The 57,671-nt window shown below is 56.9% G+C and carries 49 protein-coding genes (2 of these 49 running past the window's edge); 24 read left to right on the plus strand and 25 right to left on the minus strand.

Going from position 1 to position 57,671, the window contains the following annotated elements:
• On the minus strand, nucleotides 1-341 hold the 5' portion of the coding sequence (locus tag Y5S_RS08205; RefSeq protein ID WP_035232105.1) for a DUF2780 domain-containing protein. It extends 211 nt beyond the left edge of the window; the window shows 341 of its 552 coding nt (coding positions 1-341); its start codon is at nucleotides 339-341; the stop codon falls past the left edge of the window.
• Nucleotides 342-435: 94 nt separating this feature from the next.
• Nucleotides 436-1,050, minus strand: a complete 615-nt coding sequence (locus Y5S_RS08210) for a trimeric intracellular cation channel family protein (RefSeq protein WP_035232106.1) — start codon at nucleotides 1,048-1,050, stop codon at nucleotides 436-438.
• A 139-nt stretch (nucleotides 1,051-1,189) separates the two neighbouring features.
• Here Y5S_RS08210 and Y5S_RS08215 point away from each other — a divergent pair, with 139 nt between their 5' ends.
• On the plus strand, nucleotides 1,190-3,385 hold the full coding sequence (locus Y5S_RS08215) for a TonB-dependent siderophore receptor (RefSeq protein ID WP_035232107.1): 2,196 nt from the start codon (nucleotides 1,190-1,192) through the stop codon (nucleotides 3,383-3,385).
• 205 nt (nucleotides 3,386-3,590) lie between these two features.
• Here the strand turns inward: Y5S_RS08215 and Y5S_RS08220 are convergent, their stop codons facing one another.
• The 3 genes from Y5S_RS08220 to Y5S_RS08230 all read right to left on the minus strand — a co-directional run bounded on the left by Y5S_RS08220 (nucleotide 3,591) and on the right by Y5S_RS08230 (nucleotide 5,710).
• Nucleotides 3,591-4,430, minus strand: a complete 840-nt coding sequence (locus Y5S_RS08220) for a CvfB family protein (protein ID WP_035232108.1) — start codon at nucleotides 4,428-4,430, stop codon at nucleotides 3,591-3,593.
• Between the two features lie 121 nt (nucleotides 4,431-4,551).
• On the minus strand, nucleotides 4,552-5,088 hold the full coding sequence (locus Y5S_RS08225) for a DUF2058 domain-containing protein (RefSeq protein WP_035232109.1): 537 nt from the start codon (nucleotides 5,086-5,088) through the stop codon (nucleotides 4,552-4,554).
• A 97-nt stretch (nucleotides 5,089-5,185) separates the two neighbouring features.
• Nucleotides 5,186-5,710, minus strand: a complete 525-nt coding sequence (locus Y5S_RS08230) for a DUF4262 domain-containing protein (protein ID WP_035232110.1) — start codon at nucleotides 5,708-5,710, stop codon at nucleotides 5,186-5,188.
• Between the two features lie 137 nt (nucleotides 5,711-5,847).
• Here Y5S_RS08230 and Y5S_RS08235 point away from each other — a divergent pair, with 137 nt between their 5' ends.
• The gene (locus Y5S_RS08235) at nucleotides 5,848-6,588 is read left to right on the plus strand and encodes a TIGR04219 family outer membrane beta-barrel protein (protein ID WP_035232111.1); all 741 of its coding nucleotides are present in this window, start codon (nucleotides 5,848-5,850) and stop codon (nucleotides 6,586-6,588) included.
• On the opposite strand, the gene Y5S_RS08240 is transcribed toward Y5S_RS08235, so the two are convergent.
• The 9 genes from Y5S_RS08240 to thiC all read right to left on the minus strand — a co-directional run bounded on the left by Y5S_RS08240 (nucleotide 6,574) and on the right by thiC (nucleotide 17,436).
• Nucleotides 6,574-7,467, minus strand: a complete 894-nt coding sequence (locus Y5S_RS08240; protein ID WP_035232112.1) for an acyltransferase — start codon at nucleotides 7,465-7,467, stop codon at nucleotides 6,574-6,576. The two genes, Y5S_RS08235 and Y5S_RS08240, sit on opposite strands and share 15 nt — an antisense overlap.
• Nucleotides 7,468-7,519: 52 nt before the next feature.
• Nucleotides 7,520-9,763 (minus strand): DNA topoisomerase IV subunit A, encoded by a 2,244-nt coding sequence (parC, locus tag Y5S_RS08245; RefSeq protein ID WP_035232113.1) that lies wholly within the window; start codon nucleotides 9,761-9,763, stop codon nucleotides 7,520-7,522.
• 150 nt (nucleotides 9,764-9,913) lie between these two features.
• A complete protein-coding gene (parE, locus tag Y5S_RS08250) occupies nucleotides 9,914-11,800 on the minus strand; it encodes a DNA topoisomerase IV subunit B (protein WP_035232243.1) in 1,887 nt (628 codons plus the stop codon).
• Nucleotides 11,801-11,857: 57 nt separating this feature from the next.
• Nucleotides 11,858-12,232 carry a GxxExxY protein gene (locus tag Y5S_RS08255; RefSeq protein WP_035232244.1) on the minus strand — a complete coding sequence of 125 codons (375 nt, stop codon included), beginning with the start codon at nucleotides 12,230-12,232 and terminating at the stop codon, nucleotides 11,858-11,860.
• A 100-nt stretch (nucleotides 12,233-12,332) separates the two neighbouring features.
• Nucleotides 12,333-12,914 (minus strand): YqiA/YcfP family alpha/beta fold hydrolase, encoded by a 582-nt coding sequence (locus tag Y5S_RS08260; RefSeq protein ID WP_035232114.1) that lies wholly within the window; start codon nucleotides 12,912-12,914, stop codon nucleotides 12,333-12,335.
• 266 nt (nucleotides 12,915-13,180) lie between these two features.
• Nucleotides 13,181-13,987 (minus strand): 3',5'-cyclic-AMP phosphodiesterase, encoded by an 807-nt coding sequence (gene cpdA, locus Y5S_RS08265; protein WP_035232115.1) that lies wholly within the window; start codon nucleotides 13,985-13,987, stop codon nucleotides 13,181-13,183.
• A 488-nt stretch (nucleotides 13,988-14,475) separates the two neighbouring features.
• Nucleotides 14,476-14,934 (minus strand): DUF1249 domain-containing protein, encoded by a 459-nt coding sequence (locus tag Y5S_RS08270; RefSeq protein WP_035232116.1) that lies wholly within the window; start codon nucleotides 14,932-14,934, stop codon nucleotides 14,476-14,478.
• Nucleotides 14,931-15,560 carry an NUDIX domain-containing protein gene (locus tag Y5S_RS08275; RefSeq protein ID WP_035232117.1) on the minus strand — a complete coding sequence of 210 codons (630 nt, stop codon included), beginning with the start codon at nucleotides 15,558-15,560 and terminating at the stop codon, nucleotides 14,931-14,933. Before Y5S_RS08275 ends, Y5S_RS08270 begins: the two co-directional genes overlap by 4 nt.
• Nucleotides 15,553-17,436 (minus strand): phosphomethylpyrimidine synthase ThiC, encoded by a 1,884-nt coding sequence (gene thiC, locus Y5S_RS08280; protein ID WP_035232118.1) that lies wholly within the window; start codon nucleotides 17,434-17,436, stop codon nucleotides 15,553-15,555. Before thiC ends, Y5S_RS08275 begins: the two co-directional genes overlap by 8 nt.
• A gap of 170 nt (nucleotides 17,437-17,606) precedes the next feature.
• Here thiC and Y5S_RS08285 point away from each other — a divergent pair, with 170 nt between their 5' ends.
• On the plus strand, nucleotides 17,607-19,022 hold the full coding sequence (locus Y5S_RS08285; protein ID WP_035232119.1) for a TolC family outer membrane protein: 1,416 nt from the start codon (nucleotides 17,607-17,609) through the stop codon (nucleotides 19,020-19,022).
• Between the two features lie 223 nt (nucleotides 19,023-19,245).
• Here Y5S_RS08285 and waaA read toward each other — a convergent pair whose 3' ends face one another.
• Complete coding sequence (gene waaA, locus Y5S_RS08290) at nucleotides 19,246-20,514, minus strand: lipid IV(A) 3-deoxy-D-manno-octulosonic acid transferase (RefSeq protein ID WP_035232120.1); 1,269 nt, start codon at nucleotides 20,512-20,514, stop codon at nucleotides 19,246-19,248.
• A gap of 90 nt (nucleotides 20,515-20,604) precedes the next feature.
• On the opposite strand from waaA, the gene Y5S_RS08295 reads away from it, so the two are divergent.
• The 3 genes from Y5S_RS08295 (at nucleotide 20,605) to Y5S_RS08305 (ending at nucleotide 23,136) form a co-directional block, all read left to right on the plus strand.
• On the plus strand, nucleotides 20,605-21,801 hold the full coding sequence (locus Y5S_RS08295) for an FAD-dependent oxidoreductase (protein WP_035232121.1): 1,197 nt from the start codon (nucleotides 20,605-20,607) through the stop codon (nucleotides 21,799-21,801).
• 194 nt (nucleotides 21,802-21,995) lie between these two features.
• Entirely contained in the window at nucleotides 21,996-22,784 is a 789-nt protein-coding gene (locus tag Y5S_RS08300; protein WP_035232123.1) for an aldo/keto reductase, read from the plus strand.
• 16 nt (nucleotides 22,785-22,800) lie between these two features.
• The gene (locus Y5S_RS08305) at nucleotides 22,801-23,136 is read left to right on the plus strand and encodes a hypothetical protein (protein WP_035232125.1); all 336 of its coding nucleotides are present in this window, start codon (nucleotides 22,801-22,803) and stop codon (nucleotides 23,134-23,136) included.
• A gap of 88 nt (nucleotides 23,137-23,224) precedes the next feature.
• Here Y5S_RS08305 and Y5S_RS08310 read toward each other — a convergent pair whose 3' ends face one another.
• Complete coding sequence (locus Y5S_RS08310) at nucleotides 23,225-24,076, minus strand: patatin-like phospholipase family protein (protein ID WP_035232127.1); 852 nt, start codon at nucleotides 24,074-24,076, stop codon at nucleotides 23,225-23,227.
• Nucleotides 24,077-24,421: 345 nt separating this feature from the next.
• Here Y5S_RS08310 and atzF point away from each other — a divergent pair, with 345 nt between their 5' ends.
• From atzF to urtE, 8 genes are all read left to right on the plus strand, one after another.
• Nucleotides 24,422-26,215: an allophanate hydrolase gene (atzF, locus tag Y5S_RS08315; protein WP_035232129.1), complete on the plus strand. Its 1,794-nt coding sequence runs from the start codon at nucleotides 24,422-24,424 to the stop codon at nucleotides 26,213-26,215.
• A complete protein-coding gene (uca, locus tag Y5S_RS08320) occupies nucleotides 26,216-29,839 on the plus strand; it encodes an urea carboxylase (protein ID WP_035232130.1) in 3,624 nt (1,207 codons plus the stop codon). It abuts the gene before it with no gap.
• Between the two features lie 15 nt (nucleotides 29,840-29,854).
• A complete protein-coding gene (locus Y5S_RS08325; protein WP_035232131.1) occupies nucleotides 29,855-30,565 on the plus strand; it encodes a GntR family transcriptional regulator in 711 nt (236 codons plus the stop codon).
• Nucleotides 30,566-30,945: 380 nt separating this feature from the next.
• On the plus strand, nucleotides 30,946-32,244 hold the full coding sequence (gene urtA / locus Y5S_RS08330; RefSeq protein WP_035232132.1) for an urea ABC transporter substrate-binding protein: 1,299 nt from the start codon (nucleotides 30,946-30,948) through the stop codon (nucleotides 32,242-32,244).
• A gap of 97 nt (nucleotides 32,245-32,341) precedes the next feature.
• Nucleotides 32,342-34,030, plus strand: a complete 1,689-nt coding sequence (gene urtB, locus Y5S_RS08335) for an urea ABC transporter permease subunit UrtB (RefSeq protein WP_035232133.1) — start codon at nucleotides 32,342-32,344, stop codon at nucleotides 34,028-34,030.
• Between the two features lies 1 nt (nucleotide 34,031).
• A complete protein-coding gene (urtC, locus tag Y5S_RS08340) occupies nucleotides 34,032-35,189 on the plus strand; it encodes an urea ABC transporter permease subunit UrtC (RefSeq protein ID WP_035232134.1) in 1,158 nt (385 codons plus the stop codon).
• A complete protein-coding gene (urtD, locus tag Y5S_RS08345) occupies nucleotides 35,186-36,031 on the plus strand; it encodes an urea ABC transporter ATP-binding protein UrtD (RefSeq protein ID WP_035232135.1) in 846 nt (281 codons plus the stop codon). Before urtC ends, urtD begins: the two co-directional genes overlap by 4 nt.
• Before the next feature lie 176 nt (nucleotides 36,032-36,207).
• Complete coding sequence (gene urtE, locus Y5S_RS08350) at nucleotides 36,208-36,903, plus strand: urea ABC transporter ATP-binding subunit UrtE (protein WP_035232136.1); 696 nt, start codon at nucleotides 36,208-36,210, stop codon at nucleotides 36,901-36,903.
• 145 nt (nucleotides 36,904-37,048) lie between these two features.
• Here urtE and Y5S_RS08355 read toward each other — a convergent pair whose 3' ends face one another.
• On the minus strand, nucleotides 37,049-37,933 hold the full coding sequence (locus tag Y5S_RS08355; protein ID WP_035232137.1) for a metal-dependent hydrolase: 885 nt from the start codon (nucleotides 37,931-37,933) through the stop codon (nucleotides 37,049-37,051).
• A 170-nt stretch (nucleotides 37,934-38,103) separates the two neighbouring features.
• Here Y5S_RS08355 and Y5S_RS08360 point away from each other — a divergent pair, with 170 nt between their 5' ends.
• The 3 genes from Y5S_RS08360 to Y5S_RS08370 all read left to right on the plus strand — a co-directional run bounded on the left by Y5S_RS08360 (nucleotide 38,104) and on the right by Y5S_RS08370 (nucleotide 41,180).
• The gene (locus tag Y5S_RS08360) at nucleotides 38,104-39,105 is read left to right on the plus strand and encodes a helix-turn-helix domain-containing protein (protein ID WP_035232138.1); all 1,002 of its coding nucleotides are present in this window, start codon (nucleotides 38,104-38,106) and stop codon (nucleotides 39,103-39,105) included.
• A gap of 156 nt (nucleotides 39,106-39,261) precedes the next feature.
• Complete coding sequence (locus Y5S_RS08365) at nucleotides 39,262-40,137, plus strand: AEC family transporter (RefSeq protein ID WP_035232139.1); 876 nt, start codon at nucleotides 39,262-39,264, stop codon at nucleotides 40,135-40,137.
• Nucleotides 40,138-40,262: 125 nt separating this feature from the next.
• Entirely contained in the window at nucleotides 40,263-41,180 is a 918-nt protein-coding gene (locus Y5S_RS08370; protein ID WP_035232140.1) for a bile acid:sodium symporter family protein, read from the plus strand.
• Between the two features lie 199 nt (nucleotides 41,181-41,379).
• Here the strand turns inward: Y5S_RS08370 and Y5S_RS08375 are convergent, their stop codons facing one another.
• Complete coding sequence (locus Y5S_RS08375) at nucleotides 41,380-42,921, minus strand: hyalin (protein ID WP_231552656.1); 1,542 nt, start codon at nucleotides 42,919-42,921, stop codon at nucleotides 41,380-41,382.
• Nucleotides 42,922-43,084: 163 nt separating this feature from the next.
• Between Y5S_RS08375 and Y5S_RS08380 the strand changes: the two genes are divergently transcribed.
• Entirely contained in the window at nucleotides 43,085-44,809 is a 1,725-nt protein-coding gene (locus Y5S_RS08380; RefSeq protein WP_035232142.1) for an ATP-binding protein, read from the plus strand.
• Here Y5S_RS08380 and Y5S_RS08385 read toward each other — a convergent pair.
• Together Y5S_RS08385 and pdxH are read right to left on the minus strand one after the other, a co-directional pair.
• The gene (locus tag Y5S_RS08385) at nucleotides 44,802-45,413 is read right to left on the minus strand and encodes a LuxR C-terminal-related transcriptional regulator (protein ID WP_035232143.1); all 612 of its coding nucleotides are present in this window, start codon (nucleotides 45,411-45,413) and stop codon (nucleotides 44,802-44,804) included. The two genes, Y5S_RS08380 and Y5S_RS08385, sit on opposite strands and share 8 nt — an antisense overlap.
• Before the next feature lie 74 nt (nucleotides 45,414-45,487).
• Nucleotides 45,488-46,117, minus strand: coding sequence for a pyridoxamine 5'-phosphate oxidase (gene pdxH, locus Y5S_RS08390; RefSeq protein ID WP_035232144.1), 630 nt, complete (start codon nucleotides 46,115-46,117; stop codon nucleotides 45,488-45,490).
• A gap of 79 nt (nucleotides 46,118-46,196) precedes the next feature.
• On the opposite strand from pdxH, the gene Y5S_RS08395 reads away from it, so the two are divergent.
• The 4 genes from Y5S_RS08395 to Y5S_RS08410 all read left to right on the plus strand — a co-directional run bounded on the left by Y5S_RS08395 (nucleotide 46,197) and on the right by Y5S_RS08410 (nucleotide 49,367).
• Nucleotides 46,197-46,760: a gamma-glutamylcyclotransferase gene (locus tag Y5S_RS08395; RefSeq protein ID WP_035232145.1), complete on the plus strand. Its 564-nt coding sequence runs from the start codon at nucleotides 46,197-46,199 to the stop codon at nucleotides 46,758-46,760.
• Nucleotides 46,757-47,203, plus strand: coding sequence for a YchJ family protein (locus tag Y5S_RS08400; protein ID WP_035232147.1), 447 nt, complete (start codon nucleotides 46,757-46,759; stop codon nucleotides 47,201-47,203). The genes Y5S_RS08395 and Y5S_RS08400 overlap by 4 nt, the downstream gene beginning before the upstream one ends.
• A gap of 7 nt (nucleotides 47,204-47,210) precedes the next feature.
• The gene (locus tag Y5S_RS08405; RefSeq protein ID WP_035232148.1) at nucleotides 47,211-47,846 is read left to right on the plus strand and encodes a DUF2238 domain-containing protein; all 636 of its coding nucleotides are present in this window, start codon (nucleotides 47,211-47,213) and stop codon (nucleotides 47,844-47,846) included.
• A 105-nt stretch (nucleotides 47,847-47,951) separates the two neighbouring features.
• Entirely contained in the window at nucleotides 47,952-49,367 is a 1,416-nt protein-coding gene (locus Y5S_RS08410; RefSeq protein ID WP_035232151.1) for a fatty acid desaturase, read from the plus strand.
• Between the two features lie 6 nt (nucleotides 49,368-49,373).
• Here the strand turns inward: Y5S_RS08410 and Y5S_RS08415 are convergent, their stop codons facing one another.
• Nucleotides 49,374-50,402 carry a helix-turn-helix transcriptional regulator gene (locus Y5S_RS08415; RefSeq protein WP_035232153.1) on the minus strand — a complete coding sequence of 343 codons (1,029 nt, stop codon included), beginning with the start codon at nucleotides 50,400-50,402 and terminating at the stop codon, nucleotides 49,374-49,376.
• 152 nt (nucleotides 50,403-50,554) lie between these two features.
• On the opposite strand from Y5S_RS08415, the gene Y5S_RS08420 reads away from it, so the two are divergent.
• Both Y5S_RS08420 and Y5S_RS08425 read left to right on the plus strand, forming a co-directional pair.
• Nucleotides 50,555-51,730 (plus strand): alkane 1-monooxygenase, encoded by a 1,176-nt coding sequence (locus tag Y5S_RS08420; protein WP_035232155.1) that lies wholly within the window; start codon nucleotides 50,555-50,557, stop codon nucleotides 51,728-51,730.
• Nucleotides 51,731-51,868: 138 nt separating this feature from the next.
• A complete protein-coding gene (locus Y5S_RS08425) occupies nucleotides 51,869-53,089 on the plus strand; it encodes a saccharopine dehydrogenase family protein (protein WP_035232157.1) in 1,221 nt (406 codons plus the stop codon).
• 54 nt (nucleotides 53,090-53,143) lie between these two features.
• Here Y5S_RS08425 and Y5S_RS08430 read toward each other — a convergent pair whose 3' ends face one another.
• The 4 genes from Y5S_RS08430 to Y5S_RS08450 all read right to left on the minus strand — a co-directional run.
• Entirely contained in the window at nucleotides 53,144-53,491 is a 348-nt protein-coding gene (locus Y5S_RS08430; RefSeq protein WP_035232158.1) for a DUF805 domain-containing protein, read from the minus strand.
• A gap of 368 nt (nucleotides 53,492-53,859) precedes the next feature.
• Nucleotides 53,860-54,771, minus strand: coding sequence for a bestrophin family protein (locus Y5S_RS08440; protein WP_035232161.1), 912 nt, complete (start codon nucleotides 54,769-54,771; stop codon nucleotides 53,860-53,862).
• A gap of 151 nt (nucleotides 54,772-54,922) precedes the next feature.
• Nucleotides 54,923-56,356 carry an efflux transporter outer membrane subunit gene (locus Y5S_RS08445; protein WP_035232162.1) on the minus strand — a complete coding sequence of 478 codons (1,434 nt, stop codon included), beginning with the start codon at nucleotides 56,354-56,356 and terminating at the stop codon, nucleotides 54,923-54,925.
• On the minus strand, nucleotides 56,349-57,671 hold the 3' end of the coding sequence (locus Y5S_RS08450) for an efflux RND transporter permease subunit (RefSeq protein ID WP_035232163.1). The gene runs 1,875 nt beyond the window's last position; 1,323 of the gene's 3,198 nt are visible here — the last part of the coding sequence; its start codon lies beyond the right edge, outside the window — the gene reads right to left on this strand; it ends in the stop codon at nucleotides 56,349-56,351. Before Y5S_RS08450 ends, Y5S_RS08445 begins: the two co-directional genes overlap by 8 nt.

Raw genomic sequence — 57,671 nt, forward strand, 5'->3', positions numbered from 1 at the left:
TCCAGTCCCGGCACCTTGGCAAGAATACCGCTGAACTGATCGGCAGACAGATTGTTCTTGGCCATGGCCAACAAGGCTCCCGCACCACCGGCGGCCTGCTGCTTTGTTACTCCCAGATCTGTCGACAGACTATCAACCAGTGTCTGGGCTTCGCCACTCACCGCAATACCGCTATCCATGGTAGTGCTCGCCTTGTCCATGGTCTCACCCGCTTTCTGCGAGGCATCGTCCATGGCCGAGTTGGCGGAGTCCGTCATTTTCTTGAAATCAAAAGCCTGAGCCTGACCACCGATTCCGAGAACCAGCACAGCACCCGACACCAATACCTGTAGCTTGTTCATACTCTCTCCCTGTAAATATAAATGACACACCAAGATTAGCAGGAATACAGCCAGGCTTACTCGCTTCGACCAGCCTCAGCCTTCCAGCACCCATTCAAGCATCCGGTACATTGTATTCAAAGCGCGGCAGATGCCACTGAAAGCGAATCGCTAACATCCGCACTGTAAACCCGGCAACAAGGGTAACCAGCACCGCCAGCCAGTCCGGCACCAGCCAATACAGCAACAACAGATACAGCACCGCAGCTCCCAGCGATACCACCGCATACAACTCTTTCTGGAAAACCAGCGGCACACGGTTGCAAAGCAGATCCCGAATCACCCCCCCAAACATACCAGTGATCAACCCTGCCAACGCCGCCACGGGGGCCTCAAGTCCCATACCCAATGCCACCTTGGCTCCAATCACAGTAAAGGCGATCAGCCCCAGGGCATCCAGAGCCAGAAACAGGCCGCGCAGGCGAGACATCAGCGGCGCAATCCAGGTAGTAAGCAATGCCGCCAGAGTGGTGAGTAACAAATATTCCGGATGGGCTATCCAGGTGAGCGGATAATGGCCAAGCAGAATATCGCGTACCGAGCCACCGCCAAAGGCGGTAACCGTAGCGATCATCACCACTCCGAACAGATCCATCTTGAGACGCCCCGCCGCCAGTGCACCGGTCATGGCTTCTGCCGTGATACCGATCAGATAGAGGGCCAACAGCATTCAGTCTCTCCTGCCTTGAATTATTAATGGGAATCATTATCATTCTCGACCGACGTATTCGCCAGGCCCCCCCAGCCAACGTCATGCACTGGAGCCCTCACGGGCAGCCACCATTATGCAATCAAACTCCGGGGGAACCATGTACCACTTTCGTTTATCCCTGCTGACCACCGGCATTCTTCTTGCTGCCGGCCAGCTTCAGGCCGAAGATCTCACTTCAAGCGATACCGCGCACTCACTGGAGCAGATCCAGGTAAAGAGCAGCACCGTCGCTGATCACGATGCCAGCATGACCAGCGAAGGCAGTGAACGATACGGCAGCCGCGCCACCAACACCGCAACGCGGATGGTGTTATCTCCACGGGAGACCCCGCAGTCTGTCTCCGTGATCAGCCGCCAGCAGATGGACGATTTCAATCTGGACAGCGTCGCCGAGGTCATGCAACGCACCCCCGGTGTTTCAGTGAAGGCCCAGGACACCGAGCGTTTGCAGCTGTTTGCACGCGGTTTCGAGATTACCAATTTTCTTTACGACGGCATGCCGTCTACCCGTATCAGCAGCCTGGGCAAACAGGCTGCCCTGTCGGATACGATTATCTACGACCGCATTGAAGTGCTACGTGGCGCAACCGGCTTGCTAAACGGTATCGGTAACCCGTCCGCTACCGTCAATCTGGTGCGCAAGAAGCCTACCCGGGATTTCTCAGGCCAGGTCGGCGCAGAGGTGAACAGCTGGGATGGCTATCGGGGGGAGCTGGACGCAGGGGGCTCGCTAATTGGCAGTGGCCGGATACGCGGCCGCTTCGTCAGCGCCTACGAACAAGGCGAATCGTTTCTCGATCACTACGAAAATGAAAAACAGGTGCTCTACGGAGTGGTGGAAGCCGACCTGTTCGATAGCACCTTGCTGACTGTGGGCATGGACTACATGGACTATGATCCCATGGGCTCAACCTGGGGCAGTCTCCCTCTGTTTTACAGCGACGGCGGCATTGCCGATCTGGACCGGGATATCAACCCGGCTACCGACTGGAGCAGCTGGGCCCAGGATAGCCAGACGGTTTTCGTGAATCTGGAACACCAATTTGAGAATGGCTGGTACAGCAAGTTCTCCTATACGCTTCAGGAAAACAATTATGACGCTGAACTCGCCTCCGCTGGTGGCGGACAGCTGAATCGGGATGGTAGTGGCAAGACCTTGTGGTCCGGCCGTTTCGTGGAGGACAAGACACAAGACACCTTTGACCTCTATGCCAACGGCCCCTTTGCGTTGTTCGGCCGCCAGCATGAACTGGTTCTGGGCGCCAGCCACTCTAAAGCCGACAGGGATTACACCGGGCAATCCCCTGTCAGCATCAACAATGTCGTACCCAACCTGTTTAACTGGGACGGCAATATCCCCAAACCGAAATGGGCAGCCCCCAATACCGTGGAAGAACAAACCACAACGCAAACCAGTGTTTATGCTACCGCACGCTTCAAGCCCTCCGACGCACTTGCCATCATCGCCGGCGGCCAGGTGGTGGATTGGGAAACCGAAACGCAAGGAATGAACTGGCAAGGCCCGCTTGATGAACATTTTGAAGAGAATGGCGAGGTGGTTCCCTACCTGGGCGTCATCTATGACCTCAACGATCACCACTCGATTTATGCCAGTTACACCAGTATCTTCCAGCCGCAAACTGTCCGCGATGCCAACAACCAGATTCTTGATCCGGAAGAAGGCAACAGTATCGAAGCGGGCCTTAAGAGCGAGTTTAACGAAGGCCGTTTGAATACCACCGTGGCCATCTTCAGAACCAATCAGGACAATCTGGCAGAATCCACCGGGCAACCCATCACTGGCGGCCCGGCAAACTCCGTTGCCTACCGTGCAGTAGATGGCGCAGAAACCAACGGTTTCGAACTGGAAGCCGCCGGCGAGATCTTGCCGCACTGGCAGGTTCAGGCCGGGTATACCTACCGCATTACAGAAGACCCGGATGGCGATGAAGTGAATACCACTTCACCGGAAGACATGGTTCGTATTGGCACGCAGTACCGCTTCCAGGGTGGTCTGCAGGGCCTGACCGTCGGTGCGGGATTATCCTGGCAGAACAAAACCTACGCCTTCGTCACTCGTCCCGGTGCCAGCGGCGATTTCAAGTTTGTTCAGGAGGCCTACACCCTGGTGGATCTGATGGCCCGTTATCAGGTCACTGAGGCCCTCGCCGTGGCAGCCAATGCGAGCAACCTGACCGACGAAAAGTACTACAACAACCTGGGGTTCTATAACGGCGGGTACTACGGCGATGCCCGCAAATTCAGCCTATCACTGGATTACCGATTCCGCTGATCCTCAGCATCTCGGCTTTCTTTGCAACACTCGCCCCGGTCATGCCGGGGTGCTGTTCACTTGGGCTTGTTAAACCTACCGAGGCACCTACACCTGGTCCTCATATCGAATGGTAGCCAAAGAATAAGGGGGCGCTTGGCCGGTGCTGTAGGAGCGGCGGTTCCGCCGCGATGTGCCGAGCCAGGATTGAAGCACGGTATCGTGGTCAGGCCAGGCGGATACGGTCTTTCTCGATCACGATCTTGCGAGCCTTGTAGAGACCACCTATAGCCTGCTTGAAGGCGTTCTTGCTGCAGCGAAAGGCATCAAAAATGGCATCCGGCGCACTCTTGTCTCCCAGCGGCAGCTCTCCGCCAGCCTGTTCAAGGGCGGCCAGGATCTGCTCACTGAGCGCATCGCTCTTGGCCGCCCCCGGGGCATTCAGTGACAGGCTCAGCTTGCCGTCCTCGCGCAGGCGTTGCACGTAACCAGTAACACGCTGCCCGTGCTTGAGAGGGGCACGAAGTTCCTTGCGAGCAATCATGCCCCAGTAGCGATTGTTGACCACCATCTTCCAGCCCAGATCGGTTTCCCTTGCCGCAATCAAGGACACTTCATCGCCTTGCTGGAATTCATTGCAGGTGTCCTTCATGAAGCGATCCAGTTTTGCACTGGCCAGCAACCGCCCTTCCCGATCCGTGGTCACAATCACCAAGGCTCGGCCACCCGGTCGCAGCGGACCGGTCTGTTCCGCGAAAGGCAGCAACAAATCCTTGGGCATGCCCCAGTCCAGAAAAGCGCCCAGCTTGCTGGTGGAGACCACGCCAAGACTGGCCACTTCACCACGCTGAACTTTGGGAGCCTTCACGGAGGCCATGGTGCTGCCCTGACCATCGTTATAGAGCGTAACCAACACGCTATCACCAGGCTGGAGGTCTCCGGCCTCGCGACTCGGTAACAACACATCGCCCAGGCTACCGCCATCCAGCAGCAACCCATTGCGTACCGCCCGAATCACTTCCAGCGAATAACGACGCCCCAGCGTCAAAGAGGAAGAAGCCGTCATATCGACACCTGTTTGCTGGATGAAGACCGGCCTGCTCCGGCCAGAGTCGCGGGAACAAGGCTTGAGGATTCCCTGGCCTCAACCAGGTAGTTACGGGCTGCGTGTTGCATGCTGCGGCTCATTACCACATCAGATCATCGGGGATCGGGAAATCCTTGTAGGGATCATCTTCATCCACATCCTGACTGCCCCGCTCGTTCAGCAACAGCACCGCCTTTTCATCACGCTGGCGAATTTTCTCCGCCACCACCGTGGGCACCAGCTCAAAGCTATCGCCCAGAGCCACGATGGCGATCTGTCCGCGCTCCAACTGTTGCTGCTGTTTCGGCGTAACCCAGGCTTTCTTGATCTTCTTGTCCTGCACGAACTGATACGCCACATCACCCTGACCGCTATCAATCCGGCTCTGCTCAATCATTTGCTTGATCTGGGCAGCGATTTCCTTCCTCTCACGCTCTGCCTTGCGCTGGGCTTCCAGCTGTCGATCCGCTTCCGCCTTTTCTTCACGCAATCGACGGGCCCGTTCAGCGGGCTCCTCCAGCTCGATTTCGCCACGCTTGGCCTTGTTGGCGTCTTCGCGTTTCTGCTGCTTGGCCCGGCGCGCCTTTTTCTGGTCCGCCAGACCGGCTTTCATCAGTTGTTCCTGCAAGGAGCTCATGGCATCCCTCTATCGAAGCGTTAACACAATTTATCCAGACGAGATCTCCGCCGAGCACATCGACCGCTGGCAGAGACAGTCTTTCGTCTAGCCAGCCCTACGGTCTTGTCAGGGGCGTTGCCGGCGGCGCTCCCAGCAATGGCTGCGCCCGACGGAAGCGAACGTCGTAACCCGGCTGCCACGGGAACACCCCTTTGGGATCAGGCCACACCATCTGCAAGGCAGGATAAGGTGCAGGCAAGCTCTGGTAAAACCAGTTGGCGAAGCCCAGATATTCCTTGTAGTGCGGGAAAGCGACCGGGAGAAACATGACTTCCAGACCGTCCGCGATATCGCTGTACAACCGGTAGGGCTGATAGGGCTTGTTCAAACCACGAATACGTACCGCAGCACTATCAAGCAGGCGGCTGGCCAGTGCATCTTTGAGCCCCACTACGATTAATTCCGGGTGATTCAGGTTGAGAAAATGTCCAACACTGAAGGTATAACCGGGCTGGCCGTCACCGCCAGCAACGGCAAAGTGATGCCAGCCCTTGCGCTGGATATCACCAAGCAGAGCTTCATCCTCCGCATCCTCCGGGGCCGGATAGCGGAACTTGGCAGGCATTTCTTCGAGAAACATGGGTCAGTCTGACTCCGTGGGGCTGGTACCCAAGGGGGATTGAGTGTGTCCAGTTTAGCAGAAAAAAACCTCAACTTGGCGTCCCTGCACACAGCTGGGCTACACTGCTGGACACAGCCTCTGCCCCAGGATTGATCATGAAACGAAGCCTTGCTGCCACCTTCGCCCTGTTCGCCAGCACCGCCTTGCACGCTGCTCCCGGTTTATCCATCTATGGCGGGGGCTACAACTGGAATTCTGACTTCAATGGCACCCTCTCATCCGGTGGTGCCAGCATTGATGTAGAGGAGGACCTGGGCATGGGCAAGGCGGATCAGAGCGTGATCTGGCTTGGTCTGGAGCACCCGGTTCCTCTGATTCCCAATGTCCGTGTTCGCTATTTTGACCTGTATGAGTCTGCCAGCAACCGTCTGCAACGCAGCTTCGTGTTCGACGATCAGGTGTTCGTTGCCAGCAACCGGGTCGATAGCGAACTGGAACTGGAAATGCTGGAGGGAACCCTCTATTACACGCCTATCGACACCAACCTGAAACTGGATGTGGGCGTGACCATCCGTCATGTCGATGGCTTTGTACGTCTCAGCAGTGTGATTGCCGATTCACGCTTGAATATTGATGAAGTGTTACCGCTGGCGCATGGCGCTGCGCGCATGGAAATTCCCGGCACCGGGGCCTATGTGGGCGGGGAATTGAACGCCATCAAATACAATGGCTCGTCCATGAGTGACTACAATGTTCGCGTGGGCTGGCGTTCGGATTTCCTGCTCGGCGTAGAAGTGGGTTACAGCCAGATCAACCTGAATCTGGACGATGTCAGCCTGCTGACCACTGACCTGGATATGGGCGGCCCTTATCTGGCGTTATCACTGGGCTTCTGATCCCTTCAACTCATGTTTGAGGTCGGTGATTCTCTGGTCTTTCTCGGTCCAGAGATCACTGACCCACTGCTGGACTTCGCCCCGGAAAACGGGATCGTCTTGATAGTCACTGCGCCACAGGGCAGGCTCCAGAGGTCGGGTTTTCACATCAACAATGACCCGTTCCACCTTGCCACTCAACAGGTCCCAGAACCCTGGAGGCGAGCTTCCCGGATAGACAATCGTCACATCCAGCAACGCATCCAGATTCTCCCCCAGTGCCGCCATCACGAAAGCCACTCCTCCGGCTTTGGGATTCAGCAGATGACCATAAGGCGATTGCTGGGCCTGATGCTTTGCCGGGGTAAACCGGGTGCCTTCGAGAAAGTTCACCACCGTCACCGGGATGCCCTGGAATTTCTCGCAGGCACGACGGGTAATCTCCAGATCTTTTCCCTTCAGCTCTGGGTGCTTGTTCAGCACCGCCTTGCTGTAGCGTTTCATAAACGGGTAATCCAGCGCCCAGAACGCCAGCCCAAGAAACGGCACCCAGATCAGCTCCTTTTTGAGGAAGAACTTGAAGTAGGGCGTCTTGCGATTGAAGGTTTCCACCAGCGCGGGAATATCCACCCAGGACTGGTGGTTGCTGACCACCAGATAGGAGGTGTCCTGACGCAAGTTTTCCACCCCACGAATATCCCAGCCGGTCGGTGTCATCAGGGCAAAGATAGCCTTGCAGATTTCTGCCCAGGTCTCGGCAATCCACATGACCACTCTGGAACAGAGTTGTCGCCATCCCTTTCCGGGCATCAGCTTCAGTAGCGCCACGATCATCATTGGGCCGATCAATACCAACGTATTAACCAGCAACAGCAAGACTGTTGTGACGCCCCGAATCATGCCTTTTCCTCATCCCTTCCAAGCCATTAACTGAAGTACTGCCAGGCAGTGCTCAGTCACTTTCCTTGCGCTCTACTGCCATGCTGTCCACATTCTGGAAACCACGGGGCAGCTTGGCACCACGACGGCCTCGCTCGCCGTAATAGTGTTCCAGATCCCCAGGCTTGAGTGTCAGGTGACGCTTGCCGGCGTAAATGGTGAGCGAGTCTTGCGGCCCAACCACCCGCACATCCTGAACAAACTCTTCCCGACTCTGCACACGGGCAGACGGCACAGACATCATCTTGTTGCCCTTGCCCCGCGCCATTTCCGGCAATTCCTTGACCGGGAACACCAACAGGCGCCCCTCGTTGGAAACCAGCGCGATCAGATCATCACTGGTGCTGGAAATGGATTGGGGCACCAGGACACGGCCACCCTTGGGCACACTCAACACTGTCTTGCCCGCTTTCTTGTTGGCTTGCAGATCCGCATACCGCACTACAAAACCGTAGCCGGCATCGGTGCTCATCAGATAGGCATCCTTGTCCTTGCCCATCACGGCGGCTACGAAACTCGCCCCGGAGGGAGGGCTCACCCGACCAGACAACGGTTCGCCCTGGCCTCGAGCGCTGGGCAGGGTGTGGGCAAGCAGCGAGTAACTGCGGCCGGTACTGTCGAGGAAACAGACAGGCTGATTGGACTTGCCCTTGGCAGACGCCTTGTACTTGTCGCCGGCCTTGTAGCTCAGGCCTTCCACATCCACGTCATGGCCCTTGGCAGCACGCACCCAGCCTTTTTCGGACAGCACCACGGTTACCGGATCGGCGCTGACCAGATCGGTTTCATCCAGCGCTGCCGCAGCATCACGTTCCACCAGCGGAGAGCGGCGATCATCTCCGTATTTGTCGGCATCTTCCTTCAGCTCCTTGGCCACCAGCTTTTTCATTTTGGCAGTGGAACCCAGCGTAGCCTCAAGCTTCTCGCGCTCTTCGTTGAGCTCATCCTGCTCGCCCCGAATCTTCATTTCTTCGAGCTTGGCCAGATGGCGCAATTTCAGTTCGAGAATCGCTTCCGCCTGACGATCCGAAATCCCGAAGCGTTCCATCAGTACCGGTTTGGGTGCGTCTTCAGTACGGATGATATGAATCACTTCATCAATATTCAGAAACGCTGCCAGCAAGCCTTCAAGGATATGCAGGCGATCCAGCACCTTGTCGAGACGATGCTGAAGGCGACGACGCACCGTCACCATACGGAACTGCAGCCATTCGTTGAGAATGGCATCCAGGCTCTTCACCTGTGGCCGGCCATCAATGCCGATCATGTTCAGGTTCACCCTGTAGTTTTTCTCCAGATCCGTAGTGGCGAACAGGTGACTCATCAACTGCTCCACATCCACTCGATTGGAACGCGGGGTGATTACCAGGCGAGTAGGATTTTCATGATCAGACTCATCACGAAGATCGCTGACCATGGGCAGCTTCTTCTTGTTCATCTGGTCAGCAATTTGTTCCAGTACCTTGGCACCCGACACCTGATACGGCAGCGCGGTGACGACAATGTCGCCCTCTTCACGCTCATACACCGCACGCTGTTTGAGTGACCCCTTGCCCTCGGCATACATGCGAATGATGTCGTTCTGCGGGGTAATCACTTCCGCTTCGGTCGGGAAGTCCGGGCCCTGGATAAACTCCATCAGATCATCCAGCGACGCACCGGGGTCTTTCAGCAGGTGAATGCAGGCGTTGGCCACTTCGCGCAGGTTGTGTGGCGGGATATCTGTGCTCATACCCACCGCGATACCCGTGGTGCCGTTTAGCAACACATTGGGTAACCGCGCCGGCAGCATTTTGGGTTCTTCCAGCGTGCCATCGAAATTCGGCAACCACTCCACCGTGCCCTGCCCCAGCTCCGAGAGCAGCACTTCAGCATAGGGCGCCAGCTTGGATTCCGTATAACGCATGGCCGCGAAGGATTTGGGATCGTCAGCACTACCCCAGTTACCCTGACCATCCACCAGCGGATAGCGATAACTGAATGGCTGCGCCATCAGCACCATGGCCTCATAACAGGCCGAGTCACCATGAGGATGGTATTTACCCAGCACATCACCCACGGTACGGGCAGATTTTTTGTGCTTGGCGGTGGACTTGAGGCCCAACTCGCTCATGGCGTAAACAATCCGCCGCTGCACCGGCTTGAGACCGTCGCCAATGTTCGGCAACGCCCGGTCGAGAATGACGTACATGGAATAATCCAGGTACGCTTTTTCGGTGTATTCCCTCAGGGGAAAACTTTCAAATTCTTCAGCCATTTCTCAGCTCTTTTTTATTTACCACAGAGAACACAGAGGTCACTGAGGGAAAAAATTCAGATTACAAACCGCTCGCCATCAGAAACCTGCAGAGCCACAAAGAAGTAAAGGGTTTCTCTCTGTGCGCTCTGTGACCTCTGTGGTGAAAAATCATATTTCGGCCAGATTGCCCTTGGTTTCCAGCCAGCTCTTGCGGTCCGAGGCGCGCTTCTTGCTGAGCAGCATATCCATCAACTGATGGGTTTCGTCATCGCTGCTGATGGAAAGCTGCACCAACCGACGGGTATCCGGGGCCATGGTGGTTTCACGCAGTTGCAACGGGTTCATTTCGCCCAGCCCCTTGAAGCGGGTCACATTGACCTTGCCACGCTTTTTCTCCGCCTTAATACGATCCAGCACACCTTCGCGCTCGTCCTTGTCCAGGGCGTAATACACTTCCTTGCCCACATCGATACGATACAGCGGCGGCATGGCCACAAAGACATGCCCCTGTTTGACCAGGGCAGGGAAGTGTCTCAGGAACAGGGCGCAGATCAGCGTGGCAATATGCAGACCATCGGAATCCGCATCGGCCAGAATGCAGACTTTGCCATAACGCAGCCCACCGATATCGTCACTGCCAGGCTCAATGCCAAGCGCAACAGCAATATCGTGAATTTCCTGGCTGCCCAGCACCTCATTGGAATCGACTTCCCAAGTGTTCATGATCTTGCCGCGCAGCGGCATGATGGCCTGAAAGACCCGATCACGAGCCTGCTTGGCAGAACCGCCCGCCGAGTCCCCTTCCACCAGAAAAATTTCACTCTGGGCCGGATCATCACTGGTACAGTCGGCCAGCTTGCCTGGCAAGGCGGGTCCACTGGTGACTTTTTTACGGGTCACTTTTTTGGCGGCGCGCAAACGCTTCTGCGCATTGTTGATACACAGATCCGCCAGCTTCTCGGCTTCATCGGTGTGCTGGTTCAACCACAGGGAGAACGCATCCTTGACCACACCGGATACAAAGGCTGCGGTCTGGCGAGAGCTGAGACGCTCCTTGGTCTGACCAGCGAATTGCGGATCCTGCATTTTCACACTGAGCACGTAAGCCGCACGGTCCCAGATATCTTCCGGGGTCAGCTTCACGCCACGGGGCAGCAGGTTACGGAATTCACAGAATTCACGCATGGCATCCAGCAAACCGGAACGCAGACCGTTCACATGGGTACCGCCCTGAGCGGTGGGGATCAGGTTCACATAGGATTCCTGAACCAGCTCGCCCCCTTCCGGCAGCCACATCACTGCCCAGTCCACCGCTTCCGTTTCGGCACTCATGGCACCGTTGAAGGGTTCTTCCGGCACTCTCTCCCAACCGGTGGAGGACTCCAGCAGGTACTCGATCAAGCCATCTTCAAACTGCCAGGTCTCGGACTCGCCCGTTGCCTCATTATCGAGAATCACTTTCAGACCGGGGCACAGTACCGCCTTGGCGCGCAACAAGTGCTTCAGGCGGGATACAGAAATCTTCGGCGAGTCGAAGTAAGAGGCGTCGGGCCAGAAGCGCAGGATGGTACCGGTGTTACGCTTGCCCACCGTATCGATCACTTCCAGTTCACTACGTTTTTCACCGTCTCCGAACTCGATGCGGTGCAATTGGCCATCGCGCTTTACCAGCACCTCAAGCTTGGTGGAGAGGGCGTTCACTACAGACACACCGACACCGTGCAAACCACCACTGAACTGGTAATTGTTGTTGGAGAACTTGCCACCGGCATGGAGGGTGGAAAGGATCACTTCCACACCGGGTTTCTTCTGCACCGGGTGCATATCCACCGGCATCCCGCGCCCATCATCCTCAACCTCCACACCTCCATCCTTGAACAGGGTGACCTTGATGGTCTTGGCGTGCCCCGCCAGGGCTTCATCGACGGAGTTGTCGATCACTTCCTGGGCAAGGTGGTTGGGGCGGGTGGTATCGGTGTACATGCCGGGGCGCTTACGCACCGGCTCCAGGCCCGACAAAACTTCAATATTTTCGGACGTATAATTATTGGTCATAAATTTGTTGAAACCCTTTTTTACCACAGAGGCCACTGAGCCCACTGAGGAAAACAATCAAATCACAAAGCGCTTGATGCCTTGCGCAAGCCTCTGAACGTTGAAATTGATCAGCAGCCCCTTTTGAAGCCCAGCCAATCGCATATACGTCAAAACCTGAGCGCCGTGAAGCGGCGACAGTGCTTTCACACACTTCAATTCAACCAGCACCTGATTCTCGACGATCAGATCAGCCCGGTAATCGCAATCCAGTCTTTTTCCCTTGTAATAAACAGGAATAGCGGATTGCGCGGCACTTTCCAGCCCTGCCTGCTCCAGCTCATGCCGCAGACATCGCTCATAAACTGATTCCATCAGCCCCGGCCCCATATGCCGGTGCACTTCGATGGCACAACCAATGATTGCACCCGTCAGTTCATCATTTCCCAGCATGGAGTCCTTTCCAGCACTGTAAAACCCCACACAAAGCCAACCCGGCACACTGGTCATTTCTTTCTCAGTGAACTCGGTGGCCTCTGTGGTAAAACAGCCTTTAGATCTTTACACCACAAAACCGCAGTATCAGCGGTATGAAGGCGTCAAAGTTATCAAAGCCATGGCTTCCACCCAAGCCGCAATAACGGTGGCAGTCGCCATGATAGTCCCAGCCGTCTTCCCAGTTCAGTGTTTCATCCCCGGTCTGGGTCAGCAGCAGCAGGTTTTCCGGCTGGGAAATCGCCTCCACTTCATAGCGTTTCAGCTCATTCAGCCAGGCTGGGTCAAACTCCCAGGCCTCACCGGTGTGATAGTTATGCTGGATACCTGTGTATTTGTCCAGTAGTAGCCAGGGACGAACCGCAGGATTGATCAGCACAGCCTTGAGATCGTGATGTTCCGCCAGCCAGGTGGCATAGAAACCTCCCAGTGACGATCCCAGCAACGCTACCGGGCCTGCAGATGCAATCGCCGCATCCAGCTCCGCCATGGCCTGACGAGGCGAGGGCGGCAGTGCTGGCGTAATCAAACGCTCTGCACACCCTGCCCGCTCAAACATCTCACGAAGCAGGCCTGCCTTGTGCGAGGCTGGAGAACTGTTGAAACCGTGAATATAGAGAAGAGACGTTTCGGGGGCCATGAGGTCTAATCCGCAACAGTGAACAGTGAACAGTGAACAAGGCTGCCCGACCAGCATACCCTGTCAAGTTTTATAGGGTTTTTCCTTTGTTTTTAAAGGCACAGGCTGCCCGACCAGCATACCCTGTCAAGTTTTATAGGGTTTTTCCTTTGTTTTTAAAGGCACGAGGCCGCGTCCAACCTCTGGGCGCGGCCTCTATCCTGTCAGATCACATAACGCGCGAACGCGCCGCTATTAACTGTTCACTGTTAACTATTAACTGCTCTTCAGTAGCCTTTGACGCTGAAATCCACCTCAAAGGTGATCCCTTCCACGCGGCTGACGCCGGTGTCGATACGACCATCTGCATGAAGATCAAGCCAGCGATAGCCAGGGTTGGTATCGTCGACGGCAAAGTCTTCGCTGTGGGGTTTGAACTGCACGCAGGTACTGGGCACCGCCAGCATGCGCACCCCTTTGCGGACCTCATCATATTCCTGATGCACATGGCCCCAGATGATGGCGCGTACACGAGGGTGCTGATCGATCACGTCAAAAAACTTGTCGGCGCTACCCACCACCTGAGTATCCAGCCAGGCACACCCCATTGGAACCGGATGGTGGTGCAGGCACACCATCAGGTGTTCACCGTTGGCGTTACGCAAGGCATTGTCGAGGAATTTCAGATCTTCATCGAAAAGCTCGCCGGGCACTTCACCGGGGATAGTGGAATCCAGCATGACAACCGTCCAGTTGCCCACTTCAAGCACACAGGGGCTCATGCGTTCACGCTGGGCATGAAGCGCTTCCAGCATCGGCGCTGGCTTGTCGTGATTGCCTTCCAACCAGTAGACCGGCGCACTGAAATCGCTCAGCGCCTTATCCAGCCGCTGATAGGACTCAAAGGAAGCATCCTGGGACAAATCCCCGGTCGCCAGGATGAGATCCGGATTAGGCTGCTCCTTGCGGATCAACTCCAGAACCTTATCCAGGCTGAACTGGGTATTGAGGCCCAACAGCTTGCCGCTTTCATCGGCAAACAAGTGGCAGTCCGATAACTGCACAATTCGAAGGGGCTGCAACTGCTGCGTCAAATCCCCACTCCCGTGACCATTCTCTTTTACGTTCCCTTTGACTGGGGAGGCCAACCCTCCCAAGGGAGCCTCTGAGCAGTGATTTGCTTACTCAGCGTGGCCTGAAGCGTGCATCTGCTGTGCCTTGTCTCGATGGTCAGGGTGGTTCCCTTTCGGAGAGGCAAGGCACAGCAGATGTGCGCTTCAGGCCGCGCCCTCCGGGTCTTCCAGGCTGACCCGCACTCGTTGTTGCACTTTCTCGACAGGCAACCAGCATGCCTTCAAAAGCGCGCCTAGATTGCGGGCCAGCCTGAAAGACTGAGCAAGCAAATCACTGCTCAGAGGCTCCCCGGCGTCCCCGTCACGCCTTCAGGCCTTTTCCCGACCCTTACCTTCATCTTATAACCAAGATGATGTCACATTTCTAGGTGACAGCGTCCAGACCCTGAAATGGTTACCAATTCTCCACAATTGATACTCTCGGCGCTTGCCCAATAGCACAATCCATGTCAGTCACCAGAAACCTGCCGGCGCCAACTCATACCCGCATCCCGGCCATGATCGTGAACATGACGAAGCCATTCAGCCAGAAACCGGTTCCATTGCGCCTTTTCGTCACGCTGATGCATGTGCCTGTTCGGGTAGCCATAACGGGCATTCACTTTCCGGAACGGCCGCGCCTCGGTGACTTCGGCCAAGCGAGCATCGTGATAAAGACGCACCGTCAGACGCGATGCTGGTAGCACCGCCAGCAACTCCTGATCTTCCAGCCGCACGGTGGTGGTATACGGTGAACGCTCCAATACGCGCAGATACAAGGTATGGGGGTGATGCTCATGACCCAGCTCAACCGCCAGACTATCGCTATCACCCAGCGCCTTCATCAAAGGCATCATGCGCGCATAGTTTTCCTCGCACTGCGTCATCAGCGCGCGAAAATCCAGACGATAACGCCCGCGGCGCGTCACGCAGCTCCCCAACGAACGTCCAGCTCATTGCGGTGCAGCAACAGCCACTGCAGGGCTATCAGACTGGCAGCATTGTCCACCCGGCCGGACACCAACAACTCGGGGATCTGCGCCACCGGCACCGTCAGGGCACGAATATCTTCCCCCTCATCCGGGCAACCGAAGATTCCCCCAGCGCCTTCCAGATCCGCCTGACCGACAAACACATGCAGCCGCTCATCCGTACCACCGGGGCTCGGCATATACTGCGCCACGGTCTCCATAACGCCCAGGGTCAGCCCCGCCTCCTCAACCGCCTCACGGCGAATCAGGTCTTCGGCGCTTTCCCCGTCCTTGTCGGCAAGCCCGGCAATCAGCTCCAGGCACCACGGCGATGTCCGCCACTCCAGCGCGCCGACCCGAAACTGCTCCACCAGCAGAATCTCGCCGCGCACCGGATCATAAGGCAGCACCGCGGCTGCACGCGGACGCACAAACAATTCACGGCGAATCGGCTTGCCCCAACCGCCCTCATACTGGCGGTGGCGCAGGGTCAGCGCATCCACACGAAAGAAACCCTGGAACGGGGTTTCCCGTTCCAGAATTTCCACATCGTCCTGGGTAAAGCGCGGATCGAGATCAGTCATTGGCTTTGTGATAGAGGGCACTGCCCTGTTCGCGGAATTCTCGGGACTTTTCTTCCATGCCCGCCTCAGCGTCAGCCTGTTGAACCTGGGCATTACCATCACCATAGGTCTCACGCACTTCCTGGCTGATCTTCATGGAGCAGAACTTTGGCCCACACATGGAGCAGAAATGTGCCACCTTGTGCGCCTGCTTGGGCAGGGTCTCGTCATGGAACTGACGGGCCCGGTCAGGATCCAGCCCCAGATTGAACTGGTCCTCCCAGCGGAATTCAAAACGTGCCTTGGACAGGGCATTATCGCGAATCTGCGCGCCCGGATGGCCTTTGGCAAGATCCGCCGCATGGGCGGCAATCTTGTAAGCGATGATGCCTTCCTTCACGTCTTCACGGTTGGGCAAACCCAAATGCTCCTTGGGCGTCACATAGCAGAGCATGGCCGTGCCATACCAGCCAATCATGGCCGCACCGATGGCGCTGGAGATATGGTCATAACCCGGAGACACATCAATGGTTAGCGGGCCAAGGGTATAGAACGGCGCTTCGCCGCAATGCTCCAGCTGCTCATCCATGTTCGCCTTGATCATGTGCATGGGCACATGACCGGGGCCTTCGATCATCACCTGCACATCGTGTTTCCAGGCAATCTTGGTCAGCTCACCCAGCGTGCGCAATTCACTGAACTGGGCTTCGTCGTTGGCATCCGCAATGGAGCCAGGACGCAAACCATCGCCGAGACTGAAGGTCACATCGTAGGCCTTCATGATCTCGCAGATATCTTCAAAGTGGGTGTAAAGGAAATTCTCTTTATGGTGCGCCAGACACCATTTGGCCATGATGGAGCCACCACGGGACACGATTCCTGTCACCCGGTTAGCCGTCATCGGCACATAACGCAGCAGCACACCGGCGTGGATAGTGAAGTAGCTCACCCCTTGCTCGGCCTGCTCAATCAAGGTGTCACGGAAAATTTCCCAGGTCAGGTCTTCGGCGATGCCGTTGACCTTCTCCAGTGCCTGATAGATTGGCACGGTGCCGATCGGCACTGGCGAATTACGCAGGATCCACTCGCGGGTTTCGTGAATGTTGTCACCGGTGGACAGATCCATCACGGTGTCGCCGCCCCAGCGGGTGGCCCAGGTCATCTTGGAGACTTCTTCCTCAATGGAAGAGGTCACCGCCGAGTTGCCAATGTTGGCGTTGATCTTGGTGAGGAAGTTACGGCCGATGATCATCGGCTCGATTTCCGGGTGGTTGATATTCACCGGAATCACCGCGCGGCCACGGGCCACTTCATCACGAACGAACTCGGGGGTGATTTCCGGCGGAATAGCGGCACCAAAACTCTGCCCGGGATGCTGACTGGCCGGCAGGCCGGCGGCACGCTGCTCCTGCAGACGCTGGTTCTCGCGGATCGCCACGAACTCCATTTCAGGAGTGATGATGCCCTGACGGGCATAATGCATCTGGGAAACGTTTTTACCCGCTTTGGCGCGACGCGGCACCCGCACATGCTCAAAGCGCAGGCCAGCCACTTTCACATCTACTGCCCGCTTGCGGCCGTATTCGCTGGTCAGACCGGGTAGTTCCTCGGTATCATCCCTGCCCTGAATCCAGTTCAGACGGATTGGCGATAGCCCCTTGCGGACATCAATCTGCACATCTGGGTCAGTATAAGGCCCTGAGGTATCGTAAACCGTCACCGGCGGGTTATCCTCGAACTTTCCATCAGCCAGCGGGGTCGGATCCTGGCGTATTTCGCGCATGGGCACCCGGATATCGTCACGGGAACCTGTGACATAGATTTTGCGGGAACCGGCAATGGGCTGGCAGGATTCATCGATGGCATTCGCCGCGATGGGGCGCTGATCGTCTGGCACGTCGGCCTCCAGAATTTGGGTACTTTAGGTATAGAAAGAGGAATGGCGGACACTATACGCCAGCGTCTATTGGCCAAACAACCGCATTCCCGGCCCGAAAAAGCCACTATTAATTTCTAAACCAGCCAGTACTATAATTGGCTGACTACGACAGGAAAGAGTGCACCAGAATGAAGCGCAGCCCCAGCAAGACCCTAGTATTCATGCTGACCGCCCTGGCCAGCTCCGCCAACGCCGCCGACCTGGTCGATGTGGCCAACGCCGCCTGGAGCTATGACGGCACCTGGCGCGCCGCGCGCATGAACTGGAACGCAGACCAGCAGCTGCTTGTGCAAGGCCGCGCAGCGCTCTTCCCGAACGTCACGGCCAGCTATGGTCGTTACGACAACGAGCAGGAAATCGAAGACATTAACTTCGACCAGAACTACGGCAGTGAAGTCAGCACCTTTACCCTGACCCAACCCCTGTTTCGCGTAGATGCCTGGTACGGCTACAAGGAAGCGAAATCCAGCACTGATATTGCGCAGGCCAATTTCGAGCAGGCGCGACAGGATTTTGTGTTGCGTGTGGCCCAGGGCTACTTTGGTGTGCTGCGAGCCTGGGATACCTGGGTATCCGCCAAGGCCGAAGAGAAAGCCATTGGCCGCCAGCTGGAGCAAACCCAGGAACGTTTCGATGTGGGCCTGGTCCCCGCCACCGACGTAGAAGAAGCACAGGCCACCTACGATTTGACCCAGGTGAATCTGATTGTGGCTCGCCAGCAATACGAGATTGCCCGCGACCAGCTGGAAACCCTGACAGGCCAACAGTGGGAAACCCTGTCGGAACTGCAGGACGAGCTCCCCATGGAAGGCCCGCAACCTGCCGCCATGGATGACTGGATCGAGAAAGCCAAATCAGAAAATCCCCAGGTTCGCGCAGCTCGTTACAATACTGAGCTGACCGAGAACACTGCCAAGCGCCAGCTCGGCACCATGATGCCGCAGGTACAACTGGTCGCTCAGTACCAGCACACCCACCTGTCCCCGGATGAAGATCCGGCGCTGACAGGGGCCCCGGGAAGCTCCCTGTATGACACCCAGAACAGACAGATCGGCATCGAAGTCAGCATGCCCCTGTTCCAGGGTGGTGGCCTGAACAGCCGCCGCAAGGAAGCCTACCTGCGCGCCGATGCGGCAACCTACCAATACGATCAGACCCTGCGCAATGCGGTGCAACAGACCCGTAACGCCTACCGTACGGTGGAAGCCGATGCCCTGCGCATCAAGGCTCGTGAGCAAGCCATCCGCTCCACCCGCTCCGCTCTGGACGCCACCCAGTCCGGTTACGAAGTGGGTACCCGTAACGTGGTAGACGTACTCAACGCCCAGCGCGCCCTGTTCGCCGCGGAGCGGGATTACGCCAACGCCCGCTACGATTACATTGTCGACTCCCTGACCCTGAAGTCCGCTACCGGTGACCTGCAGCAGGGCGACCTGGCCGCCGTCAACCAGTGGCTTTCCCCCACCGAAACCCTGAACCTCTATGCGCCAGACCTGGAAGGCAAGAGTGAAGAGATGATGGAAGAAAATTCAGTTAACAATTAATAATGAATAGTGCGCGTAAAGCGCCAGAGTTGACTGAACGCAAAGAGGCCGCGCCCGGACACCGGGTGCGGCCTCTTGCTTTGGGGGAAAAGCGAGTTTCGAGTGACGAGTTTCGAAGGACAAACCCCTTCCTGTCGCAGCTATCTGCCCATGGAAATACCCACCAACCCTATAAGCGCGGCCCAGCACCTCGCAGAGCCCGACCACCCCAACCCGCGCACTGTTAACTATTCACTGTTAACTGTTCACTAATCAAACCAAGCCCTTTCTCAAGCGCCCCCCGGTTCGCCTCAACCACCGCCGCCGCCGCCTGCCCCTGTCGACGGCAACGCTCAGCATCATCGAACAGCGCCAGCAGAGTAGTAGCCAGCTCCCGTTCATTGTTGACCACCGACAGCCCGCCGGCATCATCCAGCAGCTGCGAAATGGCGGTGAAGTTGTGCAGATGTGGCCCGGTGAGAACCGGCTTTTCCCAGGCGGCAGGTTCGAGCAGATTATGCCCACCCACCGGCACCAGGGAACCGCCCACAAAGGCCACATCCGCCGTGCCGAACAGCATCAGCAATTCTCCCATGGTGTCGGCCAGATAAACCTGCACCTCCGCCGGGGATTCATCTGCACTGCGTCGGGCCAGGCTCAAGCCCTTGCCGCGAATCTGTGCGGCCACATCATTGAACCGTTCCGGGTGACGAGGCACCAGCACCAGCAAGGTATCCGGATGGCTACCCAGCACCTGTTGATGAGCCGCCAGCACCGGCTCGTCTTCACCGGGATGGGTACTTGCCGCGATCCAGACCCGACGCTCGCCCATCTGTGCCCGCAGCGCGGCCGAGCTGTCACGCAATGCAGCATCCAGCGTCATATCAAACTTCACACTGCCGATGGCATGCACTCGTTCCGGCCATGCCCCCAACGCCACATAGCGCTCTGCTTCCACCGCCGTCTGCACCGCCAACGCATCGAACTGCGCCATCATTGGCCGAACCAGACGCGGCAACTTGCCGTAGCCCCGATAACTTTTTTCGGACAAGCGCCCATTCATCAGCATCAGTTTCGCGCCATGGCGCTTCACTGCCGCACACAGGTTCGGCCACAGCTCGGTTTCCAATACCACCACCAGCTGCGGATCAAATGCTTTCATGAAACGATTCAGCGCACCCGGAACCTCCCAAGGGCAATACACATGGCTCACCCGATCACCAAACAGGGCCTTTACCCGTTCAGAGCCTGTGGGCGTCGTGGTGGTCACCAGCAAGGGCGTATCCGGATGATCCGCCAGCAACCGTTCTATCAGGGGCGCCGCGGCAAGGGTTTCGCCTACGGATACCGCATGTACCCAGAGGCTGTTCTTCAACGTGCCGGGGCGATACCCCCACGCCATGCGCTGAGCCCAGCGTTGACGATAGGCTGGAGCCTTGCGGCCACGCAGCCACAAGCGCAGGAACAAAAACGGCAGGAGCAGATACCAGAGGGCAGAGTAAAAGGTACGCATAGGGCTTCTTGTGTCTGACATTGGACGCCGGACGTCTGCCGCCCGACCCGTCTATGCTAGCATAGCCGCACAGATCAACGATGGTGTTCCATGAGCAACCCAACGCTAAAACCCGATGTACTGATTTTTGGTGGCGGTATCGCCGGCCTGTGGCTGATCAACCGCCTGAATGCAGCGGGCTACCAGTGCCTGTTGCTGGAAACGGCCTCCCTTGGCGGCGATCAGACTCTGGCCAGCCAAGGCATTATTCATGGCGGCCTCAAGTACGCCTTGAGCGGCAGCCTGTCCAGCGAGTCGGAATCCATTGCCGCCATGCCGGACCGCTGGCGCGCCGCCATGGCAGGCGACGACCCGGTGGATCTGCGCAACCTGAAAGTCCTTAGCGACACCCAGCACATGTGGTCCAGTGGCTCCGTGGCCTCACGAATGACCAACTTCTTTGCCAGCAAGATGCTGCGCGGCCGCATCGAAAAACTGAAGCGCGACGCCTTCCCCGCTGCACTGGCCGACAAAGCCTTCAAGGGTAACGTCTACAAACTGGACGATCTGGTCATTAATACCGAATCGCTGATTGAGACCTTGAGCGCACCAGTCCGTGAGCGCCTGCTGGCGTTTGATCCAGAACGCGACACGCTGGAATGGAACGATGACGGCCTCGCCAGCGCCACCGTTAACGGCATTCACATTGAGCCCGGCCTGACGGTACTGGCCGCAGGCAACGGCAACCCCGCACTGCTGGAAGCCGCACATCGTGCCCATCTGCTGGAAGACGAACACAGCCAGCTACGACCGTTGAAAATGCTGCTGGTCAAACATGACCTGGGGCATCGCCTCTACGCGCACTGCGTTGGCACCAGCAACAAACCTGTGCTCACCGTTACCACCCATGATTGCCCCGACGGCAAAGTGGTCTGGTATCTCGGCGGCGATCTGGCCGAACAGGGTGTGGAGCGCAGCGACGAGGAGCAGCTGGCCGCGGGACGGGCAGAACTGGACAAATTGTTCCCCTGGCTGGATTTCAGCAAGGCACAACTGGCAACCCTCGATGTGGTACGGGCCGAACCCAAACAGCAAAGCCTGGTAAAACCGGATAACGCCTACGCACGCCGGGACAAAAACCTGATCATCACCTGGCCAACCAAACTGACGCTGGCCCCGGATCTCGGAGACAGGGTGATGGCACTGATCGAAGAAAGCGGATTGCAGCCGGGCGAAGCGATGACACTACCTGAAGAACTGAAACAGGCGCCCATGGGCGTGCCGTACTGGCATCGGTGTTTTGATTAACGCATAAGAGGCAAGCTTCAAGTTTCAAGCTCCAACACGAGGCGGTTCATTGTGTGAACTGAAAGGCTTTTGCTCCGCGCTGGCCGTTAACGGTGGTTCGCGGGCACAGGCCTTACCGAATCAAAAGACCTTGCCCGCGCCTTGAAACTTGTTACTTGCAACTTGCTGCCCAGCAATCATCACGAGGAGTTTCCATGTCTTTCATGCGCCCACTGGGCAACACCGGTTTGACCGTCAGCGCCCTCGGCCTTGGCACGGTAAAGATTGGCCGCGACAAGGGCGTAAAGTACCCCAACGGCTTCACCATTCCCGATGACCGCGCGGTTACCGAACTGCTCGCACAGGCGCTTGACCTGGGCATCAATTTGATCGATACCGCCCCCGCCTATGGTCACAGCGAAGTCCGCCTGGGCAAATTGATGTCCGCACGCCAGGACTGGATCATCGTCACCAAGGTTGGCGAAGAGTTTGATAATGACAGTGGCGAAAGCCGGTTCGACTTCACTCCCGAACATGTGCGCACCTCAGTGGAACGCAGCCTGCAAAGATTGAATACCGACTACCTTGACTGTGTATTGGTGCATTCCGACGGCAACGATCTGGACATCATCTCGCAGGGCACGCTGGAAGCCCTTAATGAGCTAAAAAAAGCGGGGCTGATTCGCGCCACCGGCATGTCGACCAAGACCGTGGAAGGCGGCATCGCCACCCTCCAGCAGGCGGACATGGCGATGGTGACTTACAACCTCCAGCATCATGAAGAAGTACCGGTGATCGAACATGCGGCATCACACTCGAAGGGCATCCTGATCAAGAAAGCTTTCGCCAGCGGCCACCTGGCCGGTGACATTGCCGACCCGGTACAGGAAAGTCTGAACCAGATCCTTGGCACCGCCGGCGTTGGCAGTATTATTGCTGGCACCATCAATCCAAAACACTTGCAGGAAAATGTGGCCAAAGCCCGCATCGCCTGCGGCGAATAACAACACAGGAAACTCCATGCGCCTCCTTATTGCTACCGCATTGATCCTTAGCGCCTCCTTCGCTCAAGCCGACAAGGTTCTGATACTCCGGGATGCCCCGAAAGACTGCGAGGAGAAAGGCGAAGTCAGCATCACCACCGGCGGCCCGGTACAGGGCATGCTGTTCAGTGATGCCTGGATCAACAACAACGCCACCAAGAAGATCAAGAAAGCTATCAAAAAGGCTGACGGCAATGTCGGCACGATCAAAGATCGGCGCGAGTTCATGATGGAAAGTCAGTTTCGTGGCCTGGAGCGTATTGAGCTGGATGCGTGGGCGTGGAAGTGCGAGAAGAAAGACAGTAGCGAGTAACGAGTTGCGAGTGCCGAAAACCAAAACCGGAAAGCGATTACTTTTGATCTTCGCAACTCGTTACTCGCTTCTCGCTACTCGTCCCGGATCACCCACTGGATAGTTGTTTCAACTCTACTCCCAATGCCTGCAACCCGGCCCAGTGCCCTTGCTGATACCCCAGCTCCAGCTTACGCGCATTGGTCGTTAAACGGCTGACGGGAAAATCTGCCTCCGGGGCGATCACCGTTAAACGGCAATCCGCCGGTGGGTTGTCGATGAAATCCAGCGAGTCATTATAAATTGCCGTGCGTTTCAGCATGGCCTCATACAGTGCTGGCATATCTTTCACCCAGGGTTTAATCAAGGGAGTCAGTGCGCTGGGTTTCTTGCGGTAGCCTTGATGCCGCGACAACACCACCGTTATCTCGCAAGCGCCTTGCTCGTATGCCCAACGCACCGGAATCGAATCTGCCAGCCCACCATCGGTCATGGCGCGCCCCTCGACGGTTGGGAAGTCCCGGTAAGCGAAGGGAATCGAGCAGGAGGCGGTCATGATCTCGTTCAGATTGTGCGGCTGTGCCTGAAAATAGCGAGGACTCCCTTCTTCCACCGAAGTGGTCACCACCCACAGCGGCACATTGCGCTGCCAGTGTCGGTCGAGAGCAAGAGGGACTTCAACCAGTGACTGATGCCACAACCAATGCACATCGCAAAGGTGCCCTCCGGACATGAAGCGTTGCCAGCTGATGAAATCCGGACGGCAGGCATGATCCATGATGATGCGCTTACTGCGCCCATGGTCACCCGCAAGATAGCCGATCAGATTAGTGGAGCCCGCAGACACGCCCACCGCAAAGTCAAAGTCGAGATAGTCCGATTCCAGAAAAGCATCCAGCACACCGGCGGCAAAAATACCGCGCATGGCACCGCCTTCTACTACCAGCGCACGCTGCGTCACGATTCTTCCTCCCGATTCCCGATGGCACCTGATCTTGAATCACATTGCCAAAACGAAAGCAGATACAGAAATAGAATGGCGCTGTTTGTATCATCGAAATCGACAATGCCATACCTGCATCACCCGACATGCACCATCGCTATCCTGAACAGTTTCTCCTTCCTGCACCGTTGCAGCGCAAGCGCATCAGATTGGCGCATTCAGCATCGCCAATCGCTCCCGCACACTTCAAGTAAGATCTGATTAATTATTGTAAAAACAAAGCATTAAAAGTTTTTCGTTAGTCTGGCACCGCATTTGCACCTGAACGCATACCAACTTGTATACAAACAGGTGTGCTAACGAATGATCGGCTGGACCCTAGACCAATGGCAGGCGGCCTACCGCAGCGGGGAGCTCTCCCCTGCACAGGCCATAAAACAACTGGCGACTGCATTGCACGACAGCGAACGTGCCTTGTGGATCCACCTGCTGGACGAGTCCTCCCTGATTGCTCAGGCAGAAACCCTGACCGATCCAGACCTGCCCCTGTATGGCATCCCCTTCGCTGTGAAGGACAACATTGATGTGGCGGGCATGCCAACCACTGCCGCCTGTCCCGCGTTTGCCTATACCCCCAAGGAAGATGCCACCGCCGTTCGCCTGCTGCGTGAAGCGGGAGCCATCGTCGTCGGCAAGACCAACCTGGATCAGTTCGCCACCGGCCTGGTCGGCACCCGCTCTCCCTATGGGGAAGTCCCCAACCCGTTTAACCCGGATTATCTTAGCGGCGGCTCCAGCTCTGGCTCTTCTGTCGCCGTGAGCATGGGCCTGGTGCCCTTCGCCCTTGGCACCGACACCGCAGGCTCAGGCAGAGTGCCTGCTGCTTTCACCAATACGGTTGGCCTGAAGCCGACTCGCGGCGCTATCAGTACCAAAGGTGTAGTCCCGGCCTGCCGCACACTGGATTGTGTCAGTATCTTCGCGCTGGACGTCAGCGATGCCGCCACGGTTTATCGCATCCTTGGCCAGTTCGACCCACAGGATGATTACAGTCGGGCGACACCGTCCCTGCAGAACAAGGGACTACCCGCACGTCCCAAACTGGGCATTCCGAAAGACCTTCCCTGGTTCGGTGATGAGCAGGCGCGCGCTTTATGGGAACGTAATCTGGCAGCCATGAGCGAAATCGCTGAACTGGTCAGCGTTGATACCATGGTGCTGGAAGATGCCGCCGCCCTGCTTTATCAGGGCCCCTGGGTCGCTGAACGACTCACCGTGGCAGAGCCTCTGCTGCAGACTCAACCCGACGCCATTCTGCCTGTGATCCGCGACATTCTGGAACCTGCTGCCACGCTTTCTGCTGCAGACAGTTTCCGGGCCCAGTACCAACTGGCCGAGCTCAAACGCCAATCCGAGCAACTGATGGCCAGCGTGGATGCACTGCTGCTGCCCACCACTCCGGGCATCTACACCCGGGCTGCCGTAAGTGCCGATCCCATCACGCTGAACAGCCAACTCGGCACCTGGACCAACTTCGTCAACCTTCTGGATATGTGCGCCCTGGCGTTGCCCGGCGGATTCCGTGAAGACGGCCTGCCCGGCGGCATCACCCTGATCGGTAGTGCCTGGCAAGACCACGCACTCAGCGAATTCGGACGCCGCTGGCAGCACCACCTGCCCTGGCAGGCGGGCGCCACCGGCCAGATGCTGGCACAGCCGACCCCGGCGGCCGCCAATGATGATCCCGCTCACACCATTACCGTTGCCGTGGTGGGGGCTCACCTCACCGGCATGCCTCTCAACGGTCAGTTAGTGGAACGGGATGCCGTCCTGATTGAAGCCACTCACACAGCGCCGTGTTACCGACTCTACGCCCTGGCCAATACGGTTCCGCCCAAACCCGGCTTGATCCGTAATCCCGCCGACGGCGGCGACAGCATTCCGATTGAGCTGTGGCAGATGCCCATCGAACACTTTGGCAGTTTTGTCGGCTTAATCCCCGCTCCACTCGGCATTGGCAGCCTGGAAACCGTGGATGGACGCTGGGTGAAGGGCTTCATCTGTGAGCCTTGGGCCATCAACGACGCCACGGACATTACCGCCCTGGGGGGCTGGAGAAATTACATCGCCTCATTGCAAACCAAGGAGCCCGTGTAAATGTTAAAGAAAGTGCTGATCGCCAATCGGGGAGAAATTGCGGTGCGTATTTGCCGCACCCTGAAACAGATGGGCATTGCCTCCGTCGCCGTTTATTCCGACGCGGATCGCAACAGCCTGCATGTCAGTGCAGCAGATGAAGCTGTGGCACTGGGCGGTCAAACAGCGGCTGACAGTTATCTGAAGAGCGACCTGATCCTCAAGGCGGCCAAAGACACCGGCGCGGATGCGATTATTCCCGGCTACGGCTTTCTTTCCGAGAATGCCGAGTTCGCCGAAGCCTGTGAAGCCGCCGGCATCGCCTTTGTCGGCCCAACCCCCAAACAGCTGCGCGAATTCGGCCTCAAACATGAAGCTCGCGCCATCGCGGAACAGGCCGGCGTGCCACTCGCGCCGGGTACAGATCTGCTTTTGAACCTGGAAGAAGCCGTGCAGGCCGCCACCGATATCGGCTATCCGGTAATGCTGAAAAGCACCGCCGGTGGAGGCGGTATCGGTCTGTCCCGCTGCAACAATGAAGCCGAACTGGTCGCCGCCTACGAATCAGTGAAACGTCTGGGGGAAAGTTTTTTCTCCGACAGCGGTGTATTCATTGAGCGCTTCGTGGCCCGTGCCCGACATATTGAAGTACAGATCTTTGGTGACGGTGAAGGCACTGTGCTGGCATTGGGGGAGCGCGAATGTTCCCTGCAACGCCGCAACCAGAAAGTGGTAGAAGAGACACCGGCCCCCAACCTGCCACAGGCAACACGGGAAAAACTCCACGCCAGTGCCGCCCGGCTGGGACAGTCGGTGAAATATCGTTCCGCAGGCACCGTGGAATACATCTACGACGACGAGCGAGATGAATTTTATTTCCTGGAGGTGAACACCCGCCTGCAGGTAGAGCACGGCGTGACCGAAGCGGTCTTTGCTGTGGATCTGGTGCAATGGATGCTGGAACTGGCTGGCGGCCAAAGACCCGCACTGGAACAGACCTACACCTGTCACGGCGCGGCGATGGAAGTTCGCATCTACGCTGAAGATGCCCTCAAGGATTTCCAGCCCAGTCCCGGCGAACTCACCGAAGTCCACTTCCCTGATGGCATCCGTCTGGATGGCTGGATTGATACCGGCACGGTGGTGAGTCCGCATTACGATCCCATGCTCGCCAAGGTCATCGTTCACGGTGATGACCGTAGCGACGCCTTAAGCAAAATGCAGAACGCTCTGGCCGAGACTTGCCTGTCCGGCATTGCCACCAATCTGGATTATCTGCGTCAGATTCTCCGCGACAGCAACGTCATCGCCGGCAAAGTCTCGACTCGCTATCTGGAAACCTTTTCCTACACCCCCACGGCCTTTGAAATCATTGAGCCCGGCACCTATACCACCGTACAGGACTATCCCGGTCGCAGCGGCTATTGGGATATTGGTGTTCCGCCCTCTGGCCCCATGGATGACCAGGCCTTCCGCATTGCCAATCGCATTGCAGGCAACCACCACAGTGCAGCCGGGCTGGAGGCCACACTGGTTGGCCCAACGCTGAAATTCCATTGTGACACGATCATCGCCCTGACCGGGGCCGAGTGCGAAGCCACTCTGGATGGTACGCCGGTGAGCTTCTGGCAACCCATCGCGGTCAAAGCCGGCCAGACCCTGATCACCGGCAAGGTAACCTCAGGCTGTCGCACCTACATTGCCGTGCGTAACGGCATTGATGTACCCGATTATCTGGGCAGCAAATCCACCTTCGTGCTGGGTAACTTTGGTGGCCACGGCGGCCGCACCCTGCGCAAAGGAGATGTGATCGCCATCTGTCAGCCTCAGCTGGCTGGCTGCCCAACGCCAGCTCCTGTTGCCGCTCCCCATGCACTGGAACGCAACATGATCCCGGCATACCCACAACAGTGGGACATCAAGGTGCTGTACGGGCCGCACGGCGCGCCGGATTTCTTTACCGAAGCCGCGGTTGAAGAATTTTTCCAGGCGGACTGGCAGGTGCACTACAATTCCAATCGGCTGGGCATTCGTCTGGTCGGCCCCAAACCGACCTGGACACGCACCGACGGCGGCGAAGCCGGCCTGCACCCATCCAACGTGCACGATAATGAATATGCCATCGGCTCGATCAATTTCACCGGCGATTTCCCGGTCATCCTGACCAAGGATGGCCCCAGCCTCGGCGGCTTCGTTTGCCCGGTCACCATTGCCAAGGCCGAACTCTGGAAAGTCGGCCAGCTCAAACCCGGTGACAGCATTCGCTTTTCCCCCATCAGCTTTGCCGAAGCCAAGGCCCTGGAGGAAGCCCAGGATGCCTCCATCGAGAACCTGGGGTTGATTCCGGTGATCAATCCGCAGGTTGAGGATTTCAGCGATACCTTTACCTCCAACACCATGCTCGCCGAGCAAGAGGCCAACGGCGATGTGCCGCGCATTGTTTATCGGCAGGCTGGCGACAAGTACATCCTGATTGAGTACGGCGACAACGTGCTCGATCTGGCGTTGCGCATGCGAGTGCATGCCTTGATGGAAAACCTCAAAGCCCGCCCGGTTAGCGGCATCCTCGAATTGTCCCCCGGCGTACGCAGCCTGCAAGTGCATTACGATTCGCGTCTCATCGACCAGAGCACGCTGGTCAGCACTCTGCTGGAGCGAGAAAGAACGATAGGCAGCGTGGACGACATGGTCGTCACCTCACGAGTGCTGCATCTGCCCATGGCGTTTGAAGACAGCGCCACGCTAGAGGCGGTTAAGCGCTATCAGGAAACCATCCGTAGCGATGCCCCATGGCTACCCAGCAATGCCGAGTTCATTCGTCGTATCAATGGCCTCGACTCCGTCGAGCAAGTACGCGACACCGTGTTCAGCGCCAGCTATCTGGTGATGGGACTCGGTGATGTTTATCTGGGCGCACCGTGCGCGGTCCCCATTGACCCTCGTCACCGCCTGATGACCTCCAAGTACAACCCTGCCCGTACCTACACTGCAGAGGGCACCGTCGGCATTGGAGGCGTCTACATGTGCATCTACGGCATGGACTCTCCCGGCGGTTATCAGCTGGTGGGCCGCACCCTGCCAATCTGGAACAAGCACCTCAAGAACAGCCAATTCGAAAACGGTGAACCCTGGCTGCTCAAGTTCTTCGATCAGGTCCGCTACTACCCGGTCAGCGAAGCCGAACTGACAACCATGCGCGAAGCGTTCCGGCATGGACACCTGAATATCGAAATCACGGAAGAGCCCTTCAGCCTGGCCGAGCACCGCCAGTTCCTTGAGGACAACGCCGACAGCATTGCCGAATTCAATGAGAAACGGGATGCCGCCTATCACGAAGAAGTGGCGCGCTGGCAAAACGAAGACGCCGCCATCGAGTCCGCCATGCTCGGCAGCAAGAGCGAAATTGGTGAGATCGACGGCCATCTGATCAGCGCCGAAATCAGCGGCAATGTGTGGAAGCTGTTGGTGGAGGAAGGCTCTCAGGTTGAGGCCGGGCAAACCGTTGTCATTGTGGAAGCCATGAAGATGGAGTTTGAAATTGTGGCCAACACGTCTGGCAAGGTCACCGGCTTGCACTGCCGACCAGGTGCCATCATCAACGCCGGTGATCCCGTCATCGTGATCGACAGCGCTGATGTGGCCTGAAGGAGCCCGGTGGAAATGATGAGTCGCGCAGCAAAGAAAACGGAAAACCTGGCAGAACGGATCTACCTGCAACTGAAGCAGGATATTTTCGATTTCCGACTAATGCCCGGTGATCGTTTCAGTGAAAACGAAGTCGCCGAGCGCATGGGGGCTTCACGGACACCGGTACGCGAAGCGCTGTTTCGCTTACAACGTGAATTCTATGTGGATGTACTCTACCGCAGTGGCTGGCAGGTCAAACCCTTCGACTTCAAATATTTCGAAGAACTGTACGACGTTCGCACCATCCTTGAATGTGCCGCCGTACGCAAACTCTGCGAACAGGACAGTGACCATAGCAACCTGGATGAACTGGTAGGCCTGTGGTGCGTTGCCAAGGAGCAGCGTCTGGAGCATGGCCCCACCGTCAGCGGCATGGACGAACGCTTCCACGAACAGCTGGTAGAAGCGGCCGGCAATCAGGAGATGGCGCGAATCCATCACGACCTCACCGAACGACTGCGGATTATTCGCCGGCTGGATTTCACCAAACCACCCCGGGTGGAAGCCACTTACAACGAACATCAAGCGGTGCTGGAGGCCATCCTGCATCGCCGCGTGGAGCAGGCACAAATGTTGCTGCGTGCCCACATTGAAGAATCCCGAAACGAAGTGCGAAAAATCACAGTGCACATGTTGCACGAGGCCAACGCCAGGAGTCAGTTGCAGGCGGTGGACAACAACTAAGGGAGCCTCTGAATAACTCCTTGCATGCTCAGTCTTTCAGGCTGGCCTGCAATCTAGGCGCGCTTTTGAAGGCATGCTGGTTGCCTGTCGAAAAAGCGCAACAACGAGTGCGGGCCAGCCTGGAAGACCCGGAGGGCGCGGTCTGGAGCGCCCATCTGCTGCGCCTTGTCTCTCGGAAAGGGAACCACCCTGACCATCGAGACAAGACACAACAGCTGAACGCTCCAGGCCACGCTGAGCACGCAAGGAGTTATTTAGAGGCTCCCACAACTTCGCAGGGATAACGGCCAGCAGTACCGGTCGATTTGCTTGGATCACGAGATCCGGGGACAGGGTTTCAGGAAATGGATAAACCAACTTCAAACGCAAGGGGAAACATCATGAGTTTTTCAAAATCCATGAAAAAACTGGCCGCCGGCGTTGTCGCGTCCAGTGCCATCGCCTACAGCGGTGCCGTTATGGCCGCCGACACCATCAAGGTAGGGGTACTTCACTCTCTGTCAGGCACCATGGCGATCAGTGAATCCACCCTGAAAGACACTGTTCTGATGATGATCGAAGAGCAGAACAAGAAAGGTGGGGTAATGGGCAAGAAGCTGGAGCCGGTGGTCGTGGATCCCGCTTCCAACTGGCCCCTGTTCGCGGAGAAAACCCGTGAGCTGATTACCAAGGAAGACGTGGACGTGATCTTCGGCTGCTGGACCTCAGTATCCCGCAAATCCGTGCTGCCTGTTGTAGAAGAACTGAACGGCCTGCTGTTCTACCCGGTGCAGTATGAAGGTGAAGAATCGTCCAAGAACGTGTTCTACACCGGCGCCGCGCCAAACCAGCAAGCCATTCCTGCCGTTGATTACCTGATCAATGATCTGGGCGTGAAGCGCTTTGTTCTGGCCGGTACCGACTACGTTTACCCGCGTACCACCAACAAGATCCTCGAAGCCTACCTGAAGTCCAAGGGCGTGGCCGAAAAGGACATCATGATCAACTATACCCCGTTCGGTCACTCTGACTGGCAGAGCATCGTCAGCGACATCAAGGCGTTCGGTAGCCAGGGCAAGAAAACCGCGGTGGTCTCCACCATCAACGGTGATGCCAACGTGCCTTTCTACAAGGAACTGGGTAACCAGGGCGTAAGCGCTGAAGACATTCCGGTTGTCGCTTTCTCTGTAGGTGAAGAAGAACTGTCCGGTATCGATACCGCTCCGCTGGTTGGTCATCTGGCTGCCTGGAACTACTTCCAGAGCGTATACAACGACACCAACGAAGCCTTTATCGATCAGTGGCACAGCTTCACTGGCGACGACAAGCGCGTTACCAATGACCCAATGGAAGCCACTTACATTGGTTTCAACATGTGGGTGAAAGCGGTAGAGAAAGCCAAGTCTACCGACACCGACAAAGTGGCTGACGCCATGATCGGCATCCAGACCCCGAACCTGACTGGCGGCATGGCGGTCATGAACGAGAACCATCACCTGTCCAAGCCGGTACTGATCGGTGAGATCCAGGACGACGGTCAGTTCGCGGTGGTATGGGAAACCGATGGTCTGGTGAAGGGTGATGCCTGGTCTGACTTCCTGCCAGGTTCCAAAGACCTGATCTCCGACTGGACTGCCCCGATCAAGTGCGGCAACTACAACACCAAAACCAAAAGCTGCGGCGGCGCGGCAGCCAAGTAACACCCACCGTCAGCACACCGGGCTTGCCCGGTGTGTCTGACTGCGGCGGTTTGCCGCTTTTTTAACGCAAATTCTGACGCCCCGTAAGGAGCCCGTCATGGGTTACAGTTTCAGCCGAATGCTGGCCGCCATCGTGTTGGCAATCATGGCCAGTCTGAGCTGGGCAGATGAGGTGCTGCAAGACACGACAGCATCCCCCCAGACTATTGAGGCCATGGCCGACGCCGATGTCGAAGAAGACATCGCCGGTGCACCGCCTTCCATTCAGGATATTCTCAACCAGTTGGCCAGCCGCAGCTTTGACGACAAGGAAGCAGCCATTCGCCAACTGGCCGAGCAGGATAGTCCCCGCGTGGTGCCCCTGCTCAACGCGTTGATGAACCGGGATCTGGTTCATAACCGTGAAGACGACACCATCAGCCTCGGCAGTAAGCAGGACGGCCAGTGGCTACTACTGGATCCGGTCAGCGAAACCGAGATTGGCACGGTAGACAGCCGTGCTGCTCGACCGGTGGTTATCAACAACCGACTGCGCACGGTCATCAATAATCAGTTGGCCCTGTTTGCACTGAACAGCGATGACAGTGAACAACGTGTACAGGCTGCAGCCCAACTGATCGGTAATGATGATCCCGACATGCTGTCGGCCCTGCGCCTTCGCCGCGAAAGCGAAGATAACAGTCGAGTCATTGAACAGATCGACACGGCGCTCAATATCGCAGCGCTGGGTAGTGATGAGCTTACCGCCCGGCTCAATGCCATCGATACCCTGTCCAGCAACCTGCATCCGGAAGTCAAAAACCGGTTGAATGAACGCCTCCGCTTAACTGAAAGTGACGCAGAGAAAACCGCCCTGACAAAAGCGCTGAGGCGTATCGATAGTCGTATCGAAAACTTCCAGACCGCCGATACGATTTTCTTCGGTCTGAGCCTGGGCTCAGTGCTGCTACTAGCCGCCATTGGCCTGGCGATCACTTTCGGCGTCATGGGCGTGATCAATATGGCTCACGGCGAATTAATCATGCTGGGGGCCTACACTACCTACGTGGTGCAACAACTCCTGCCCAACAGCCATGAATGGTCCTTGCTGGTTGCCGTTCCCGCAGCCTTTCTGGTCTCGGCATTTGTCGGCATTCTGATTGAACGGTTCGTGATTCGCTTCCTGTATGGCCGACCACTGGAAACCCTGCTGGCCACCTTCGGTGTCAGCCTGATCCTGCAGCAAGCGGTGCGCGTGATCTTCTCGCCACTGAACCGCACCGTGATCACGCCGGACTGGATGAGTGGCGCACTGCAGATCAACCCGGTGTTCTCGCTCACCTACAACCGCCTGTACATCATTTTCTTTGCCCTGGCGGTGTTCCTTGGCTTGCTGACCCTGCTGAAGAAAACCCGCCTGGGTCTGCAGGTGAGAGCGGTCAGCCAGAATCGTACCACTGCACGAGCATTGGGTATTCGTAGTGAACGGGTCAACGCCCTCACCTTCGGCCTCGGTTCCGGTATTGCCGGCATCGCCGGGGTGGCGCTGGCACAGCTCACCAACGTGGGTCCCAACCTGGGGCAGAGCTACATCATCGATTCGTTCATGGTGGTGGTGTTTGGTGGCGTTGGAAACCTTTGGGGCACACTCACCGCTGCCTTTGGTCTCGGCATCGCCAACAAGCTGCTCGAACCCATGGCCGGCGCAGTTCTGGCCAAGATTCTGGTGCTGATATTCATCATCCTGTTTATTCAGCGCAAACCCCGCGGACTGTTCCCGCAACGTGGCCGGGCAGCGGAGGACTGATATGCGAGATTCCACATTCAAGGGTGCGCTCAGTGATCGCACCGCCAAAACTTTCATGGGCGTGTTGTTCGGTGCCACCCTGCTGGTGACCCTGCTCAACCAGGTTTTTCCTCCTGACTCTGCGCTGCATGTGAGCGCCTACACCGTCACTCTGCTGGGCAAGTATCTTTGCTATGCCCTGCTGGCACTGGCACTGGATCTGGTCTGGGGTTACTGCGGCATTCTCAGCCTGGGGCATGGCGCTTTCTTTGCCCTCGGCGGTTACGCCATGGGCATGTACCTGATGCGTCAGATCGGTGATCGCGGCGTCTATGGCAATGCGGAGCTGCCGGACTTCATGGTGTTCCTCAACTGGAGTGAGCTGCCGTGGTACTGGCAAGGCTTTGACCAGTTCTGGTTTGCCGCCTTGATGATTTTCCTGGTTCCAGGCTTGCTGGCATTTGTATTCGGCTGGCTGGCGTTCCGCTCCCGGGTAACCGGTGTGTACCTGTCCATCATCACCCAGGCGCTGACCTACGCGCTGATGCTGGCTTTCTTCCGCAACGAACTGGGCTTCGGTGGCAACAATGGCCTCACCGACTTCAAGGATCTGCTCGGTTTCTCGCTGCAGGAAGACAGCACCCGGGTGGCCTTGCTGATGGCGACTGCCATCTCACTGGCTGGTGCCTTTGTCCTGTGTCGCTGGATCACCGGCAGCAAGCTTGGCCGGGTGGTACTGGCGGTGCGCGATGCGGAATCCCGCGCCCGCTTCATCGGCTATCGCACCGAACATTACAAACTCTGGGTATTCACCGTCAGCGCCATTCTGGCAGGTCTTGCCGGGGCTCTGTACGTACCCCAGGTGGGCATCATCAATCCCGGAGAGTTCTCGCCTCTCAACTCCATTGAGCTGGTGGTCTGGGTTGCCGTGGGTGGACGCGCCACGCTCTACGGCGCGGTAATCGGTGCCATTCTGGTGAACTATGGCAAGACCGTATTCACCGGCATCATGCCGGAAGCCTGGTTGTTCGCACTGGGGGGGCTATTTGTGGCTGTCACCGTGTTTATGCCCCAAGGGATCGTTGGACTGGTGGAAAAGCACTGGCCGAGCCTCAAACAGCGTTTCCTGAAAACCCCCGGCGATAACGACACCCCCATGGCAGAAGGAGAACAGTCATGAGTGCTCTGGACAGCCTGCGTGAAACCTTTCGCCGCGATCAGGTCTTCGACTTCATGCGCCAGGGGACCCGTGTGGTAGCCCCCGGGCAACTGGATGCGGGTGACGGCAAGAATATTCTTTATCTGGAAGATATCACCGTCAGCTTTGATGGTTTCAAGGCGCTTAATGACCTGACGCTGTACATCAAGACCGGTGAACTTCGCTGCATCATCGGGCCGAATGGTGCTGGCAAATCCACCATGATGGATGTGATCACCGGCAAGACCCGCCCTGACAGTGGCACCTGCTTCTTCGGCCAGACTCTGGATCTGACCCGGCTCAGTGAAACTGACATTGCCACCGCCGGCATCGGCCGCAAGTTTCAGAAACCCACCGTGTTCCCGGAACACACGGCGTTCGAAAATCTGGAGCTTGCCATGCACGATGCCAAGGGCGCCTGGCATTCGCTGTTCACTCGCATGACCGGCGAACAGAAAAGCTGGATCGAAGAAACCCTGGCTCAAGTCGGTCTGCTGGACGACCGCCACAAGGTGGCCGGCCTGCTGTCCCATGGCCAGAAACAGTGGCTGGAAATCGGCATGGTGCTGATGCAGAAACCCCAATTGCTACTGGTCGATGAGCCCATTGCCGGCATGACCCGCCAGGAAGTGGAGCGCACCGGGCAACTGCTGCAAAGCCTGGCAGGCAAACATTCCGTGGTGGTGGTCGAACACGACATGGAATTTATCCGTTCCATCGCTTCCACCGTGACAGTGCTGCATCAGGGTAGCGTGCTGGCAGAGGGCACCATGGATCAGGTACAGAATGATCCCAAAGTCATTGAAGTCTATCTGGGTGAATGAGTTGCAAGAAGCAAGTTTCAAGTTGCAAAGCGCGGGCGGGATGGGTTGCCACCCTTTTATTTCTTGCCCGCGCACCATTCATCCGCTCGCGGAGACAGATGTCTCCGAAGAGATAAATCTATTCCGCGTTGCAACTTGTCACTTGAAACTTGCAACTGAATAACGGAGTCAACATCGTGTTGAAACTAAACAACGTCAACCAATACTACGGCGAATCCCACACCCTCTGGGATGTGGATCTGGGCCTGACCCAGGGCGAGTGCCTGTGCGTCATGGGGCGTAATGGGGTCGGCAAGACCACGCTACTGAAAACCATCATGGGTTTGTTGCCGGTGAAAAGTGGCAGCATCGAATTTGATGGTGAAGACTTCGCCCGTCAGGCAGCCGAAGAACGCGCCAGAGCCGGGATCGGTTATGTACCGCAAGGGCGGGAGATTTTCCCATTGCTGACGGTGGAAGAGAACCTGGAAACCGGACTGCAGGCACGCCCGGATCGCAGCAAGAAAATTCCTGACCGGATTTATGAACTGTTCCCCGTGCTGCATGAAATGCGCAACCGCCGCGGTGGCGATCTGTCTGGCGGCCAGCAACAACAGCTAGCCATCGGAAGGGCGCTGGCCCTGGATCCGAAACTGTTGATTCTGGATGAACCCACCGAGGGAATTCAGCCCAACATCGTCGACATGATCGGCCGGGTCATCAAGACGCTCAACAAGGAAGAAGGTCTTACTGTACTGCTGGTCGAGCAGAAACTGCACTTTGCCCGCGCCTGCGCAGACCGCTTTGCTATTCTCGACCGCGGCAGCAAAGTAGCGGAAGGGGCAATGGGAGAACTGGACGATACACTGATCAAGGAGTTTTTGACTGTTTGAGGTGGCGGTGACCACAGCGCGGATTCATGCAGGCGGAATCCTGCGCTGTGGTTTTCATTCTGCTGCAAGCATCACCCTACCGGAACCGTTTCAGCCTTCCAGGCATGCTTTCCTGACTCGGCACCCTCTGCCGATATAAACGGTTTCAGATCGGGTTGCGCCATAACGACAGCATTTCCCCTTCTTTTCCAAACAACTTCTCTCTCCACTCTTGCTCCAGCGATGACGTGTCGTGTTGATCAGGGTGAAACCGGCGTGTAAAAAATGCAGGCATATGAGGAAGGATTCGCGTCACAAAGCCTTTTCTTCCCAGCAGCAGGGATACCCCCCGGGACAGGTCACGCCAGTCCTTGATACTCCCCTCACGTATCATCATCCATATCCAGCTGGCCAGCAGTGGAGGCGTCAGGCTTGCCACTACCAGGGGTAGCGACAGCACTCGCTGATGCCAGGCGTTTCCGACCAGGTTGTAAACGTCGTACGTCACTGCCTTGTGCTCCAGCTCTTCAAGCGCGTGCCATTCCCACAGTTTCAGCAGCTCGGGATCTGCCTGGCTGCGAAAGGCTTCGTCGGTGAGAAGTTGCTCAGCCAATGCCGCGGTAAAATGTTCCATGAAGGTGGTACAGGCAAGTTGTTGCCGGTGTGACAGTCTCGATAGCAGCCACAACCCTGCTTTCACCGCCCGTTCCGCCGGCGCGGTATCCAATCCTCTTGCGGTCAGGAAGGCATTCAACCGTTCATGTTCCCGACTGTGGATCGCCTCCTGACCGATGAACCCGGACACCTGGGCTTTCAACTTTTCGTCAGCAATTCGGTCACGGTAATGACGTACTGACTCCACAAAGAACATTTCTCCCGGCGGGAAAAAGCCGGATAGTACCGCAAAAAACAATGAGGCAGTGGCATTGTCCGCATACATATAACGCGGACTATCTTCATCAAACTGAAAGTCGACCTGTCGCGGCGGAATCCCGACCGTCGCCCCTGCAAGACGACGAACCTTTGTACCAATCCGGTTAACGGCATTCATCGCATCTCTCCCGACATATTATTGTGTTGACCAATAAACAAACGAGAGGCTTTTATTTCCCCACCTTGCCATTGGACGATGTCAATATAATCATGGACAGAGATGCCCCAGCGCCCCATGTGCCTGCGGCCTTATTTATTGTGAATTTAGCCCAGCCCCCAAAGGTGCCTATGTCGGCTTCCAGTCCCTACATTCCTGGCCACTATCTTTTACAGCTCATGGGCTCGGGCCTGTTGCCGGAATCGATCACGCACTATCTGGAAGAGCATTTAAAGAAAACCGGGCTGGATCCCCTGCAGCTGGACAGTGCCCGACTCTCCCCCCAGTCACTGGAAGCACTGCTGCTGGCCTGGCCAGAAATACAGCCGCAATCGCTGGCGGTGGCGTTTGGTGATCAGGTAACCCTGACGAGTCAGGGGAATCTGAGCCTGCTGATCATGACCGCACCACAGCTGCGTGATGCGCTGACGCTTCACACTTTTCTGCCCCTGTTATCGGATGCGGTTACGCTCCAGTTCTATGAAACGGCAGATCATGGTCATGTTCAGATTATCCCCCACAGTGGTTCAGCACTGCTTGATGAACTTCTGGTGCTGTATGGCTGTGCCGCCCTTTGCAAGCTGTCACGACTACTGACGGGGCACACATTATCGGTACAGGTGAACCTTGCAGCGGTATACCGTGGCTCGCTGACCATGATCGATACCGCATCCTGTCAACACTGGCAGGCGAACGCGCTGGTTTCGAGTATCGCTTTTCCCCTGTCTGTACTGGAATTGCCTTCACACTTCGCCGATGCCATTACCCACCGGCGGCTTGTCAAAGACTGTGAAGACAGGATGCAACGCAGGCACAACATGCAACCGCTGGTAACGCGCCTTCGTCAACTGATCAGCGCTTCCGAGCCCACCCTGGATCAGGAAAGTGCAGCCAGGGCGCTGAACATGTCGCGCAGCACCTTGAAACGGCAGCTGGCCGCTGAGAACACCAGCTTCCAGACCGTGCTCACCGATATTCGCAAAGAAAAAGCAGTGCGTCTGTTATTGGGCACCACACTCCCTCTGGATGAGATAGCCGAACAGCTCGGTTACAGCGACCAGACCAACTTCAGCCATGCCTTCAGGCAATGGTCCGGCTTCACCCCCGGACAGTACCGCAAACACAGCCGCTAACCAGGGAGTCTCTGAATAACCCCGTGCTGACTCTGCTTGGTCTGGAAGAGTGTAGAAAGAGTGGGCATGCACAGAGTTTTTCAGAGGATCCCTGGACAGCCCGAACATGACCTTACACACTGCCTCCAACGAACTGCCTGCCTGTGAATCAAGACCATGCTGTTAACCCTGTGGAATATTATCGCCCCAGTGCTGTTCTGCGCTGGCCTTGGCTATTTCTGGGCTCGAGCAGGCAAACCCTTTGATACCCAGATGGTCACCTCACTGGTGACCACCGTCACCACGCCTTGCCTGATCGTTGCCACGCTGGGAAAAACGGATCTGGACATGGCCGCGTTAACCCAGGTCGCGGGGGCCGCCGTGGCCGTGATGCTCGCCACCCTGCTGCTGGCAGCGGCGGCCATTCGTGTCAGCGAACAACCTTTCCGGGTATTCCTGCCCTCTCTCACCTTCCCCAACACCGGCAACATGGGTATTCCCCTTTGCATGCTGGCGTTTGGTGACGCAGGGCTTGCCCTCTCCTTGGCCTGGATGATGGTCTACTCAGTCGCCCACTTTTCCATGGGTATGGCTATCGTTAGCGGCCAGGGGTTTTCCTGGTCCCTGTTCCGTCACCCCATCCTGTTATCGGTGTTCCTGGCCGTGGCCATGGTGAGCTTTCAGCTCTCATTGCCGGAATGGCTCTTCAATACGGTGAGCCTGATCGGTGACGTAACGATTCCTCTCATGCTGATCACCCTGGGAGTGTCCCTGTCACAGTTAAAAGTGCATCACGTTGGCAAGGGCGCCGCCTTTGCAGCATTGCGGTTAACCATCGGTTTTCTGGTCGGATTCATCGTGGTGGAAGCACTGGATCTTGAAGGTGTACTGCGCGGGGTTGCGTTGATTGAGTCCGCCATGCCCGTGGCTGTGTTCAACTACCTGCTGGCTCGGGCTTACAATCAGGGCTCGGAAGAGGTGGCAGCCATGGTGGTGTTTTCCACCTTGATGGCGTTTTTGCTACTGCCGTTCTTGTTAACCTTGGCGTTGTAAGGGAAAGCAGTAGCGAGTGACAAGTTTCGAGTTACGAAAATCGGCATTGGGATTGCAGATCCTGAATTTCGAAACGCGTTACTCGCGCCATTGCTACCAGGATTCACAACAATAAAGGCACCATCATGATCCAGCGTTTAACCCAACTTTTCCCGCTCTGGGCGATCCTGTTTTCCTTGTTCGCCTGGTGGCAACCGCAATGGCTGGTAGCTGGCAAACCTGCCATTGTGCCACTGCTGATGCTGATCATGTTCGGCATGGGGTTGTCGCTAAGCTGGGACGATTTCCGCCGGGCATTGAAACAGCCCGGCGTCATCGGGCTGGGCGTGGTCATGCAGTATTCGCTGATGCCACTGATCGCCTTCATCATCGGCCACCTGCTACAGCTTCCTGCTGAAATTCTCGCCGGACTGGTACTGGTAGGCGCCTGTCCAGGCGGCACTGCCTCTAATGTGATCGCTTACCTGGCCCGCGCCAATGTGGCGCTTTCCGTGGCGATCACCTTTGCTTCGACTCTGGTAGCGGTGATTGCGACCCCGTTACTGACCTGGCTGTATCTGGGCGAGCGGATCCCGGTTCCGGTCTCCGGCATGTTGATTTCGCTGGTTCAGATTGTGGTCATTCCTGTGGTGGCAGGCTGCTTGCTGAATACTTTCCTGCAGCGTCAGCTGGCCCCTGCCAGAGAGCTGTTCCCGCTCATCTCTGTCGCCGCCATCGTGCTGGTGATTGGCATTATCGTGGCACTGAATGCTACACGCATCAGTGAGGCGGGCTTGCTGGTAGTGGCCGCCGTCATTCTGCACAACGGCCTTGGACTGTTGAGCGGCTACGGGATTGCCCGGCTGCTACGCCTGGACAAGATCACAGCCCGTACGCTGGCGATAGAAGTGGGCATGCAAAATTCCGGACTGGGCGTCGCTCTGGCCATCAAACATTTTACGCCACTCGCCGCACTACCCGGTGCCCTCTTCAGTGTCTGGCACAATCTTTCCGGATCCTTGCTGGCATCGTTATGGCGCAAGCAAGTGAACAGTGAACAGTGAACAGTGAACAGTGAACAGTGAACAGTGAACAGTGAACAGTGAAGGCCGCCCGACCGGCATAACCTGTCAAGTATTTGTTTTGCTTTTTCCTTGTCTTTTAAACGCAAAAAGGCCGCGCCAAAACATGGTCGCGGCCTCCTTCCTGGAAGTAACAACGACGCGCTATCGCGCCGCTGTTAACTATTCACTGTTAACTGAATTAGTCGATGACACTACTCCCACTGCCCGCACGGATATCCTTGAGCAGCACAGTGCCTGCCTCAGAGCCATCGGACACCCAGGGCTCAAAACCTTCACTGCCGTTATTCGCAATGAACAGGTATTTGCTGCCCAGGCCTTGATTCACGGTCGGCGGCACCTGATACATGAATGTCAGCGGGTAAGGCTGCGAGTCTGCGCCTGCCATGATGTCATTAATATCCTTGACCAGTTCCGTTCCCTGCTGGGTGCCATCGGTTTTCCACAGTTCAATACCGAAGTCACTGCCACCGGCATCTTCGGTGTAAGCGCTGAAGAATACCGTTCCGTTTGCCTCAACCATGTATTCCACATCAGCGAAGGAATAATCTCCGCTACCGCGCAGCGCGGCCGTAACACCTGCAGGACCGTTAGTGTTATCTACACGCAGAAGATACGGGGGTAGACCGGTAATCTCCACGTACATGAACACACCCAGTGACGTGCCTACCAGTCGCTCCTGATAAGGGCGGCTGGCCTCGCTGGTAGTCAGGTTAGTCACGGTAGTTCCGTCATACTCGAAAATATGCAGACCGACACTCGAGTTCGCCACAAAATACACCTTGCCGTTGCTGGCGACCACATTCTCGGTGATATTCAGCCGTACGGTATTGCCGCCATCATCGAGGGAAATTTCCTCGATATTGCCATTCTTATCCAGTTCGTAAAGGCGAATTTCAGCATCGGCTGCGTTGAAGCGCCCGGTAAACAACAGCTTGCCGTTATACCCCAGCCAATCATCGTCACTGATCAGCTGAGGATATTTTGCCAGAGGGCTTGCAGGGTCGGTGATGGTGTCGTTATTGGTTGCGATCTTCACGGTACCGGCTGCTGTTCCATCGGTGAAGTAGACATCGCCGGCATCCTGATCAAAGAAGAACAGACCGCCATCCACAGGGGTCAGCGACTCAGGCGCATTATTGCTGCCCGGGTTTCCATCGATAGTCGACGTCAGGGCCTGCAACGCATTGGAAGCGGGGTCAAAGACCACCAGCTCGCGGCCCACACCAGTGGCGTCATCCACCACTGCATTCATGAATAGTTTACCTGTCGCCGGCACCATATTGTGTGGCTGACCACTGCCATTGGCATAGATATCCGCAACACGCTCAGTGCCCGCACCGGCGCCGTCCGTGGCCCACAGTTCAACATCACCACTGCTGTCCTTGCCCGCGAAGTAAATTTTGCCGTCCAGTTCCGCCATGTATCCGCTGCCAAAACGGCCAACTTCAAAACCGTTGTTACGGTCATCAACGATTTTGGTAGTCCCGGCAGGGGTACCATTGGTTCTGTACAGGTACTCAACAGGCAGTGCCGCGCGCGGCGCGGCAGCCCGCAGAGCGATGGCACCAGCGCTTTCAGCAGCGGGAAAAACCACAAATCCATTGCCGCCCGGCGCCACAGTGGTTCCACCGCCACCAGAACTGGAGGATCCACCACCACAGGCGGTCATCATGGTTGCGATGCCGATGGCACCGGCCAGCTTGCTCACTTGCTTCATCATCAGAGTTACCCCGATTCATACTTATCCCAGACAAGCGCTTATTAGAGCACCAGGGGACCTGACACCTCCTTCACCCCGTTGGGTGAATTCTCAGGCTCAGCACTTACAAGCTGTAATAAACGGGCTAGACTCAAGCTTCATTATTGCGACTGATAACCTGATCATGCCGGAAACCCTTCGCCGCGCCGTTACTGAAAACCGCGAACGCATTCTCCAGGAACGCCACAACCTGTTCATGCAGGAAGTGGGATCGCGCATGGTGCTGTCATTACTGATTGCTGCGGGCTTGCCGTTTTTCTTCCCGGACACCTATGGGGAAATGGCTTTTGCTGTCTGGTTTGCCATGCTGACGCTCATCGCTGGCCAGTCATTTTTCATCGTCTACTTTTACAACAAGAACAGGAACCGCGAGTCACACCGCACCCGAAAGTGGCATCGCATCAATGTTTATATGGCGCTCATCTGGGCGCTGCTCTGGTCGTCTTTCCCGTTCCTTTTTTTGCCCGACACCGATGCCATCACCATCCTTACCTGCCTGGTGATTCTCACCGTCGCGTCGTCAATTCCCTCGGTGTCCATGGGGGTCTATCCGGATATTTTCATCAGTTTCATTACGCCGGTATTTCTCGCCTACTTTGCCTTCATTCTTCTGCACGTTCCCGAGGCGCCGGGCATCATCAAGGCTATTCCGCTGATCAACCTGCTGTCACTGACCATCTTCAGCATGTTCATCCACAAATCACAGATCAGCACCATCGCCCTGCGCATCGAGGCAGAACAGGCAAGCCGGCTGGCCAACAAGGCCAGTCAGAGCAAGACACGTTTTCTTGCCGCGGCCAGTCACGATCTGCGTCAGCCCCTGCAGGCAGCCACCCTGTATGCCGCCATGCTGAAGAACAGTGATACGCCGCAGCCAGAAGTGGTGGATAAACTGGATGCTGCCATTGCCTCTTGCAACGATCTTCTCAACCATCTGTTGCTGTTGTCGCGATTGCAGTCGCAACGCCTGACACCCCAGAAACGCATCATCAGCCTGGCGGATACCCTGCAACCAGTGCTTGATGAAAACCTGCCTGCAATCCGCAACAAGGGTCTCAAGCTGGTAATGGAAGATATTGAGCAGCATTACATCTTTGCCGATGCCATCTTGCTGGCCCGCATCGTGCGCAACCTGATCAGCAATGCCGTCAAGTACACCCGGCAGGGTGAAATTTGCCTGAGCACTGAAGCAACGGGGGATAGCCTCCAGCTTCATATCACGGATACCGGCATCGGCATTGATGAGAGCTATCAGTCAGAAGTGTTTGAAGAGTTCATGCAGATCGACAATGACCATCGCGCCATCCAGAACGGACTGGGGCTGGGGCTGGCCATCGTCAGCAGACTCAGTGCCCTTTGTGATATCCCTGTGGCCATGACATCCACACCAGGGGAAGGGACCCGATTTACCTTGACCCTGTCCGCGGCGGGAGGTGCGCCTGTCCAGCCCGATCCGGACGTTGAAGACATGGATCAGCCATTCGGCGATCTGACCGTGTTACTGATTGATGATGACAAACGTGTCACCGACGCCCTGGCTGGCTTGCTGGAGAGTCTGGGGGCTACGGTCTCCGCTCACCAGAACCTCAGCCCGGCATTGGCGGCCCTGCGGCAAACCCGCGAAGCGCCCTCCCTGATCATCACCGATGAACAGATTGGCCCCGGCATCAATGCCGCCACCGTGATCAATGCGGTCGGCGAAATGTATGACCAGCCCATTCCTGCGTTGGTGATCACTGGCAACACTTCACCCGAGTTTCTGGCTCAGTTGCCTGACGATATTGAGGTGCTGTTCAAGCCGGTGGGAGCAGAAGCGCTGACCGCAAAAATGGCAACCCTGCTTAGATAAGTTTCAGCTTGCGCGCCTTCTCGATACAGGCGGTACGATTAGCTACCTCGAGCTTTTCGTACAACAGACGCAGGTGAGTCTTTACGGTATTGATACTGACAAAAAGCTGGCGGGCAATTTCCTTGTTGCCATGACCTTCCTGCAGCATGGCCAGGATGGCGAGCTGCTGCCGGGTCAGCGTCAGCGGCTGCTTGGCTTCCGATCCCGCCAGCATGCGGAAGGACTCCGAGAAGAAAGAACGTCCCGCCATTACCTCACGGATGGCATGCAGGATCTTTTCGACAGGCTCACTCTTGTCGACAAAGCCATTCACTTTTAGCTGTATCGCCTTGCGAACGGTGGTTTCATCGACGGAGCCGGAACAGACCAATACCCGGGCTTCGCCCATCAATCGCCCGACCATACTCCACAAGGTGAGACCGTCCAGCTCCGGCATGGCCTGGTCGAGAATGAGCAGATCAAAACCAGGCAAAAGCTGCCGGTTATCCAGCAGCCAATGCGGAAACTCACAGGTAGTCACCGCTGCATCAGGATAAAAACTTTTCAGTGTAATGGTCAGCGCATCAGCAAAAAGCTGATGATCGTCAACAATCAGAATTTTCAACGTAATCGCCCTGCCCCGATCCCGGCATACAGCTTATAAGACCAAGACCGCCTGCACCATATAAACAGGGTTCATCATGGTGCCAGACGCTCCCTCTTCCACTGCCCGTCTGCCTGACGCCGATAACGGAAGCGATCATGCAAGCGACTCGGCCGGCCATGCCAGAACTGGATCTCCGACGGGGTAATGCGATAGCCACCCCACTGCTCCGGGCGGGGTACCGGCGCGGAGGGAAATTCCTTTTCCAGACGCGCAACCTCTTCCTCCAGCCACTCACGGCTGGTCGGCTGGCTCTGCGGAGAGATAGCCGCACTGACCTGACTGGCGTAGGGACGTGACGCGAAGTAACTTTCTGACTCTTCCGGGTCGACCTTATGCGCCTCGCCGATGACAATCATCTGACGATCAAACGGTTGCCAGAACATGGTGAAGGACACCTTGGGATTGGCAGCGATTTCCTCGCCCTTGCGGCTATCGTAATGGGTAAAGAATGTGAAACCGCCGCCTTCAATCCCTTTCAGCAACACCACCCGTGAAGAAGGCTGCCCTTGGGCACTGACCGTGGCCAGCGTCATGGCGTTGGGTAACGGCAACCCTGCCTCAATGGCTTCATCCACCCAACGACGCGCCTGCTCCAATGGATCGTTATGGAGAGACGCCTCGGTCAGCCCTTCCGCATGGTATTCTTCGCGCACATCTTTCATGATTTTCCCAACAACCTGTAAAACGTCAGGCCAGTATAACGCCGTCACTGTGAAGGAAACGAACCGGGATCAAGATTGCATGCTGGATACGTCCGAAGAAAATCGCCGCCGCCACCTTCTTGACCCGCACCAACCGGTCTGGTTGTTCGGCTACGGCTCACTGATCTACAAGGCCGACTTCCCCTTCCTGGAACGACAACCGGCCTTTATCACCGGTTGGGCCCGACGGTTCTGGCAGGGTTCCCATGATCATCGTGGCACCCCGGAACAACCCGGCCGGGTGGTGACCCTGATTGAAAGCCCCGGGCATCGCTGCGACGGCATGGCTTACCACATTACACCGGATGTATTTGAACATCTGGATCACCGGGAAAAAAATGGCTATTTACGTTTTCGACAGACATTGACCTTCGCCGATGGCAATAGCGCCGACGGTTTGATCTATATTGCCAGCGAAGACAATGCCGCTTTTCTTGGCCCAGCCGAAGAAAGAGAGATAGCCAGACATATTGCCGGCAGTCATGGCCCCAGTGGCAGCAACAGGGACTACCTGGTGCAGCTGGCGCAGGCGTTACGCGCCATGGATGCCCATGACGAACACGTCTTTACCATTGAGCACCACCTTCAGGACATTGCACCATGACACCCGCACTCTGCCCTTGCCAGTCTGGCAACGCCTACAGCGAATGCTGCCAGCCCTTGCATGCCGGCGCCCCCGCCAACAGCCCGGAAGCCTTGATGCGTTCCCGTTTTAGTGCTTTTGCCCTGGGCAATGCCGACTATGTGAAAAACAGCTGGCACCGCAGTACGCGCCCGGCAACCCTGTCTCTCGATGAGGGAGAGCGCTGGGTGGGACTCAGCGTCATCGACGCCACGCAAAATGGCGATCAGGGCAGCGTCCATTTCAAGGCGATCAGCCGCGACAGCGAAGGCTTTTCAGTGCTCGAAGAAACCTCCCGCTTTGTGCAGGAGAACGGCCACTGGTTTTATGTGGATGGCATCCCCCAGGTTTTTCCCTTGAAGCCGGGCCGCAATGATCCCTGCCCCTGCGGCAGTGGTAACAAGTTCAAGAAGTGTTGCGGATGAGGTGACCATGATCCGTGCCGCTTACACCCGCTATGCCCTGACACTGCTCTCCCTGTTTGGCGTCTACTGGGTGGCTCTGGCCATCGCCCCGTTGCATCGCAACGACTGGCTGCTGGAAAACGTGCTCGTGGTACTGGCGCTACCGATTATGATTATGGGCTGGCGGCGCTATCAATTCTCCCGCACCGCGATTACCGCGCTCTGGCTGTTCATGCTGTTGCATGTGCTGGGCTCCCATTACACCTATGCACAAGTTCCCTACGATCGCTGGTCGGAGCAGTTGTTCGGCCACACGATGAACAGCCTGTTTGGTTGGCAACGCAATCACTTTGATCGCCTGGTCCATTATCTTTTCGGCTTCCTTTTCATACCCGTGTTATGTGAATGGCTGGCACAGGCGGGGGGAATGACACGACGATGGCAATACACATTTGCAATCAGTCTGATCATGGCCATTTCCGGACTCTATGAAATTATCGAGTGGATCGCCGCCGCTCTGTTCGGCGGGGACCTGGGCCAAGCCTACCTCGGCACTCAGGGAGACATCTGGGATGCCCAGAAAGACATGGCCCTGGCGGGTGTGGGTGCGCTAACAGGCACCCTGATACACAGTCTGAGGTTCACGCTGATACGCAAAAAATAGCCATCCATCAACGATTGCCAACTCGATACAAACCGCAACTTGGCCAACCACAAAAACAGGTTTACGGTGAAAGAGAAAGACGGCGTTCAACTGTCGAGGTGAACCATGGCTTTCGCACACACTCAATCCACGTCCTGGCAGGATGGCAAGCGTTACCTGTGGCTGCTCAGCCCCGGGATTCCGGTACTCGCCCTGACTCTGCTGTTGATCTACCAGTTTGTCTGGTCATGGCCAGTGTTGTTATGGGGTGGGCCGATTCTGGTCTATGGACTCATTCCCTTTGCTGACTGGGTCATCGGCACCGACACCAACAATCCTCCGGAATCCGCCGTACAGGAACTGGAAGACGACCGTTACTATCGATTGATTGTTTACGCTTACATTCCCACCCAATACCTGGCCACTATTCTCGGGGCCTGGATTGTCGCTCAGGGGAATGCCCCCTGGTGGGGAATCGCCGGCCTGATCCTCAGTGTGGGGGCAGTAAACGGTATCGCCATCAACACCGCCCATGAGCTGGGCCACAAGAAAGGCAAGCTGGAACGCTGGCTGGCTAAAGTTACCCTGGCACCGGTGGCCTATGGCCACTTCTTTGTGGAACACAACAAGGGGCACCACAAAAATGTGGCAACCCCCGAAGATCCTGCCAGTTCGCGTATGGGTGAATCCTTCTGGCAGTTCCTGCCACGCACCATGATCGGCAGCCTGAAATCGGCCTGGCATATCGAGGCACAACGGCTGGAGCGTTGCGAGCAACCGCTGTGGTCGCTCAAAAACGAAAATCTACAGGCCTGGCTGATGACGGTGGTGCTTTTTGTACTGCTGACCGCCTGGTTTGGCTGGATCGTTCTGCCTTTCCTGCTGCTTCAGGCCTTTTACGGAGCCTCACTGTTGGAAGTGATCAACTACATGGAACATTACGGCCTGCTACGACAAAAAGATGAACGCGGCCGTTATGAGCGCTGTCAGCCGCGTCACTCCTGGAACAGCAACCACATTGTGACCAACCTGTTTCTGTATCAGTTGCAGCGCCACTCCGATCACCACGCCAACCCCACCCGACGATTTCAGGCGCTGCGCCATTTTGATGACAGCCCGCAATTACCTTCCGGCTATGCTTCCATGCTGATCCCGGCCTACTTGCCCTTTGTCTGGTTCAAGAAAATGGATCCGCTGGTCTATAAGCACTTCAAGGGCGATCTCACCAAGGCTAACCTGCAGCCGGAAAAACGTGACGCCCTGCTGGCCAAATGGCGCGCAGAACCCGTGACCTATCACAGTGCCGACTCTGACCCTTCCGTCGACGAGGTTGCTCTTGCCGCCGCCCGCAAGGCTGAACAGGAGCAAGATCGGCTTCACCAGTTTGAGTGCCCCAACTGTGGTTACGTTTACGATGAAAGTCAGGGGGATGAAAGCGAGGGGTTCGCGCCGGGCACACACTGGATTGAGATCCCCGACACCTGGTCCTGCCCGGATTGCGCCGTGCGCGACAAGGTGGACTTCACTCTCAAACAGCCCTGACGTTTATCAGGCTCCGACATCCCTGCGCATGGCCAGGGGTGTCTGGCCAAACCAGCGCCGAAAGGTACGACTGAAGTTAGAGGTATCCTGATAGCCGAGGCGTTCGGCTATCTGTTCTATTGGCATCGCCGTCTCCTGCAACATCCACAAGGCAAGATCCTTGCGCACTGCATCCAGCTGCTGCTGGTAACTCGTCCCTTCCGCCTTGAGTTTGCGAATCAGCGACCGTGGCGACATGGCAAAACGCTCTGCCATCACTTCCATGGTCGGGAATTCACCCACCTGATCCAGCAAGGCAATACTGATCTGCTGACTCAAGGGACCGCCCCGCTGCAACGTGGCCAGCTGATGTTCGCAGTCACGAATCGCATTGCGATGGGTCGCCGCATCCGCAGTAAGGCACGGCATGGCCAACAGATCCCTGGGGAGCGAAATGGAAAAACCGGGCGCACCGAACGTCATCGGGCAATCCAGCAAACCAGAGTAACGTGCCAGCAAGCCTGGCTCGGAAAAAGGCAGCGCCACAGCAAGGCGAGCAGTCTGGTTGGGCATCACTGCCCTGACCATCTGCACAAAGGTCCCCAGCAGCGCACCGTGAAGAAACTCCTGACAATCCTCCAGCGCCACCGTCTCAACCACATCGAGGCGCACCGCATCAGGCTCCTGGGTCAACGTGAGCGCGACCCACCGGATGCGGATGGACACAAACCGTTCCAGCACAGACAACATGTCAGCCAATGTCGCAGAGGACACCACCGCATAGCCGAGAGGGCCATGGGCAGAGACCGAGGTGGCACAGCCCAACTCCAGCCCTACGCCCTGCAGCCCGGTGAGCTCACGGGCACGACGTATCAGGCGTGACAGCTCGTCCAGACTGAGGTAGCGGTGCTCATTCACCAGCTCAGCCCATTGCAGCCGCGTCCCGCTGAAAATATCCGTCTGCGCATACCCCTGCCCTTGCAGCCAGGCACACAGCAGGCGGCTGTAGGTAGGGTGAATACCGGGTTTGAGGCGTTCCGTGGCGACGGGGTCCATGCGTGACACCTGCAGGCAAGTAGAGGCTACACGCTAAAACATTCTGTTTATCTTGTCACTATATGACGATTTAATGCCATTTCTGGCGGTGCTCTTTCGCTCACGCCCAGCGCATCATGCCTGCAATGCACAACAAAAATGAGGCAATAACCATGAGCAAGGCAGGTGTATTTATTGGCCCCTCTGGCGTGGAATACCGCGATCGCAAACGGCCACTGTGGATGGTTTCACTACTGGTACCCGGCAGCGTCTTTCTTGGCCCCATCCTTTACTTTGCCACCGGAGAAGCCCTCACCCTGTGGCTGCCGCTGGTGTTCTACTATCTGATCATTCCTCTGCTGGACATGCTGATCGGTGAGGACCTCAGCAACCCTCCGGAGGAGGTCGTCCCTCAGCTGGAAGCCGATGCCTACTACCGCTACATGACCTATGCACTGGTGCCCATTCTGATTGGCGCTTACCTGTTCGGCATGTGGTTTGTGGGCACTCATGTCCTTCCGTTCCATGGCTGGCTGGCGATGGTGTTACTGACAGGCACTATCTGCGGTGCCGCGGGCCTGAATCTTGGCCATGAGCTTGGCCACAAGAAAACCACTCTGGAACGTTGGCTGGCCAAGATTGTGCTGGCCCCACTGGGCTATGGTCATTTTCCTATCGAGCACAACAAGGGACACCATCGTGATGTGGCCACCCCGGAAGATCCGGCCTCCTCACGCATGGGGGAAACCATCTGGGGCTTTGCCCTGCGTGAAATTCCCGGTGCCTTTTTCCGCGCCTGGGAACTGGAAGCCAACCGACTGAAAAAACAGGGTCGCGCCGTCTGGTCGCTGCACAATGAGATTCTGCAACCCGCATTGATCAGCTTGGTCCTGTGGGGCAGCCTGATCGCCCTGTTTGGTTGGCAGATGGTGCCGTTCATTGCTGCGGTTACCCTGTGGTCCTACCTACAGCTGACCTCCGCCAATTATGTGGAACACTACGGCCTGCTACGCCACAAGCTGCCCGATGGCCGCTATGAACGCACCCAGCCGCACCACAGCTGGAACAGCAATCACATGTTCTCCAACTGGGCCTCGTTTCACCTGCAGCGACACTCCGATCATCATGCCCACCCGGCACGCCGTTATCAGAGCCTGCGGCATTTCGAGAATTTGCCCACCCTGCCCAATGGTTACTTTGGCATGTTCCTGCTCAGCTACATTCCTCCGCTGTGGTTTCGGGTGATGGACAAGCGCCTGCTTGCCCATGCTGGCAACCGTGCAGACAACATCAATTTCCACCCTCGCAAACAGGCCAAGCTGATCCGTCAGTACAATATCCAGCCCTGATTGCCGTCGCCGGTGTCGCAAAAAACGACACCGGCCACTCACCTCTCGTCTTTTTCACCGTTCCCCCCTTACATTGCTCCGCTTCTTCGATACTCTTTTCCTCTGAACCGACTCAGCCCGACTGAACAAGGAGTTCTCATGAGCGACGCCCCCTTTGATGTGGTGGTCTTTGGTGCAACCAGCTTCGTTGGCCAGATTCTGTGCCAGTACCTCACTGACACCTACGGTGTCGATGGAGACCTGAAATGGGCCGCGGCCGGCCGCAGCAAGGATAAACTCGAGCAGGTCAAAGCGGGCCTCGGCAACGCTGGCAGCACTCTGCCTTTGCTCACAGCCAACGCCAATGATCCTGCCAGCCTGGATGCGCTGTGTGCACAAACGCAAGTCATCATCTCCACCGTAGGCCCTTATGCCCTTTACGGTGAGCCTATGATCCGGGCCTGCAGCGAAAGCGGGACGGACTATTGTGATCTCACAGGTGAAGCCCAGTGGATTGCAGAGATGCTGGAAAAATACGAAGCCACTGCCAAGAAGAGCGGCGCACGCATCGTCCATTGCTGCGGCTTTGATTCCATCCCTTCCGACATGGGCACCTTCTTCCTGCAACAGCAGGCACAAAAGCAATTCAAGGCACCGGCAATCCGCGTTGCCATGCGCGTCAAAGTGGCCAAGGGTGGTGTATCCGGCGGTACCGTTGCCAGCATGATGAACATCGCGGAGGAAGCCGGCAAAGATCCGGCGCTGCGCAAGAAACTGGCCAACCCCTACCTGCTGTGCCCGCCTAATCACAAACTGACCGCCCGTCAGCACAGCATCACCATGCCGGAATACGATGACGACCAGAAAGCGTGGGTCGCGCCCTTTGTGATGGACGCCATTAACAGCCGCGTTGTTCACCGCTCCAATGCGCTGAACGACTACAGTACCGAGATGACCTACAACGAAGGCATGCTCACCGGTGACGGCGTCAGTGGCCGCCTGAAAGCGCTTGGCATTGGAGTGGGCACCGGCCTGTTCTTTGGTGCTGCTGCACTGGCCCCCACTCGCTGGGCGCTGAACAAATTCGTGGTGCCGCAACCCGGGGAAGGCCCCAGCCCGGAAGCCCAGAAAGCCGGCTTCTATGATATCCGTCTGGTCGGCCACACCACCAAGGGAGAAACCATCAAGGTGAAAGTCACCGGCGATGCTGATCCGGGCTATGGATCAACCGCCAAGCTACTGGGAGAGTCTGCCGCCTGTCTGGCCAAGGATATTTCCGCTGAAGCACCCGGCGGCTTCTGGACCACCGCATCGCTGATGGGAGAGACGCTACTAAAACGTCTCAAGCAACGTGCAGGGATGACATTCGAGGTGATCTAGCATTATCAGGACAAAAAAAACGGCGCCCAGGGCGCCGTTTTTTTACGCTTGCGATCAGGCTTTTGCGGGAGCATCGCCGTAATCGTTGGCACCACTTTCGCCTTCCAGAACCATGAACACCAGAAGCACGATAAAGCCTACAACAGGCACCAGGCTGATCAGCAGCCACCAGCCGGAACGTCCAGTGTCATGCAGACGACGAATGGCCACCGCAATACCAGGAATCAGCACTGCCAGGCTATAGATCAAACCCAGGATGCCCGGACCACCAAACAAGCCCTCAACAAAGCCCAGCACGAAAGAAATAATGATGTTGAACAGGACAAACATCCAATACTCGGTGCGATGTGCTCGACCGGAAAAACCTGCGTAATTTTTGAGAACAGCAAGATACCACTGCATTGATACAACCCCTTTAACCAATTAAACGTTCAAAAGAATTCAGACAAGAGGACAGACGCTTCCTTACGCAAGACCTCATCCCTTCTCCCTGAAAATCCTGACAAAAACTACTACAACAACGATGCTCTTTCATCCGCTTTCTGCCGATTTATTGAAAAGCCTCACGACAGAAATCTGGCGCAGCAAGGATCTCGAGCCGATATGACAGGGCCATGACATAGCCAGCAACATCCGTTCTGGGGAACGTTTCCCCAGCAGAAACGTTCAGCAGGATCACCACTATCCAGTCTGCATCAACGATAGCAGGCCACGCCGCAGCTGGCTTACCCCATATTGGGTAAAGCAACGTGCCCGCCACCACATCATGGTTACTGCAACTGGAATAATTTCACCGGCAACGGTTGCGGGGCCTGCTCACCTAAAGCATCAGCCACAGAAATTTCATGGATACGGCACAAGGCGTCCAGAGGAAGATCATTCGGGGCGCGGCCGAATGGGGTCTCAAGGTGTTCTGACAATTTGTCGATACCAAAAAAAGTATAGGCAACGGCAGCTACCAGAACGGGGGCACCCCAACCCACTCCACCGATCAGGGCAAAGGGAAGCAAATAGCAATAAACATAAGCGGTACGATGTACCAGCAGGGTGTACGCGAATGGCAAAGGCGTGGATGCAATCCGCTCACAAGCCGCCTGAATACCACTGAGTGCCGTCAGCCGCTCTTCCAGCAATTTCAGCCCTATGCTGTCTAACCTTCCCTGTCGATACTGCTCCCCCAGCAACTCGCCGGATTGGGCTATGAAGGCATCGGCAAGATTCGCTCGCTTGCGAGCTTCAGCAAGTGCAGGCGCCCCAACCCAATACGCCAGGTTCTCCCGCTCCGGCTCCTCTCTGAGTTGAGCTTTCAATGCATGGGCGTAAGCAAGAATTCGCATCAGCAGTGCTCGCTGTACCGGATCGTGCTTACCCAATAGCGCGCTACTGGCACGAGCCAGACTGCGAATTTCATAGACCATCTGGCCCCACTGTTTGCGGGCCTCCCACCAACGGTCGTAAGCAGCGTTGTTTCGAAAACCCAGCAAAATCGAGAGGACAATACCCAACAAGGTAAATGGCATCACCGTAAGATCACTGATGGGCCAAAGCTGGAAACGGCTGATGATCGTCAACCCGATCGCAAACAGGGCAACACTCAGGATATGGGGCAGAATTTCCGGGACAATGGAACCGCGCAGCGTAAACAGCAACGCAATCGCGTTGGGGCGGTCACGAACAATCATCAGGCTGCTTCCTTGATCAATTAGGGCCGGTTAAGGAGCCTCTGAATAATTCCTTGCACGCTGAGTACGCGAGGCGTTATTTAGAGGCTCGTTATACAATCTGCATGATACGGGATTGCCTGACCGTCTGCTCTGGGGAGCCTCCCTTATCTTATGGAGTCTGCGCGACTGCCAGTCCCTCATGCTGTTGTGGCTGTGGCGCACCGGCAAGCGCACGGTAAACGGCCACCATCGCCTGGACTTCATTGGTTCGACCGCGCACCTCAGCATCGCGGATAACGGTCAGCTCTTGCTCCGCCGCCAGCACTTCAAAATAACCGATAAAACCCCGTTCATAGCGGGTGCGAGCCAGTTCGGCGGCACGCCCAGCATCCTCCGATGCCAGCATCAAGCGCTCTGCCCGGGCACGCGCTTCACGGTAACTCACCAACCGACTCTCCGCCTCTTCCAGCGCCAACAGCACCGCTTGCTGGTAGGCCGCCAAGGCCGCCCGGCTATCCGCATCGGATGCCTCGATACGTGCCCGCACCTTGCCATAGTCCAGAAAGGTCCAATCGACGCCCAATGCCACACGACGGGATTCTGCCGAACCACTGAACAGATCACTGCTATCCGTGGCCACCGAACCCAGCAAGCCACTCAACGTAAACCGAGGGAAAAGGTCTGCCGTTGCGACGCCCACTCGTGCTGTTGCCGCCGCCAATCGCTGTTCCGCCGCCGCGATATCCGGCCGCCGCCGCAAGACCTCCGCGGGGCTGTCCACAGGGATCACCGGCACGCTATCCGGTAACGGCTGCACCGGCGACAACACTGCCAGCAGCGCCGCAGGGGACCGGCCTGTCAGCACAGCGATGCGATGCATGGCCACCTGGATAGCCGCTCGCAAACTGGGCAGAGCAGCACGAGTTCGCTCCAGCTGCGCCCGTGCCCGCACCTGATCAAACTCGGTACCACGCCCGGCATCCAGCCGTGCCGTAACAATCGCCAGCGTCTCTTCCTGCAGGATCACATTCTGTTCTGCTACCAGCAGACGCTGTTGCAGACCGCGCAATTCGAAGTAGGTATTGGCCAGCTGCCCAGCCAACGCCACCTGCAACGCTCCCACATCTGCACCAGACGCAGCCAACTCTGCCTTTTGTGATTCTGTTGCACGACGCAAACGACCAAACAGATCCAGCTCCCAGCTGGCATTGAGACCCGCCTGATAGACCTCAACTCGCTCCGGCCCCGCACCCGCCGGAGTGCGCTCCACATCAGCCAGGTGTTGCTCGGCACCGCTGGCGCTGACAGTCAGGCTTGGCCACTGTTCGCGACGAGTACCGTACAACAAAGCCGCGGCGCGATCGTAACGAGCGACTGCACCCTGCAGGTCAAAATTGGCCACCAGCGTTTCACCAATCAGCTCCGCCAACAACGGATCGTCAAACCCTTGCCAGAAACGTTGCTCTGCCAGCGGAAAATCGCCAGCCTGATGCTCCGCGCTGAACGTCTCCGGCTCAGGCGTTTGCGGTTTTTCATAATCGGGGCCGACAGCACAACCGGATAACACTAGCAGCGCAGCAGCCATCCACACGGATTTATGCATGTTGATCTCCTTCTGTCAGCGAGCCATGGGCACCACCCTCAAGGGTGCTGGCATTGTGGCTTACCGGTGGTTTACTGCCGGCCAGCTTGCGCAAGGCAACATAGAACACGGGCGTCAGGAACAACCCGAACAGGGTAACCCCCAGCATGCCGAAGAACAGTGCCACGCCCAGCGCCTGGCGCACTTCTGCACCGGCACCACTGCCCAGCACCAGCGGCACGACTGCCGCCGTGAAGGTAATGGACGTCATGATGATCGGTCGCAGACGCAACCGGCAGGCTTCCAGTGCCGCTTCCACCACGCCCTTGCCCTGCATTTCCAACTCGCGGGCAAACTCCACGATCAGAATGGCGTTCTTGCAGGCCAGTGCAATCAGAACCACAAGCCCAACCTGAACAAAGATGTTGTTGTCGCCACCGAAGAACCACACACCCATCAACGCGGACAGCATGCACATGGGCACGATCAGGATGACCGCCAGCGGCAGGGTCCAGCTTTCGTACAATGCTGCCAGCACCAGAAACACCAACAGGATCGACAGAGGAAAGACCAGCAACGCTGCATTCCCCTGGGTGGCTTGCTGGTAACTCAGGTCAGTCCACTCGAAGGTCATGCCGTTTGGCAGCACCTGTTCGGCAATGCCGTTCAACACTTCCATGGCCTGGGCAGAAGACAACACCCGTGGGTCTGCCTCACCGGCCAGATCCGCTGCGGGGTAACCGTTGTAGCGCAACACCGGGTCAGGGCCGAAATCCTGGGTGACAGTGACCATGGAACCAATCGGCACCATCTCGCCATGAATATTGCGGGTACGCAGACGACTGATATCGGCAATGTCATCCCGGAACGGCGCATCCGCCTGGGCAATCACCTGCCAAGTGCGGCCGAACTGGTTGAAATCGTTCACGTACGCCGAGCCAAGATAAGTCTGCAGGGTGTCGAACAGTTCGGTTATCGGTACGCCCTGCGCCTTGGCTTTAAGACGATCCACCTGTGCATTTAGCTGCGGCACATTGGCCTGATAGCTAGTGATGGGAAAGCCCATGCCCGGCGTCTGGGCCACAGCACCCTGGAAGGCATTCACCGCATTTTGCAGCTCGCCGTAACCCAGGTTGGCTCGGTCCTCAATAAACAGCTGGTAACCAGAACCATTCCCCAGCCCGAGGATAGGCGGCGGCATGAACGAGAAGGTGAACCCTTCTTTCAGACCAGCGATTTTCTGATTGATCTCGGCATTAATTTCTTCTGCTGTCCGCTCACGCTTGTCGAACGGTTCCAACGGGAAGAAGGCCACACCGGTATTGGAGGTGTTGGT

The sequence above is a fragment of the Alcanivorax nanhaiticus genome (assembly GCF_000756665.1).
GTDB lineage: Bacteria > Pseudomonadota > Gammaproteobacteria > Pseudomonadales > Alcanivoracaceae > Alcanivorax > Alcanivorax nanhaiticus.

Coding starts and splice junctions, on each gene's coding strand:
- urtA (WP_035232132.1), top strand. CDS start 30,946: ATGAGTTTTTCAAAATCCATGAAAAAACTGGCCGCCGGCGTTGTCGCG.
- Y5S_RS08325 (WP_035232131.1), top strand. CDS start 29,855: ATGATGAGTCGCGCAGCAAAGAAAACGGAAAACCTGGCAGAACGGATC.
- Y5S_RS08285 (WP_035232119.1), top strand. CDS start 17,607: ATGAAGCGCAGCCCCAGCAAGACCCTAGTATTCATGCTGACCGCCCTG.
- Y5S_RS08395 (WP_035232145.1), top strand. CDS start 46,197: ATGCTGGATACGTCCGAAGAAAATCGCCGCCGCCACCTTCTTGACCCG.
- Y5S_RS08405 (WP_035232148.1), top strand. CDS start 47,211: ATGATCCGTGCCGCTTACACCCGCTATGCCCTGACACTGCTCTCCCTG.
- Y5S_RS08365 (WP_035232139.1), top strand. CDS start 39,262: ATGCTGTTAACCCTGTGGAATATTATCGCCCCAGTGCTGTTCTGCGCT.
- Y5S_RS08430 (WP_035232158.1), bottom strand. CDS start 53,491: ATGCAGTGGTATCTTGCTGTTCTCAAAAATTACGCAGGTTTTTCCGGT.
- Y5S_RS08305 (WP_035232125.1), top strand. CDS start 22,801: ATGCGCCTCCTTATTGCTACCGCATTGATCCTTAGCGCCTCCTTCGCT.
- parC (WP_035232113.1), bottom strand. CDS start 9,763: ATGGCTGAAGAATTTGAAAGTTTTCCCCTGAGGGAATACACCGAAAAA.
- Y5S_RS08360 (WP_035232138.1), top strand. CDS start 38,104: ATGTCGGCTTCCAGTCCCTACATTCCTGGCCACTATCTTTTACAGCTC.
- parE (WP_035232243.1), bottom strand. CDS start 11,800: ATGACCAATAATTATACGTCCGAAAATATTGAAGTTTTGTCGGGCCTG.
- Y5S_RS08235 (WP_035232111.1), top strand. CDS start 5,848: ATGAAACGAAGCCTTGCTGCCACCTTCGCCCTGTTCGCCAGCACCGCC.
- Y5S_RS08300 (WP_035232123.1), top strand. CDS start 21,996: ATGTCTTTCATGCGCCCACTGGGCAACACCGGTTTGACCGTCAGCGCC.
- Y5S_RS08230 (WP_035232110.1), bottom strand. CDS start 5,710: ATGTTTCTCGAAGAAATGCCTGCCAAGTTCCGCTATCCGGCCCCGGAG.
- Y5S_RS08225 (WP_035232109.1), bottom strand. CDS start 5,088: ATGAGCTCCTTGCAGGAACAACTGATGAAAGCCGGTCTGGCGGACCAG.
- urtC (WP_035232134.1), top strand. CDS start 34,032: ATGCGAGATTCCACATTCAAGGGTGCGCTCAGTGATCGCACCGCCAAA.
- Y5S_RS08420 (WP_035232155.1), top strand. CDS start 50,555: ATGAGCAAGGCAGGTGTATTTATTGGCCCCTCTGGCGTGGAATACCGC.
- Y5S_RS08425 (WP_035232157.1), top strand. CDS start 51,869: ATGAGCGACGCCCCCTTTGATGTGGTGGTCTTTGGTGCAACCAGCTTC.
- Y5S_RS08440 (WP_035232161.1), bottom strand. CDS start 54,771: ATGATTGTTCGTGACCGCCCCAACGCGATTGCGTTGCTGTTTACGCTG.
- Y5S_RS08410 (WP_035232151.1), top strand. CDS start 47,952: ATGGCTTTCGCACACACTCAATCCACGTCCTGGCAGGATGGCAAGCGT.
- Y5S_RS08240 (WP_035232112.1), bottom strand. CDS start 7,467: ATGATTCGGGGCGTCACAACAGTCTTGCTGTTGCTGGTTAATACGTTG.
- atzF (WP_035232129.1), top strand. CDS start 24,422: ATGATCGGCTGGACCCTAGACCAATGGCAGGCGGCCTACCGCAGCGGG.
- Y5S_RS08400 (WP_035232147.1), top strand. CDS start 46,757: ATGACACCCGCACTCTGCCCTTGCCAGTCTGGCAACGCCTACAGCGAA.
- Y5S_RS08275 (WP_035232117.1), bottom strand. CDS start 15,560: ATGACTGATCTCGATCCGCGCTTTACCCAGGACGATGTGGAAATTCTG.
- Y5S_RS08210 (WP_035232106.1), bottom strand. CDS start 1,050: ATGCTGTTGGCCCTCTATCTGATCGGTATCACGGCAGAAGCCATGACC.
- Y5S_RS08375 (WP_231552656.1), bottom strand. CDS start 42,921: ATGATGAAGCAAGTGAGCAAGCTGGCCGGTGCCATCGGCATCGCAACC.
- urtB (WP_035232133.1), top strand. CDS start 32,342: ATGGGTTACAGTTTCAGCCGAATGCTGGCCGCCATCGTGTTGGCAATC.
- uca (WP_035232130.1), top strand. CDS start 26,216: ATGTTAAAGAAAGTGCTGATCGCCAATCGGGGAGAAATTGCGGTGCGT.
- Y5S_RS08260 (WP_035232114.1), bottom strand. CDS start 12,914: ATGGCCCCCGAAACGTCTCTTCTCTATATTCACGGTTTCAACAGTTCT.
- urtD (WP_035232135.1), top strand. CDS start 35,186: ATGAGTGCTCTGGACAGCCTGCGTGAAACCTTTCGCCGCGATCAGGTC.
- Y5S_RS08415 (WP_035232153.1), bottom strand. CDS start 50,402: ATGGACCCCGTCGCCACGGAACGCCTCAAACCCGGTATTCACCCTACC.
- Y5S_RS08215 (WP_035232107.1), top strand. CDS start 1,190: ATGTACCACTTTCGTTTATCCCTGCTGACCACCGGCATTCTTCTTGCT.
- Y5S_RS08380 (WP_035232142.1), top strand. CDS start 43,085: ATGCCGGAAACCCTTCGCCGCGCCGTTACTGAAAACCGCGAACGCATT.
- waaA (WP_035232120.1), bottom strand. CDS start 20,514: ATGCGTACCTTTTACTCTGCCCTCTGGTATCTGCTCCTGCCGTTTTTG.
- Y5S_RS08295 (WP_035232121.1), top strand. CDS start 20,605: ATGAGCAACCCAACGCTAAAACCCGATGTACTGATTTTTGGTGGCGGT.
- Y5S_RS08445 (WP_035232162.1), bottom strand. CDS start 56,356: ATGCATAAATCCGTGTGGATGGCTGCTGCGCTGCTAGTGTTATCCGGT.
- Y5S_RS08370 (WP_035232140.1), top strand. CDS start 40,263: ATGATCCAGCGTTTAACCCAACTTTTCCCGCTCTGGGCGATCCTGTTT.
- Y5S_RS08355 (WP_035232137.1), bottom strand. CDS start 37,933: ATGAATGCCGTTAACCGGATTGGTACAAAGGTTCGTCGTCTTGCAGGG.
- pdxH (WP_035232144.1), bottom strand. CDS start 46,117: ATGAAAGATGTGCGCGAAGAATACCATGCGGAAGGGCTGACCGAGGCG.
- Y5S_RS08220 (WP_035232108.1), bottom strand. CDS start 4,430: ATGACGGCTTCTTCCTCTTTGACGCTGGGGCGTCGTTATTCGCTGGAA.
- Y5S_RS08255 (WP_035232244.1), bottom strand. CDS start 12,232: ATGCTGGGAAATGATGAACTGACGGGTGCAATCATTGGTTGTGCCATC.